Source organism: Micromonospora sonchi, from assembly GCF_014646235.1.
Classification (GTDB): domain Bacteria; phylum Actinomycetota; class Actinomycetes; order Mycobacteriales; family Micromonosporaceae; genus Micromonospora; species Micromonospora sonchi.
The window spans coordinates 113,059-168,782 of the sequence record NZ_BMNB01000010.1 but is presented as its reverse complement, the minus strand read 5'-3'; the positions used below and the strand labels follow the sequence as shown (position 1 = coordinate 168,782).

Sequence of the window (55,724 nt, the reverse complement as noted above, 5' to 3'; positions counted from 1 at the left end):
CCGAGAGCCACCGCCAGGTGTGCGGCGGCGCCGTGCGGCGAGCCCACCAGCACCCCCGGGTAGCGGCGGGGCGGGTACTGGTCGGTGAACCAGCGGGCGACCCGGTCGGCGTCCACCGCGGCCGCCTGCCCGGCCGTCAGCGCGACCCGGCCGACGGCGCGGGCGGTCATGGCCCGGCGGACCGGTTCGGGCGTGCCGGCGAAGCGGGACACCGGCCCGGCGTGGCCGAGGTCGGCGCAGTCCGTGCCGCGAAGCGCGCGGGCGGTGGCCCCGACGAGGATCCGGGCGATGCTGCCCGCGGCCACGACCCGGTCGCCGGCCAGGCCGGCACCCTCGGCCGTCAGCCCCGGACGCACCTTGCGCACCGGCCCCATCCTGCCTCGTTCGCTCGCCACGTGGCCCGGCTTCCCGCCACGATGCGGGTTAAACAGGGCATCACCCCACCGAACGGCATCAACCAGCGGATGTTGGCCATCTCGGGAAGTCGCCCGACACGCCCGCCCGCACACCGCCGCGGTCAGGCACCGTCCCGGCCCGGAGTGGCCCGGTCGACGTAGCGCAGCACCGCACCGACCCCGTCCACCAGGTCCGGCACCTCGTCCGGGCCCAGCACGGTCAACTCGGCGTCGGTACCGACCAACGCGCGGACCAGCGCCGCGTCGGCGCGGACCCGGTGCGGGTCGGCGACGGCGGCCAGCTGGTGCGGGTCGGTGGCGATGTCGGTGGGCGTCGGGCCGATCCAGAGTTCACCGTTTGCCGACGGGTCGTCCACGATCAGCATCGTGTCGACCTGGTTGCGCTGCAACGCGGCCACCACGGCGTCCAGACCGGCACCGACGTCCTCCTGCATGCCGAAGCGATCCAACGCGGCGGTGACGCGCTGGTCGGCCACCTCCGCGATGGTCTGCACGGTGACATCGTCCAGCAGCGTCTGGTCGGCGCCGGCGGCCCGCGACCCCGCGTCGGTACGGACCACCAGGTCCTGCCAGCGCTCCGGCATCTGTGCGGCGATCATGCCGGTGGCCCGCACGTCACCGGCCACCACGACCACCTCGGCGCCGACCCGCTCGGCCAACTCAACGGTGGCGGCCGTGACGTCACCCGCGTTGTGGTGCCACGCCTCCATGGCGGCGCGCTGGTAGCGCGACTGCGACCAGCCACCGGGCTTGGCCCGGCGCAGCGGATAGCTCTCCCGGCCGGCAACGTGCGCCCGGCGCGGTACGCCGCCGGCGCTGACCGACATCGCGTCGGCGCCGGTCCGGTCGGCCAGCACCCGCACCCAGGCCACCTGCTCGCCCCGTTGGGCCAGCATCGGCATCACGTGCGGCAGCGAGGCGTACGCGGCCAGATCGCGACGCGGTGGTGCGTGCAGGTACTCGGAGAGCACGACACGTCCCCCGGTCGCGAAGACGGCCAGGCCGTAGTCGCCGGGCATCGGGTCGTGGCCGCGTACCACCCGGTCGATGGCGGCGACGCTCGGCTCGTCGGCGCCCTGTTCGGCCAGTTGGCGTTGCAGGCCACGCCAGCGCAGATCGAGTGCCGGGTGCGCGTCCTGGGTGTCCAGCGAGGCGTCCAGGTAGACCGAGCACCACGGCCCCGGACGCTGGTAGAGCGGGCGCAGGAAGGACAGCTGCATGCTCGACCCCTTTCCAGCTCGGCACACCGCTTACCCGCGCCCTCGGAGTTGTCACCTGCCGGCCACCGCGTGACCGGTTTTCATTCACGTCGTTCAACCCGGAGAATCGATACGATCTGTGCTCGTAAGCGAACTATCGGTGGTGATCATGGACACGACATCGCACTCCCGGCGCAGCCTGCACCCCACCGGCCGCATCCTGACCGCCCAGGTCGTCCGCCTGATGGACGGCTACCCGCGCGAGGTGCGGGTGGGACAGCCGGTGCTGGTGGTGGTGCTCGCCGCCGCCGGGGTGGTCGGGCTGCTCGCCAAGCTGGTCCGTGCCCTGCTCTCCGCCGGCTCCGGCACCGGCCGGCGCAAGTTCAAGGAGCTCAAGAAGGGCCCGGAGTTCCTGGTCACCCCGATCCGGCTGCGTGACGCCGACGGCCGGACGTACGAGGTCGAGCTGCACGGGCACCTGCCGCAGAGCGCGCTGCATCCGGCCGACCACGTCCAGCTGACCCTGCGCGACCAGGGCGACCCCGACCTGGCGCCCAAGATCGAACGGATCGTCAACCTGACCACCGGGCAGCTGCTGCGACCGCGTACCGCCACGATGTGGTCGCACCTCGGCCCGCCGCTGCTGCTCCAGGCCGCGCTCGGCGGGCTGCTGCTCGCCGCGCTGGCCGCCTGCGCCACGCTGACCTGAGGTTTCCGACCCGATCGCGGCGGGTTCGCCGGATCCGGGCTCTCCCCGCGCTGTCGCCGCCGGCACGCGGCCCGGGCGTGGGCGCGGCGAGAGCGCGACGAGCCGCTGGCCGACCTCTTGCGAGTCAGCCGACCGGGACGGGCTCGCGGGTCGGCTCGACGACGTCGAGCATGCCGCGCCGACGGGCCCAGCGCTCGAAGACCAGGGTGGCGAACGGTGGCACCGCGCAGGCCAGCGCCACGACGGTGGCCAGCAGGCTCCACCGGTGCACCCGGGCCACGGCCAGCACCAACACCCCGTAGGCCACGAAGAGCGCGCCGTGGACCGGCCCGAAGACCTGCACGCCCACCTCGTTGCCGGGCGGGCCGTACTTGACCGCCATACCGGCCAGCAGGCCGGCCCAGGAGATCGCCTCCGCGATCGCCGCCACCACGAACAGCCGGGTCACCTTCTCACGCACGCCGGCCATGCTACGCGGCTCACGACATTCCGGCCGGTGACGCGACCGATGTCACCGCAGGCCGAACCGGACCTTCGGGGGCTGTACCGAGTGGGCATGGACATGGGACGTTTGGGGTACCAGCGGTGACAGGGTGGTGACCATGGGCGAGCAAGTCGGCGTGCAGACCTTCAGCCGTCAGGACCGGGCCCGCTACCGGGAGAAAGTACGCCGCTGCCTCGACGTCTTCGCCGAGATGCTGCGCGAGTCCCGGTTCGACGTGGACCGGCCGATGACCGGGCTGGAGATCGAGCTCAACCTGGTCGACGAGGAGTCGATGCCGGCGATGCGCAACAGCGACGTGCTGCGCGCGGTGGCCGACCCGAGCTTCCAGACCGAGCTCGGCCAGTTCAACATCGAGATCAACGTGCCGCCCCGGCGGCTGACCGGCACCGGCACCGCCGAGTTCGAGCGGAGCGTACGGGCCAGCCTGAACGCCGCCGACGAGCGGGCCCGGACGGTCGGCACGCAGCTGGTGATGATCGGCATCCTGCCCACCGTGCGGCCCGAACACCTGACCGCGGCCACCCTGTCGGCCAACCCCCGCTACACGCTGCTCAACGAACAGATCTTCGCCGCCCGGGGTGAGGACCTACGGATCGCCGTCAACGGGGTGGAGCGGCTGTCGGTCACCGTCGACACCATCACCCCGGAGGCGGCCTGCACCAGCACCCAGTTCCACCTCCAGGTCGGCCCGAACCAGTTCGCCGACTACTGGAACGCGGCCCAGGCCATCGCCGGCATCCAGGTCGCGCTGGGCGCGAACTCGCCCTTGTTCTTCGGCCGGGAGCTGTGGCGGGAAACCCGCATCCCGCTGTTCCAGCAGGCCACCGACACCCGGCCGGAGGAGATCAAGACCCAGGGCGTACGACCCCGGGTCTGGTTCGGGGAACGCTGGATCACCACGGTGTTCGACCTGTTCGAGGAGAACGTGCGCTACTTCCCGGCGCTGCTGCCGGTCTGCCAGGCGGAGGACCCGGCCGAGACGCTCGCCGCCGGCGGGGTGCCGGACCTCGGCGAGTTGCGGCTGCACAACGGCACCGTCTACCGGTGGAACCGGCCGGTCTACGACGTGCTCCGGGGCCGCCCGCACCTGCGGGTGGAGAATCGCGTGCTGCCCGCCGGGCCGACCGTGCTGGACACCGTCGCCAACGCGGCGTTCTACTTCGGACTGGTCCGCGCGCTGGCCGAGGCGGACCGGCCGCTGTGGTCGCAGATGTCGTTCAGCGCCGCCGAGGAGAACTTCCACACCTGTGCCCGGCACGGCATCGACGCCCACGTCTTCTGGCCGGGTTTGGGCTACCTGCCGGTCACCGAGCTGGTGCTGCGCCGCCTGCTGCCGCTGGCCCACCACGGTCTGGACCGCTGGGGGCTCGACCCGAGCGAGCGGGACCGGCTGCTCGACATCATCGAGCAGCGCTGCCTGACCGGCCGCAACGGGGCAAGCTGGCAGGTGGCGACCCTGCACCGGCTGGAGTCCGCCGACCATCTCGACCGGCCGGAGGCGCTGCGCGAGGTGGTCCGGCACTACGTGGAGCTGATGAACAGCAACCGCCCCGTGCACGAATGGCCGATCCCCTGACCCACCCACCACTCCGGCCGCGAAGGAAGGGCCCCTTCTTAACACCGGTGTGTTAAGAAGGGGCCCTTCCTCTACCTCAGGCGTTAACAGGGGGCCCTTCCTTTCACCGCAGGGCGGTGAGGGCCAGTTCGGCGGCGTGGGCGAGCAGGGCGTCGTCGCGCTCGGCATCCTTGTCGGCCTTGCTGGAGAGCACGGCCAGCACGATCGGGGCCCGGTCCGGCGGCCAGATCACGGCGATGTCGTTGCGGGTGCCGTAGCCGCCGGAGCCGGTCTTGTCGCCCACCTGCCAGCCGTCCGGAGTGCCGGCCCGGATCGTCTTGTCGCCGGTGGTGTTGCCCTTGAGCCAGTCGACCAGCACCGCGCGGTCTTCGGCGGAAAGCGCGTCGTCGACGGCGTACGCCTTCAGCGAGGTGGCCAGTGCGCGGGGCGTACTGGTGTCGCGGGTGTCGCCCGGGGTCGCCTCGTTGAGTTCGGTCTCCATCCGCGACGGCTCGGTGACCTCGTCGCCGATGTCGCGCAGTGCCTGCTTGAAGCCGTCCGGGCCGTCGAGCCGGTCGAGCAGCAGGTTCCCGGCGGTGTTGTCGCTGTAGCGCACCGCCGCGTCGGCGATCGCCCGCAGCGACATGCCGGTCTGCACGTGCTGCTCGGTGATCGGCGAGTAGGTGACCAGTTCGTCGCGGGAGTAGGTGACGATCTGGTCCAGCTCCTCGGTGGAGGTGGCGGCGAGGACCGCGGCGGCGGCCAGGGCCTTGAACGTCGAGGCGTACGCGAAGCGCTCGTCGGCCCGGTACGCGACGGTGCGGCCGGTGCCGGTGTCGATCACGTACACCCCGAGCCGGGCGTCGTACTGCTTCTCCAAGGGGGTGAAGTCGACGGCCACCGGCGCGGCGGACGGCGACGGCGTAGGGGCCGGCGCGGTCGGGGTGCCGGGTGAGCATCCGGCCAGCAGGCCGAGCGCCAGCGCGGCGGCGAGGGCACTGATTCGGGTACGGCGGGTGGTGCTGGTCAAGACTGGTCCTTCCGTCGGTCGTCCCGGCGACCCGGAGACCTTCCCGGGTGGCCGGTAACCAGGCTCGCAGCGCTGGCCCATGCCGTCGAAGACGCCGAGGGCGATACTGATGCTGTTTCTGCATAGGATTCCCATGTGGATCTCGTGGCGGCCTGTCGGGCCTTCGTGTCGGTCGGCGATCACGGCAGCTTCACCGTCGGCGCGTCCGTCGCCCGCATCCCCCAGTCGGTGGCGAGCCGCCGGGTCGCCGCCCTGGAGCGGCACCTCGGCGGGCAACTGTTCGACCGGACGTCGCGCAGCGTCACACTCACCCCGTTCGGGCGGGACATGCTCCACTCCGCCCGGCGAATCGTGGACCTGGCCGAGGCGATGGAGCACGACGCCGAACGCGCCCGGCTGCGTCCGTTCCGGCTGGCCGTACCGCCGGACGAGGCCGCGTGGCGGGTACCGCTGGGCCTCGGGAGCGGCACCGACCCGGGTGTCAAGGTGGTTCACCTGGAGACGCTGCGCGCGCCGCGTGCCGACCGGCGAACCCGACGGCGTCGGGTCTGGATCTCGCCGGAGGACGACGTGCCGCACGTCCGCGACCCGCTGACCCGGCTGCGCGACGCCGTCGGGCTGCAACCGGCCCAGGTGACGGTCTCGGCGTCCATGGTCGACGCCACCGCCGAGGCGCTCGCCGGCTCCGACCTGATGCTCTGCTCGCCCGCCGAGGCTCGCGAACTCGGGCTGCACTGGCGGCCTCTCGGCGAGCTGCGGCCGGTCCGCGGCTACCAGGTGACCGCCGGCGTACGCGAGGACGCCGAGCGGCTAGGCGGTGTGCTGCGCGCCGCCATCGGCCGATGTCTCGGCGTGGAGGAGCAGGTGCCCGGGGACCGCCCGGTGCACGGCTGGCGGGATTCGGCATGACGGTCGGGCGGCTGCTCCGCGCAGCTCGGGAGACGCTACGCGAGGCCGGGCTGCGCGGCTGCGTACTGGTCCGCGACCTCGACACCGGTGACGAGCTGGGGCTCGACAGCGACGTCGTCCTCCCGGTCGCGTCGCTGGTGAAGGTGCCGCTCGCGCTGGCCACCGTGGATCGGATCGAGCGCGGCGAACTCGACGGCGCCACCCCGATCACGGTGGCGCCCGGCCGAATTCGGACACCGGGTCCGACCGGGCTGAGCCGGTTCCGGCACCCGGCCACCGTGGCAATCGACGATTTGCTCTATCTGAGCGTGGCGATCAGTGACGAGGGCGCCTCGGACGCGCTGTTCGCCCTCACTGCGCCGGCGGAGGTCACCGCCGCGCTGCGCCGGTTCGGCGTCGACGGGATCAGCGTCCGGCACCGCACCCGGGACCTCACCGACACTCCGGCCGAGCGGTTCGCCCCGGACGAGGTGCACCTCGCGCACTCCCTCGCCGCGTCCGCGACCACCGCCGGTCAGGGCCATCCGGTCCCCCAGCTCGACGTCGGCCGGGCCAACGCCGGCTCGGCCCGCGCCTTCGTCGAACTGCTGCACGCCCTGTGGCGCCCGTCGCGCATCCCGGCGCCGGTCGCCGCCCGGGTACGCGAGCTGATGGGCGACAACCTGCTGCGGCAGCGGCTCGCCCCGGACTTCAGTTCCGACGCCTCCCGCTGGTCGTCGAAGACCGGCACCCTGCTCAACCTGCGGCACGAGGTCGGCGTGGTGGAGCACGCCGACGGGCAGGCGTACGCGGTGGCCGCGCTCAGCGAGTCGACGGTGCCGGCTGCCGTGCAGCCGCAGGCGGAGGCGGCGCTGGCGCAGGTGGCGCGGGAACTGCACGACGCGCTCCGGGCCACCCACCGCTGACCCGAGGGTACGGCGGGTCGCTGGCCGCGCCAGGTCTGCGGGTTGTCGACGTCGGGGACCGGGCGGGACGGCCAGCGGCGTGGTCGCTCCCACCCGGATCGGCGGTCAGCCGCTGGCGAGCAGGTGCTTGCGCTCGTTCTCGATCGCGCCGAGGCCGGCCCGGTCCCGGGCGGCGCGCTGCGCCAGCCGGACCCGCACGTCGCCCACCAGCCGCCGGCACTGCTCGACGTGCTGCACGGCCTGCGTGATCCGCTCCCGCACCGCGAGATCGGTGAAGATGTTGTCGCACCAGATGTCGACGAACCGGGTCAGGCCGCCGACGGCCAGCCGTGGCGCGATCACGTCGACGCCCGGCACGTCGGCGAGTTCGGTGCGCAGCGCGGCCAGGCACCGCTCGGCGTGGGCGGCAGCCTGCGCCGCGTCGTCCAGGCGGGAGTGTTTCATCGCGCTGGCCACCATCCCGCCGCCGAAGAAGGTGTCGTAGGTCGACCAGCCCGAGGCGCTGTCCAGCTTGCGCCGCACCTGCTGCAGGGCCTCCTGGGCGGCGCGGGCGGCCTGATCTGCCTCGGCCACCTCACGCAGCTCGCCGGTGAGTCGTCCGCGCTGCTCGGCCAGAGCCAGCAGTCGCCCGGCGCGCGGGTCGCCGGCGCCGGTGAGGTGCCGCTCCTTCGCGTCGAGCACGGCGGCGTACGCGTCCGGGGCCCCGGCGAGCTGACCGAGCCGCGCGCACGCGGCCTGGTGCTCCCGCCGCAGCGCGTCGAGGCGGGCCGCGGCCTCGGCCGCGCGGTAGCGGGCGGCGTCGGCCTCGGCCCGTTCACGGGCCAGCAGGTCGTCCCGCGCGCCACGCAGCGAGGCCAGTACCCGGGTCAGGGAGAGGCTCTCCAGCCGGGCGACGTCCTTTTCCTCGTCCACGCACCGCTCGCGCAGTTGCGCGACCCGGCCGGCCAGTTGGTCGATCCGGACCCGCAGGTCCGCGACCCGGTGCGTGGTCACCTCGTGCTCGCGGAGCACCTCGGCCGCCACGGAAAGCCGCTGTTCGATGTCGTCAGCCACGTGGTCCATTGGACGAACCCGGCGCAAGGCACCGCTGCCGGGGCCGAGCAGCCGTCCGCAGAGGTCTCCGACTCGAATGGATGTAAAAGTTTCTAGACACGATGTCAAGGATGCCTTACTCTCGACATGTCAAGGATTTTTTACATCGGGAGCCGGTCATGACGCATGAGGAAAAGCGTGCCTGGATCATGCTGGTGGTCAGCGCGGTCGCCTACGCCTGCTACGCGGCCGTCGTCCTGAGCCGGGTCGACGGCGGGTCGCTGGCCGCGACACCCTACGCCGCCGCCCTGCTCTGGACGATCGGTGGCGCCATCGCCGCGAGCATCCTGGCCGAGATCGGGATGGCCTTGCTGAATCCGCGCGCCTCGCGGGTCAGCGACGACCGCGACCGGGAGATCGGCCGCCTCGGCGACCACGTCGGGCAGGCGTTCGTGGTGATCGGCGCGGTGTCGGCGATGCTCATGGCCCTGGCGCAGTGGCACTGGTTCTGGATCGCCAACGTGATCTACCTCTGCTTCGTGCTGTCCGCGGTGGTCGGCTCGCTCGCGAAGGTGGTCGTCTACCGCCGAGGTGTGCCGCAGTGGTGAAACCGACCCGCGTAACCAACAACATCCGGACGCTGCGCTTCGCCCGCGACGAGATGACCCAGGCCGACCTGGCCGACCGGATCGGCGTGACCCGGCAGACCGTCATCGCCATCGAGCAGGGCCGCTACTCCCCCTCGCTGGAGATGGCCTTCCGGATCGCCCGCGTGTTCGGCGTACGGCTCGACGAGGTGTTCCAGTATCCCGAGGAGGAATCGTGAAGGCCATCGTGCAGGACGCCTACGGCGCAACGGACGCCCTCAGGCTGCGTGACGTCGAACGGCCGAGCATCGGCGACGAGGAGGTGCTCGTCGCGGTGCGCGCCGCCGCGGTCGACCCCGGAGTGTTGATCTTCATCGTCGGCCGCCCCTACCTGGTGCGGCTCGCGGCCGGGCTGCGCCGCCCCCGGGTGCCGGTACGCGGCCGGGACCTGGCCGGCGTGGTGGTCGAGGTCGGTTCCCGGGTGACCCGCTTCCGGCCCGGCGACGAGGTGTACGGCACCTCCCTGCGCGGCTCGTACGCCGAATTCACCGCCACCCACGAGAAGCGGTTGGCCCGCAAGCCGGCCAACCTGTCCTTCGCGCAGGCCGCCGCCGCGCCCGTCTCCGGGATGACGGCGCTGCGCGCGGTCCGCGACAGCGGCCAGGTGCGCCCGGGCCACCGGGTCCTGGTCATCGGCGCGTCCGGCGGCGTCGGTTCCCAGGCCGTGCAGATCGCCAAGGCGTACGGGGCGACCGTGACCGGCGTCTGCGCCCCGGAGAAGACCGATTTCGTCCGCTCCCTCGGCGCCGACGACGTCCTCGACTACACCCGTGAGGAGATCGACCGGGACGGCCCGGTCCACGACGTGGTCATCGACACCGGAGGTGACCGTCCACTGTCGCTGCTGCGGCGCGCGCTCACCCCGCGTGGGACGCTGGCGCTGGTCGGCGGCGACTGGACCCGGGGTCGACTGCTCGGCGGCTACGGCCGGCAGATGTTCGGGGCGCCACTGCTGTCGACAGTCGTCGGCCAACGGCTGCGCGCCGTCAGCGCCGTGGAGCGCACCGAGGATCTCGACGATCTGGGTGACCTCATCGGGTCCAGTGCGCTGACCCCACCGGTCGACCGCAGCTATCCGCTCGCGGAGGCGGTGGACGCGCTGCGCCACTTCACCGACGGGCACCCGGCCGGCAAGGTCGTCATCACCGTCGATCCGCACGACGGCTGACCCGCAGCGTCCTGGCGGTCAGAACGCGTAGAGCACCGTCCGGAAGCCCCACAGCGCCGTGACGGCCAGCGTGGCCATCCCCACCGCGAAGGGCCACCAGCGACCGCGCGGGCGGACGACGGCGAGGGCGGCCGTGGCCAGGAGCAGCGCCGCGACGATCGCCGTCCAGAGGGCCGCGGTGGGCACCCGGTCGGCGGTCCGGCAGCCCGCGGGGGCGGGCAGCACCGCCGCGCACAGGTCGTAGCGGGGCACGGCCAGCCACCAGTAGCCCGCCCAGGCGAGCACCGCGACGCCGACGGCGGCGGCGATCCCGAGCCAGGAACCGACGCGCGCGGACCCACCCGAGCCGGAGGTTCCACTCATGCCGGTCAGTGTATTGGCCGGTTCCCGGTGGACCGCGCCCGGTCAGTCGACGCCGAACTCCATGGCGGCGCGGTCCAGGGCTTCGTCCTCCGCCGGGGCCACGCCCCGGGAGGCGATCGCCTCGGCGCCACCCTGCGGCATCGCGCCGATCAGCCCGGTCGAGGCCGCCTGCGCGGCACCGACCACCCGCTGCGGGGTGCCGCCGCCGACCATGCCGAGGCTCGCGTACTGCTCCAGCTTCGCCCGCGAGTCGGCGATGTCCAGGTTGCGCATGGTGAGCTGGCCGATCCGGTCGGACGGGCCGAACGCCGAGTCCTCGGTACGCTCCATCGACAGCTTGTCCGGGTGGTAGCTGAACGACGGACCGGTGGTGTCCAGGATCGAGTAGTCCTCGCCCCGGCGCAGCCGCAGCGTCACCTCGCCGGTGACCGCCGTGCCGACCCAGCGCTGCAACGACTCGCGCAGCATCAGCGCCTGCGGGTCCAGCCAGCGTCCCTCGTACATCAGCCGACCCAGGCGGCGGCCCTCGTTGTGGTAGTTGGCCAGGGTGTCCTCGTTGTGGATGGCGTTGACCAGCCGCTCGTACGCGGCGTGCAGCAGCGCCATGCCGGGCGCCTCGTAGATGCCCCGGCTCTTGGCCTCGATGATCCGGTTCTCGATCTGGTCGGACATGCCCAGGCCGTGCCGGCCGCCGATCGCGTTGGCTTCCAGCACCAGGTCGACCGCGCTGGCGAACTCCTTGCCGTTGATCGTCACCGGGCGGCCCTGGTCGAAGCCGATGGTGACGTCCTCGGTGGGGATCTCCACCGACAGGTCCCAGAACCGGACGCCCATGATCGGGTTGACCGTCTCGACGCCGGTGTCCAGGTGCTCCAGGGTCTTCGCCTCGTGCGTGGCGCCCCAGATGTTGGCGTCGGTGGAGTACGCCTTCTCGGTGCTGTCCCGGTACGGCAGGCCCCGCTCCAGCAGCCACTCCGACATTTCCTTGCGCCCACCCAGCTCGGTGACGAAGCTGGTGTCCAGCCACGGCTTGTAGATCCGCAGCTGCGGGTTGGCCAGCAGCCCGTAACGGTAGAACCGCTCGATGTCGTTGCCCTTGAAGGTCGAGCCGTCGCCCCAGATCTGGACGTCGTCCTCGATCATCGCCCGCACCAGCAGCGTCCCGGTGACCGCCCGCCCGAGCGGGGTGGTGTTGAAGTACATCCGCCCGCCCGAGCGGATGTGAAAGGCGCCGCAGGTCAGCGCCGCCAGCCCTTCCTCGACCAGGGCGGCCCGGCAGTCGACCAGCCGGGCCAGCTCGGCGCCGTAGTTGAGCGCGCGACCGGGCACCGAGGCGATGTCGGGCTCGTCGTACTGGCCGATGTCGGCGGTGTACGCACAGGGCACGGCGCCCTTGTCGCGCATCCACGCGACCGCGACCGAGGTGTCGAGGCCGCCGGAGAAGGCGATGCCGACACGTTCACCGGTGGGCAGGGAGGTCAGAACCTTGGACACGAGAAAGAGTATGCACCATCCCGCATACCCATGCAACTCACCGCTGAAAGGAAGGGCCCCTTTTTAACGCCTCGTGTATAGGAAGGGCCCCCTATTAACAACTCCCGGGCCACCGCTGCCCGTATCGCCATGCGGCGCCCCTGATCGCGCGGGCGCGCGCCGTCGTCTGAGGGGCAGCTCGCCGAGCATGGGCGGCGAACCGGACGGAGACGGCGGCATCGGAGGGCGGCTGGGGGCGGCGCCGCCACCAAAGTCCGTGGCCCGCGAGACGGCCGGGCGACCGGCGGCGAGCACCCAGGTGGCGGGGCGACAGGATGCCGTCGGTGACTGTTGATCTGTTGCTGGCGCGGGCACGACGTTTGTGGGTCGAGTTGGCCGGTGTACCGATGACATTTCCCATCCGGGGCGCCGACGTGGCGGTGTCGGCGGAATCGCTGATCTGCCCACCGGGCTGGACCGGGATCGTCACCCTCGGCAGGGCGGCGATCAGCACCGTGCCCACGGAGGGCCTGGAGGCAGTCGTCCGGGAGGCGCTCGACGATCTCCCCGTCGCGGCGCTGACCGACCCTGAACAGCTGGCAGCGGTGCTGCCCGTCGCGGAGGTACTCGGGCCCGCGACGCTCGCCTACTGCGACGAGCGCGCCTTCCGGTCGTACGAGAAGGGCGCTTCGGAACGGGTGCCCGCCGATCACCCGGAGATCGCCGACCTCCTGGCCTCCGTCCCGGTCGAGGACGCCGCGGAGTGCGGGCTGGCCGAGATCACCTCCCCGGCGTTCGTCGTCCGCGCGGGGAGCCGCGTGGTGGCGGCGGCGGGTTACCGGCACTGGCCGGAACGGGTGGCGCACCTCAGTGTGCTGACGGCGCCGGACCGGCGCGGGCGCGGTTTCGCCCGGGTCGTCGCCAGCGCTGCCGTGGCGGAGGGCCTGGACAACCAACTGCTTCCCCAGTGGCGGGCCCGGCCGGAACCGTCGCGGCGCGTGGCGCGGGCGCTCGGATTCCGCGAACTCGGCGTCCAAATCAGCGTCCGGATCAGTACGCCCGGAAATTGGACGGGAACCGGCATCGGATTGGGCACCGATTGAGCAAGTAAAGAGAAACGCAGCCCCGGTCGATCCGTCATCGTCAAATTTCACCCTCCGTGATGTCGAGGAGCGTTTCCGTGACCCAGATCGACCGGCGCGCCAGCCATCCATCCGCCGCTGATGAGGTTCGGCTACCGCCCGAGCCCCGTTCCACCTCCCTGTTCGTCGTCGGGCACGCGCCACGCCGACGCGGGCTGATCATTCTGCTCAGCGTGCTGGGCGGGTTCCTGCTCACCGTCGTCTGGTCGGCGGAATTCGTCGATCAGACCATCGGTGACAACGTCGCCAACACGCTGCTCGGCCACGACGCCAAGCAGACTCCGATCAGCGGGATCGTGGCGGGCGTGATCTTCGCGTTCGTCTCGGGAGTTGCCGGCACCTTCACCGCCTGCAACGTCGCCGCCTTCGGCGCCCTCGCCCCCCTGGCCGGTACGTCCGGCAGCCGGCTGGGCCGCTTCCTGGCACCGCTGCGCCCGCTGGGCTGGATGGCGGTCGGCATGATCGCGGTCTCCGCCCTCTACGGCGCGATCGTCGGCCTGGTCGGCACGTCCATGCCCCAGTTCTCCACCGCCCCGAACACTCCCGGCTCGTTGTCGCCGCGCAGCATCCAGTCCATGGTGGTCTTCGGCGCCATCGGGCTGATCATGCTCTACCTGGGGCTGGCCGCGCTGAGGGTGGTGCCGGACCCGTTCGCCCGGATCTCCCGCCGGTACCCCAACGCTCCGCTGGTCTTCATGGGCGTGCTCATCGCCGGCTTCCTGATCGGACGGCCGTTCCCGCTGTTCCGCCAGATGTTCCGCGACGCCGCGGAGAGCGGCAACCCGCTGTACGGCGCGGCCGCGTTCAGCCTTCAGTCGATCGGCAACATCGTCATCATGGCGGTGCTGTTCCTGCTGCTGGCGTGGTTCGCCGGCAGCCGGCTGCAGACCTGGTTCGCCGCCCGTCCGAGCCGCTTGGCGGCGACCATCGCGGTGGCGTTCCTCGTCGCAGGCGCCTTCACGTTCCTCTACTGGGACGTCCGCCTGCTCGCTCGCCGGGAGATCATCCCCTGGTATCCGACCGCCCCCTGGGCGTGACCGACGGCCCGTTCGTCCCGCGCCGCAGCCCGCTTCGCCGGTCCGCGCCCCTCGCGGCCAGCGTCGGCTGCGGCGTCGGCGTCCTCGCGGCCAGCGTCGGCTGCGGCGTCGGCGTAGCGGCGGGCCAACTGCGCGAAGGCGTCCCGGAGAGCGGGCGGCCCGATGACGTGGATGTCGGCGTCGAACCTGCCGATGGCGGCGGCCAGGCCCGGCCACGACCACGAGCCGAGGGTCAGCCGGCAGCGCTGCGGGCCGAGTTCCTCGACCACGCCGTCGTGAATGAACGGTGACACCCTGGCGGCGGGAAGGTCGAGGATCACCTCCCCCCGACAGGGCCAGTCATCGACGCCGTCGAAGCCGCGGAATCTGCTGGTGACGAAGAGTGCCACGGCACCCCCGGGTACTTCGCGCGGGACGAATCGAGGACCGGTGGGGCCGTGCGGGGTGATCCGGTCGGCACGGAAGATGCGCCAGTCGCCGCGATCGAGATCCCAGGCGACGAGGTACCAGCGTCCGCCCCAGGTCACGATGTGGTGGGGCTCCACCCGGCGCGGGTGGATGGGCGTACCGTCGTCGTCCCCAGGTGTAGCCCAGACGGACCCGTAGTCGAAGCGCAGCACCTCGCGGGCCTGCACGGCGGCGTTCAGCGCCAACAGCACGGCGCTGTCGGCACGCGGCGCCGCCGGCCGTTCGACGGCGGTGACCTGGAGAGTGTCGATGCGGTGGCGCAATCGCGCCGGCATGACCTGCCGTACGGTGTGCAACGCCCGCATCGCGGCCTCCTCGATGCCGGCGCCGGCGGTGGTGGCGCTGCGCAGGGCGACGGCGAGGGCGACGGCCTGTTCGTCGTCGAAGAGCAACGGAGGCAGGCGGGTGCCGGCGTCGAGCCGGTACCCGCCGTCCGGGCCCTTGGCGGCCACGATGGGATAGCCGAGTTCACGCAGGCGCTCGACGTCGCGCCGGACGGTACGCGGGCTGACGTCCAGCCGTTCGGCCAGCAGCGCCCCGGGCCAGTCCCGGCGCACCTGCAACAGGGACAGCAACGCCAGCAGTCGCGCTGAGGTCTTCGGCATGTTCCTCATCCTCGCCGAAGAAGAGGACACATCCTGACCGCTTCCAGCGCGACTGTTGCGTCGCGCCCCGCCCAGCCGTGACCCACCGGCCGGGGACCCCGACCGCGGAAGGAAACCAGCACACATGAGTGACGCGTACCCCCGGCTGCTGAGCGCCCGGGCACTCAACCGCGCGACGTTGGCCCGGCAGTTGCTGCTCGACCGCGCCGACCTGCCGGTACGCGACGCCGTCGCCCACCTCTGCGGCATGCAGGCGCAGGAACCGCAGGAGCCGTTCGTCGGGCTCTGGTCCCGGTTGCGCGCGTTCGATCCGGCTGTGCTCTCGGACCTGCTGACCCGGCGGCAGCTGGTGCGGGCGATCCTCATGCGCCGTACCATCCATCTGCTCACCGCCGAGGACGCCCTCGCCTGGCGGGCCCGGCACGACAGCATGCTGCGGCAACGGGTGCTCGGAGTCTACCGCCGCGAACTCGACGGGGTGGACCTCGACGACCTCGCGGCGGCGGGCCGGGCGGTGCTGGCCGACGGCGAACCCCGCTCGATGACCGGGCTCGCGAGGACGCTCGGCGACCGCTGGCCGGGCCCGGGACCACGGGCCCTGGGCGAGCTGCTGGTCGCCGCCCTGATCCCGACGGTCCAACTACCCCCGCGCGGGCTGTGGCGCACCACGGCGGGAGCGCGCTACCTACCGCTGGCCGCGTGGCTGGGCCGCGACATCGACCCGCCGGCCCCGGATTCGTTGCCCCGGTCCGGCTCGCCGGGCCGGGGCAACGTCGGCTCCGACCCGGTGGGTGAAACGCTGGTACGGCGTTACCTGGCCGCGTTCGGCCCCGCCGCCACGGCCGACCTGCGCGCCTGGTGCGGCCTCACCGGGCTACGCGGGGCGGTGGCCGCGATACGCGAACAGCTCGTCGCCTTCCGCGACGAGCGCGGTCGGGAGCTGCTGGACCTCCCCGACGCGCCACGACCCGACCCCGACACACCCGCCCCGGTGCGGTTCCTGCCCGCCTTCGACAACGCGATCCTCGGGTATCACGACCGGAGCCGGATCATCGACGACACCCACCGCGGCCTGTCGGTCACCGGCGCGCGCGTCGTGCTGGTCGACGGCCGGGTCGCCGCGACCTGGACCATCAAGGCCGGCACGGTGACCGTCACCCCGCTGCGCCCTCTCACCCGCGACGAGCACACCGCCGTCGCCGAACAGGGGCAGGACCTGGCGTCGTTCCTCTCGGCTGGATGATCGCTCGCTCGACACGTGCCCCTTGCGGCAGCCGGTGAGCGCGACACCGACGCGGCTGCGCTCGGCCTGGTGGAGACCCATACCCGGGCGGGGTCCGTGGCAGACTCGGACTCCATGAGGCGTTTTCGCTCCTGGGACGGCACGGAACTGGCGTACCGGGTGGTTGGCTCCGGACAACCGCTGGTGTGCGTTCCCGGTGGTCCCGGTCAGGCCGCCGAGTATCTTGGCGAGTTGGGCGGTCTCAGCGATCATCGGACGCTGTTCCTGCTCGACAATCGTGGGACCGGCGGGTCGCAAGCACCGCAGGATGCCACCACTTACCGGGTTGACCGGCTGGTCCAGGACGTCGAGGCGTTCCGCGAACACCTCAGGCTGGATCGGATGGATCTGCTCGGACACTCGGCCAGCGGCGGAACCTGTCTGCTGTACGCGGCCGAGTATCCGCACCGGGTCGATCGCCTCGTGCTCGTCGCACCGTCCCTGCGCGTCGTCGGCATTCCGTCTGACCTGGACGTTGACGCGGTGCTGGCCCGACGGGCGCACGAGCCCTGGTACGCCGATGCGGCCGCCGCTCTGCGCGCCGAGGCCACCACACCCCAGGAACTGCAGCGGTATCGCTGGCTGTCGGCGCCGCTGCTGTACGGCCGGTGGAACGCCGCCGCCCAGGCGCAGGCGGCCGCCGAGCCTGCCCAGTTCTTCCAGCCGGCGACCGACGGCTTCTACGCCGGCTTCGACCCGGATCCCGCGCTGCCGAAGCGGCTTGCGGAACTGCCGGTGCCGGCGCTGCTGATCGCTGGTGAATACGACATCTGGCCGACGTGCACGTCCGTCCGCGAGCTGGCCGATCTTCTCGCCGTGGCCGACCTCGGGGTGCTCCCGGAAGCCGGACACTTCCCGTGGGTCGACGATCCGGCCGCCTTCGTGGCCGTTGTGCAGGGTTACCTGGCGGGCCGCCAGCCGAGGAAATAGCCAACATGCGGGAAACTGTCGCCATTGCGCTGATCACGTCGCTGTCCACACTGACTGCCGCCGGGCTCACCGGACTGGTCACCGCGCTCACCGTGCGCCGCCAGGTCGCCACCGCCCGCGAGGAGCGCGCCGAGCAGCGTACGCTCCGCCGGCACCAGGCACGACGGGACACGTACGTGAATTTCCTGGCCGCTTGCGACCGCGCGTACCGGGCCTTGGACACCGGGTGGGTCGGGGCGGACACCGCACCGGCCGAGGACGCGCCGTACCCGGCGCTGCGCGCGCTCGACGAGGCGTACAACCTGGTGCTGCTGGCCGGTCCGGACCCGGTCGCCGAGGCCGCCGGGCGCACCGTGCGCAGCGTCAACGAGGAGTACGCCCAGCAGCGCCGACTCCAGCGGGAAGAGATCACGGACAGCCGCTCGCTGGCGGCCCGGCACCGTACCGAGCACCTTGCCATGATCCGGTCCCGGGCCGAGCAGCGCGACGCGTTCGTCACCGTCGCACGCGGTGCGCTGGAGGCGGGTTGAGCCGGCAGGAGGCTCGTCGAGTGAGACCCCGACCAGCGCGGCCAGGCGCCGGCCGGTGCCGGATGACCCGCCATGGTGGGATGATGGAGCCATCGATCGAAAGGGCGCTGCTGGGCCGGTCGCGAGGAGAGTCGAGTCGATGGATCTTGACAAGCTGTGGTCCGACCTGACGACAGAACTGTTGGGGGTTCTCACGGCTTACCGGTCCCGCGTGACCGAGCTGGATGTGCGGGAGAAGCCGACCACACGCTGCTCACCGAGGCCGACCTCGCGATCGAAGAACTGATTATCAGCCGGATCCGGGCCGTGGACCCGGCTGCTCGGGTGCTGGCGGAGGAGTCGGGCAGCGGTACCTGGCGGCCCGGTCTGGATGAGGAACCCGAGCGGATCTGGGTGATCGACCCGATCGACGGCACCGCCGAGTTCGTCGATCCACGCAGCGCCGAGTTCTGCTCCGTCGTCTGCCTGCTGGAGCGAAGGGAACCCGTCGCCGCACTCATCGTCGCACCCGAACTGGGAGCCGACCGCACACCGATCGTGGTGGTCGCCTCCCGGGCCGTTGGCACGATCGCCGTCAATGGCAGACCGGCGGCGTACACCAACGAGCCCTCTCGTGTCGCTTCCCTGACCCGCAGCGCTCGTTCCGAAGCCCCGCCGCACGAGACCGCCATGGTCGCTGCCGGCTACACCCTGAAGACGCGGACCACGTCACAGACGTTGGACATGCTGCGTACCGCCCTGGACCTCACCGATCTCGCGGCCGACACACCGCGTTTCGACCTTTTCTACCGCCCTCGGCAAAAGGTCTGGGACGGTCTCGCGGGGTTGTGCCTCGGCGAAATCGTCGGTCTAATGTCCGCGGACGTGAATGGAACCCGGCACCTGCCCGTGTCCATGGAAACACTCGCCCAGCCAGAGCCGACTTTCGCCAGCACCGTGATGGGTCGCCCGGAGGCCGTCAAGTGGTTCGTGGAGCTAGCCGGGGACTCCCGCACCGGAACACCGAAGTCCTCGTAGACGTCACGTCGATCATCAGCGCCGAGGATTTCGTCGTTGCGCAGAACCGTGCCACTCGGCCCGATGACCCGTTCGCCCGCCAGGCGTTCGTCGAGCTGATCCAGTCCCTGATCTTCATGGAACGGGTGTGGATAGCCCATCCGGTGCTCGCCCACCCCTCGGTCGCCGACTTCGGCGGCAAGCCGTATCTCCTTCGGGCGTTGGCCGACGCGGGACTACTGCATCCGTTGCAGTTGGATGCGGCCGAGAGGGGTCGGGTGCGAGCCGCCGAGGAGGCGGCACTACACGAATTGCAAAGCTGGCGGGGCCACCAGGTCCTCGGACAGTTCATCGGGCAGGCGGTCGCCTGCGACGACGTCCTACCTGATCAACGCAACTCGCTGTCAAAACGCATCCACGGCTGGTGTGCCTTTCAGGCGGCCAACGTACGCGTGGCGGGACATCACGCAGACCGCATCGCCACCCCCGACGGGGTGGAGGACGATCCCTTTGGCACCTGGGCACGAGCGGCCTCGATCGTGCTACGTGGCCCACTGCGATCCATGGCACCTGCTGGCGAGGAGGTCTACGTCGCGGCGACTCTGGCGCGTGGGCTGAAGTATCAGGCACGAGCGGACGCCACCCGCCTCTCCTACCAGGCCCACCCCGTCCGACGCGACTTCCTGCTGACCTTCGACCTCTCCACCGAGGGCGCGACCGAAACAGTGGTGCTCGACGTCATCAAGGCCATTCGGGGCATCCACCAGTCCCTCGCCACAGCGGCGGACGACAACGACACTCACCGCGTACAGCTTCTCGAACTCGAACTGCCGCTGCTCGGTGGCCGGCTCTGGCAGGCGGGCGAAACGGCAACTGCTGGAACGACTCGGGCTGCGCAAGGTCGCGCTCTCGCCGGTGGAGCAGGAATTGGTCAACGGGGTGGCCTCGGTGACCGAGTCGGTGCCCGGCGTACCCAAGGTCGCCGGCATGTGGATCGGAGCACGAGCGATCGGAAAACAGGTCTCCGCCACGGGTACGCCGGTGCAGCGCTTCCTCTACAAGGAGTTCTACCGCGCCTGGAAACGCGCCGGCCGCTGAAGGTCGAGCCACTCACGCCGATGCGGGACGCGCCCACACCACGCTTCCGGCGACAATCAGGTCGCCGCGCGGGAGAAGGTCGTGCGATCGTGGCCCGATGTCTCAACCGGTCCTGCGTACCGCTCGTCTGCTGCTGGTCCCGCTCGCCGATCGGCACCTCGATCTGGAGGTCCAACTGGACTCCGACCCGGAGGTGCTGCGATACCTCTATGGCCGGGCCCGCACCAGGGACGAGGTAATCGTCTCGCATGCGAACCGGATGGCGCTGGCCGGCAAGGTCGCCGGTCTGGGCTTATGGATGGCGTTCGGCACCGACGGCGGGGCGTACGGCTCGACGCCCCCGGCGGCCGAGGACGACGGCGAGTTCGTCGGGCTGATGATGCTTTCGCCGGCGCACGGCCCCGACCAACCGGACGACCCGACCGTCGCCGAGCTGGGTTACCGGATCCCCCGCCGGCACTGGCGCAAGGGCCTGGCCAGTGAGGCTTCCCGGGAACTGCTGCGGCACGCCTTCGACACGGTCGGCCAGCGCCGGGTCATCGCGCAGACCATGGCCGTGAACACCGGCTCCCGCCGTGTCATGGAGTCCGTCGGCCTGCGCTACGTCCGCACCTTCCACCCGTCCTGGGACGATCCGCTGCCCGGAACGGAGCACGGTGAGGTCGAGTACGCGATGACCCGCGAAGAGTGGCAGAGACTCCGGTACCGGTGAGCGTGGCACCCCGCCGGCAGCACCGCTGGCCCGTCACCGTCCTACCGTGCGTGCGCGGGGTGGGCGGCGTCCCGCAACGCGGCGACCGCCATCCGCGCCGCCGGTGTGTGCTCGACCGCGTCGTGCACCACCACGTGGACCGACCGGGTCGGCGTCGGGCGGACCAGTCGGACGCACGCCACGCCGTCCGGCACATCTGCCGCGCCGAGCGCGGGAAGCACCGTGAGGCCGATGCCGGCGGCGACGAAGGCGAGCGCCGTCCGGTAGTCGTGCGCCTCGACTCGGAACGCCGGGCTGAAACCGGCGGCGGTGCAGGCTTCGAGGAGGTTGGTGCGGCACCAGCCACGGGCGACGTCGTTGTCGATCCAGCGCTCGTCGGCGAGGTCGGCCAGGTCCGTCTCCTGACGGTCGGCGAGGCGGTGCCCGGCCGGCACCACGGCAACGTACGGGTCGTCGAGGAGGTGATGGGCGGTGAAGCCCGATCCGGGGTCGAAGCCGCCGCCCGCCACGACCACCTGGACGTCGGCGCGCTCCTCCCGGCTGTCCGGGATGTGTTCGCGCAGTTGCAGGTCGAGCCGCACGCCGGGGAGTTCGGTGAGGATGCGGCGCACCACGAGCGGCATCCACGCCGCACCCACCGACGCGAAGTACGCGATGGACAGTGCGCCGGTGCGGCCGGTGCGCAGGTCCGCGATGAGCGATTCGGCCGCACCGACCCGGGCGAGCACCCGATCGGCTTCGGCGGCGAGGGCGTGCCCGGCGGCCGTGGGCCGCAGGCCCCGCCCCGCTCGGGCGAGGAGGGTGAGGCCCGTCTCGCGCTGTAGCGCGGTGAGGTGCTGACTGATGGCGGAGGGGGTGTAGCCGAGGTTGGCGGCGGCGGCCTGGACCGACCCGGACGCCACGACGGAGCGGAAGACCCGGAGGCGGTGAACGTCGAGCACGGCACAACGATAAAGCTTGACTGAACAGTTGTGAAGAAACAATCACTGGTGCTAAACGTTCGGTCTACCGAGAATCGTCCCATGAGCAGTCCGTCGATCACCCGGCCCGCCGCTCCGACCAGGGCCGTCCCGGAGGACACCGGCACCGCGGCGTACACCCGGCGCGAGGAGGAGCGGCCCCGGTCCTGGCCGATTGTCGCCGCCGCCGCGACCACGGTCCTGCTGTGGGCCTCGGCGTTCGTCGGCATCCGTTTCGCCGGGCACGACTACTCCCCCGGCGCCATGGCCCTCGGGCGCATGGCGGCGGCGTCCGCCGCGCTGAGCGTGTTCGTCGCATTCACCGCCGGCGTCCGGCGGGCCCGAGCGCCGCACGCCGGGCGAAGGCCGGGCGACCTGGCGCCCCGCCGGGCCGCCCTGCCTCGCGGCGGAGTGCTGGGACTGGTCGTGCTCTGGGGCGTGGCCTGGTTCGGCGGGTACAACCTGGCGCTCAACGCCGCCGAGCGGCTGGTCGACGCCGGGACGGCGGCGCTACTCGTGGCGGTCGCACCCATCCTCGTCGCGGTGGCCGCAGTTGTCGTGCTGGGCGAGCGGCTCACCAATCGGCTCGGTGTCGGGGTGGCGGTCGCCTTCGCGGGCGTGGCGCTGATCGCGGCAAGTGGTTTCACCGGGCACGCCGACAGGCTCGGCGTCGCGCTGGCGGTGCTGTCCGCGATGCTGTACGCCTTCGGCGTACTGCTTCAGAAACGCCTCCTGGCGCGGATCGACGCCGTGCCGATGACCTGGCTCGGCGCGCTGGCCGGGACGGCGGCCCTGCTGCCGTTCGCCCCCACGCTGCTGGAAGAACTCGCCGCGGCCCCGCTGCCAGCCACCCTGGGCGTGCTGTTCCTGGGCGTCTTTCCGACCGCGATCGGCTTCCTCACCTGGGGCTACGTGCTGTCCCGCTGGACGGCGGGCCGCACCACCGCCGCCACCTACCTGGTCCCGCCGGTGACCGTCCTGCTGTCCTGGACGCTGCTGGGCGAGGTACCGGCACCGCTGGCCCTGCTTGGTGGCGCGTTCTGCCTGGCCGGCGTGGTGCTCGCGACGCGCCGCTGACGGTTCGACACACCCGACGCCGACGCCGGCCCGCAGGCGGCGACCGATCCCGACGCAGGTCCTTCCCAGATCGGTATGTCACACAGACATAATTATGTCTGTGTGACATACCGCTTCCATCGAGTAGTGCCTTTCGCCCCGGTCAGCGGGTGAGGCCGACGAGGGTGGCCAGGCGGGCCACGCCGGGCGGTGCAGGTCGACCCCGGGCAAGCTCGCCGAGGAGGGTACGCGCCAACGGCCGCGCCCGAACCTCAGCCGGCGCGACACCATCCGCCGCGACCAGCATCCGACCCGCCCCGGCCAGGTCACCGGCGAGCAGGTACGCCCGCGCGGCGTCCACCAGGTAGGCACCCCGATGCTCGGCCGGCAGCCGCCGCCACCCGTCCCGCCGGATCAGCATCTCGTGCCGGGTGACCGCCTCGGTCACATCACCACGCTCGACCGCCACCACCATCCGCGCCAGCTCCACGGCGAGCGGCCCGAAGCTCGTACGGTGTGGGTCGTCGGTGGCCTCGGCCCGGCTCGCCACGTCCGCGGCCCATTCCAGCAGCGCCTCGGCCTGCCCATGCTGGCCGCAACTCGCGGCGGCGAAGGCGGCCTGGAGCAGCAGCGTCCCAGCCACCGCTAACTCCTGCGCCCGCCGGCCCGGCGGCGACCACTCGCTGCCCGACAGCGGCCCGGACGACCCCCGCGACGATCGCTTCGCTGCACTGATGAGCCGCTGCGCGGCGGCGACGGTGGCGGCCTGCGCCAGCCGCTGCCGGCCGGCGAGCCGCAGCGCCTGCCCGAGCGAGATGGCCGCCGTACCCGCCAACAGCGCGTCCCCGCCGGCCGCCACCAGCGCCCGGTCGGCGGTCAGCCATCCGAGGTCGGCCTCGCCCAGCTTCACCAACACGGAGGAGGCGATCCGGTACGCCTGCACCGTCAACTCCGCGCGCCCCGGCTCTCCCGCCGACCCGACCTGCACGGCGTCCAGCAATCCGGGCAGCACCCGCACCACCTGCGCGTACTGCCCATGCTGGAAACTCAACCAGGCGTGCCCCACCTGCCGGCGCAGATCGCCCACCGGCACCGGGCGCATCTGCGCCTGGAACACCCCGTAGCGCGCGAGCGCCGCGCGTACCCCATCAAGCCCGTCACGTACGTCGCCACCGGCCGGCGGCGGACGCTCGCCGAGCAGCACCGCCGGATCGACCCGCAGCACCTCGGCGATATCTCCTGGATCACCGAGAACTTGTCGAGTCGGCGGGCACCCCGCTCCACCTTGTCGACCCAGCTCTTCGACTTCCCCAGCCGGTCGGCGAGCCCCTGCTGCGTCAACCGCCGCCGTACCCGCCACTGCGCCACCCGCCGCCCGATCGGCAACTCACTCCGGCCGGTCACGCCGCCACCGCCGATCCGGCACCGCCCGCGTGGTCTCCTCCACCGGTACGCGCTCCGCCTCAGCCTGCTCCAACAGCCGCCGCTTCGCCGCCTCCCGCTCAACCTCCTGAATCCGCTCACCCCGACTCATCGCCGGTTCGTCGCCCTGACCTGCCATCCCCACCTCCAGCAGCCTTGGCCGGAAAGATCGTGATCAGGAGGGGGCTGTTCACCGTCTCATCTGGCCGGAGAAGGCGACCGCCTTCCCGAACCGGACACTAGGGGATCATGGTGATTGATTGATTACCGCCAGTTATGCAGCCAGGCGGATGCCCATCCGGCCGGCAAGCAGCCGCAGGTCATCCGAGACGGCCCGCCGCCTCGCCCGGTGGGCAAGGGTCACGACCGCATCGCGAGCAAGCGGATTCAGCGCAAACGGAACGGGTGCGGCGCGCTCGGCCTGCACGAAGGCACCCAGCGCCTCCGCATCCCGACGGCCGGTATCGGCGAACGCCCGACCGAGGTCGAGCCAGTACGACATCTGGCGGTTGGTGGCCGCGAGAAGCTGCGGTCGCACCGTTCGGGACAACTCGATCACACGGCCCATCTCGCCCTGCTCGGCGGCGATGGACATCTTCCAGAGATCCACATTGGTCGGCCCGAACCCGCATCCGTTGAAGCCGCCACCGTCCGCCGGGTCCCCGAGGCTCGCCGCCTCGCGAGTCGCCTCGGCAAGGTGATCCCTCGCGACATCCACCCGGCCATCCACGGTCGAGGTCAAGGCGGCCGACAGGTGAAGCTGGCCGAGCATCTGTCGCACCCGCTCATCAGCGGCATCGTTCTGCAACTCGACCAGCGACCGGCCAGCGGCCCGGGCAGCAAGCGACGCGGACTCGATCGGCAGGCTCTGCACGTAGGCGAACCGTGCGGCACCGATCCATGCCGGATGCTCGGCCTCCTCGGCGGCTGACACGGCTACCCGAGCCGCGTTCAGCGCCAGATGGCGATACCCGAGGTGCCGCAGACACGTGGCCGCCTGGTATGCCGCTTGAGCGAGCACGGTGCTACTCACGGCAGCAGACTCCAGCAGCAGGTCGGGAAGCATCCGCGCCATCGCCGGGTAGTTACAGAGGTTGCGAAGCTGATCACTGCGGGCCAGGTCTGCCGTCAACTGATCAGCTGTGCGGGTCGACGGCCGGCGCTCGCCGTCCTCGATCTCGATCAGCGCCGACCAGATCGCCGGTACGCACTCGGCGGCGCCCTCGCGCGCCGGATCGCCCGGTTCCGTGCCCTGGCCGAGCAGGTCAGCCACCGTGACCTGGAGGGCTGCGGCGAACGACACGAGAGTGGAGCGCCGGTCGATGGTCTTCCGGCCCGACTCGATCTGAGAGACGTACGGCTGGCTGACGCCAGCAAGCCCGGCGAGGACGGCCTGAGACATCCCGCCCCGACGCATCCGCCAATAGCGGATCCTCGCCCCAACGGTGTCAGCCTTCTGGACCATGACTATCGCCCACCTCCGGGTTGCCATCGGCTGACATCAGCCAGCCGGGGCCGCAAGTTGGACGCTACCCCGCCCGTTGCCGTTAGGACTCGCGTGAGCAACGCCAAAGTTCGAGCAGCCCTCGTCACGACCTGACGTCTATCGTCTATCTACCTGGGGGTAGACGGAAGCACCGGCTAGAGGGAGGGGCAAAATGTGCGACGACCACGTGGCCGCAGGCGCCATGAACTTCATCTTCGAGGCGGGCGTCCTCAAGCGCGCAGCCCGTACCGGTTGGTGGTTCGCCGGTGTCAAGCATCCTGAGTCGATCGCCGAGCACTCGTTCCGCGCCGCGCTCATCGGCATGATGCTCGCCGCTATGGAGGGCGCAGATCCGGCCCGGGTGTCCATGCTCTGCGTCCTGCACGACACCCAGGAAACCCGGATCACCGACATCCCGCACATCGCCAAGCGCTACCTCACCGCCGTACCCAACACCGCCGTTACCGCCGACCAGGTCGCCGCCTGCCCATCCGCCGTGGCCGACGTCATCACCGCCGCCGTCGCCGAGTACGAAGCAGGCGAAACTCTCGAAGCCGTCGTGGCCCGCGATGCCGACAAGCTCGAATGCCTCGTCCAAGCCGTCGAGTACCGCCACCAAGGCATCGACAACGTCCAACGCTGGATCGACAGCTCCCGCGCCACTCTCAAGACCGCCTCCGCCCAACGCCTTGCCGACGCCGCCCTCACCGGACAACCCCTCGCCTGGCTCACTCCTGCAAGTTCCGCCGGTCCCGCTCGGTCACGCGGGGAAGTAAATCAACGGTAGGTAGCCGTCGTCGCCGTACGCCTTGAGGTCACTGGTGAGCAGGGAGGCCTCGTGTTCCAAGGCGGCCTGCAGGGCGGCGGCGCAGTCGAGGCGGCCGGTCAGGTCCCGCCAGTGCGACAGTTCCAGCCAGTCGTCACCCCGGGTCGACAGCATGGCACACGCTTCGCGCTCGAAGAGGGCCTTCAGGAGCGCCCGCTCGGTGGTGTCGGTGGTGGTCGCGAGGGTCTCGGCCGCGACGACGGACGGTATGCCGAACCGCACGCCGTCCTCGGTGACCTCGTGGACCGGCTCGGCGACGTGCATCGAGCCGGCGACGTAGGCACGAAGCGCGGACCGGTCGAGGATGAGCCGCACCGGCGGCTCGTCGCGTTCACTCATGCGGCCGATGGACGCGCGGAGGTGATGCCCTTGTCACGCGCTCCTTGGCGGGCATGTTCCCGGACGGCGGCCCGCCGTTCCGGGGTCCACTCGGCTTCCACGGCGGCGCGACGGGCACGGGCGCGGGCCACCCCCTCGGGGGTGACCGTGATGCCAAATTCCTCGTGCATGGTGGTGAGGTTCTCCAGCCGCATGCGGGCGCGGACGGTGTTGACGAGGAAGGCGCTGGTGTTGCTCTCCCGTTCCAGCCGTTCGGCCACATCCTCGGGCACGGAGATCGACAGCTTACGGAACCGCTCGGTCATACCAGAATAGTAACTCGGTATGACCGAGTCGGCCTGCCGACACACTCCGTAACGCATGAACTTGCCCGGCGGGCATCAGGCTCACTTGTGCTCGACGCGATAGGCGCCGTCGCTGGCCGCGGCGCTTTCGGTGAGAGCTTTCCATGCCGTGCCGTCGAGGTCGAAGGTGTCGAGGAGATAGGCGGAGACCGCGTCGGCGACCAGGGCTACGCGGGCGGGATCCTCGTCGCTGGTCTCGGCGACCTGCTCGCCGGCGATTCCACCGAGGGTGTGTTCACCGTCGGTGATGGTGAACAGGCTCTTGGGCGCGGGGCTGAGGTGGTAGGCGTCGGTGAACCACTCCGGCCCGCGGGTGGACAACGCCGACTGGTCCTTGCCGCCTGTGACGACGAGGGCCGGCGTGGTCATCGTGGAGTAGTCCGGCCGCATGAACGGCAGATGCTCCACCGCGAACGGGGTGAGCGAGTCGCCGGTGCCCGTCGCCGCGAGAAGCGCCCCGGCCTTGACCGAGGGATGGGAGAAGTCCTCGCCTGGCGTGCCGTCGGCGTCGAGCACACGGGCGCCGAGGAGGGTGCCGACGCTCTGACCGCCCCAGGAGTGCCCGACGGCGGCGACGCGCTCCCGGTCGATGCGGCCGGCCAGCCCGGCCTGGGTGAGGATGTCGTCGAGGTTGTCCAGGACGGCGTGCAGGTCGGCGATCCGAACGCGCCAGATGGTGCCGAATCGCGGGTCGTCGAACCCGAGGCCGTGGCGGCGGGCGTCGAGGTGGGTCGGCTGGACGACGACGAAGCCGGCGGCGGCCCACCGGTCGACGAGTGGCTCGTACCCGTCCATGGACCAGGCGTTGCCGTGGGAGAACACGATCACTGGGAGGTCGTGGCCGGACACCGGGGCGGTGACCTTGACCGCCAGGTCGATGTCGCGTCCGGTGGTGGGCACGGGGACGGGCTTGATCGCCATGATCTGCTGTGCGAGCTGGTGGAGGTGCATGCTGTTGCTGCTTCCTCTGCGCTGGGGATGGGTGTCTGCCACAATCAGGCGGAACAATGTTCCGCCAAATTTAGCGGAACAATGTTCCGCCGGCAAGGGAGGAACTGTGACCGAGTCGCCTGGGGCACGTGAGGCAGGCGTACGCCGTAACCGCGAAGCACTTCTCGCCGCTGCCGCGGCCGTGTTCGTGGAGCAGGGGGTGCAGGCGCCCATCCGCGACATCGCCGGGCGGGCCGGGGTGGGCCTCGGCACGGTCTACCGCCACTTCCCGAACCGAGCCGAGTTGGTCACCGCGGTGTACCGCCACCAGATCGAGGAGTGTGTGGCGCTGGCGTCGGCGCTGCAGCGGGAGAACATCGCGCCCGGTGAGGCGCTGACGCGCTGGATCGGGGCGTTCGTGGAGTTCCTGGTGACCAAGCACGGGCTCGGGGTCGCCCTGCAGTCGGAGGACCCGAGCCTGATCACGCTGCACGCGCTGATGCTCGAGAAGCTCGTCCCGGCATGCGCGTCGCTGATTGCCGCAGGCGTGTCCGCGGGCGAGATCGACCCCAGCGTGACCGCGTACACCCTCATGCGTGCCGTGGGGAATCTGTGCATCCTCGGCCCGGGTTACGAGCGGGCCCACGCGCAGGACATGGTGGCCCGCCTGCTCGTCGGATGTCGCAGCGCCCGGTGACGCCCCATGATCGTTGACGTCGGAGCGACTCGACACGCCGAGGAAAAGGCAGCCGAACCGTCAACGATCAGTGCGCGGCGGAGGGATGCCGGGTCAGCGGGTGATGCCGACGAGGGTGGCCAGCCGGGCCACGCCCGGCGGTGCGGGCCGTCCTCGGGCAAGCTCGCCAAGGAGGGTACGAGTCGACGGCCGCGCCCGAACCTCGGCCGGCGCGACACCATCGGCCGCGACCAGCATCCGTCCCGCCCCGGCCAGGTCACCGGCGAGCAGGTACGCCCGCGCGGCGTCCACCAGGTAGGCACCCCGATACTCGGCGGGCAGCCGACGCAACCCGTCCCGCCGGATCACCAGCTCGTGCCGACCGACCGCCTCCCCCAGGTCACCCCGCTCGACGGCCACCACCACCCGCGTCAACTCCACGGCGGTCGCCCCAAAACTCGTACGCTGCGGGTCTTCTGCGACCGCGACCTGGTCCGCGAGGCCGGCGGCCCGGTCGAGCAGCGCCTCGGCCTACTCGGGCTCGCCGCAGCTCGCAGCGGCCAGGGCGGCCTGGAGCAGTGCGTCCCACCCACCGCCAACTCCTGCGCCCGCCGCCCCGGCGGGACCGTCCCACGGTGCGGTGGCGTGGTCAGCCGCTGCGCGGCGGCGACGGTGGCCGCCAGCGCCAGCCGTTCCCGACCGGCGAGCCGCAACGCCCTCGCCAACACGCCGGCCCGCCTACCAAGAGGTCTGGCGGTCGCCGTTCAAAGTGCCACGATCGCCGCCGTCTCCGCCGGCAAATCGATCCGATCGCGCTGCACCGTCACACCCTCTCCCGTGGTCAGCAGCACTCGTCGGGCGACCCCGGGCAGCGTCACCCGCTGCGGCTTGTCGGCGAGGTTGGCGGCCACCAGGCACCCGCCCCGCCGCATCACCAGGAACCGGTCACCGTGCCGTACCTCGACGGCGAACAGGTGCGGATCCGACAACTCAGGCCGGGACTTGCGTAGCGCGATCAACCGCCGGTAGAAGTCGTACATCTGCCGGTGTTCGGGTTTGTCCAGCTCGGCCCAGTCCAACCGGGAGCGGGCGAAGGTCTGCCGGTCCTGCGGATCAGGCACGGCAGAGCCAGGCCAGCCGTGCGTGGCGAACTCCCGCCGCCGACCGGACACCACCGCAGAGGCCAACTCCGGCTCCGGATGCGACGTGAAGTACTGCCACGGCGTCGAGGCCGCGAACTCCTCCCCCATGAACAGCATCGGGGTGAAGGGGGCGGTGAGCAGCAACGTCGCCCCGACCCGCAGCAGCGCAGGCGAGACGGTAGCGGAGAGACGATCACCAACCGCGCGGTTGCCGATCTGGTCGTGGTTCTGCAGGTAGGCCACGAAGCGGTGGCCGGGGGTGCGCTGGTCGACGGGGCGGCCGTGTTGCCGGTGGCGGAAGCTGGACCAGGTGCCGGTGTGGAAGAAGGCGCCGCGCAGCACCTCGGCCAGGCATTCCATGGTGCCGAAGTCGCCGTAGTAGCCCTGTTCTTCGCCGGTGAGCAGGGTGTGCAGGGCGTGGTGGGCGTCGTCGTTCCACTGGGCGTGCAGGCCGAAGCCGCCGGCTTCGCGCGCGGTGATCAGCTGGGGGTCGTTGAGGTCGGACTCGGCGATCAGCGACAGCGGGCGGCCCAGGTGTGTCGACAGGCTTTCGACCTCGACGGCCAACTCCTCCAGCAGGTGCACCGCGCGGGTGTCGGGCATGGCGTGCACGGCGTCCAGGCGCAGGCCGTCGACGTGGTAGTCGCGCAGCCACTCCAGGACGCTGTCGATGATGAAGCGGCGTACCCCGTCGGAGTGCGGGCCGTCGAGGTTGACGGCGTTGCCCCAGGGGGTGTTGCGGTCGCTGAGGTAGGGAGCGAACAGCGGTGCGTAGGCCCCGGAGGGGCCGAAATGGTTGTAGACGACGTCGAGGATCACCCCCAGCCCGCGAGCGTGGGCGGCGTCGACCAGCCGTTTGAGGCCGTCGGGGCCGCCGTACGGCTCGTGCGGGGCGTACCAGCAGACGCCGTCGTAGCCCCAGTTGTGCTCGCCGTTGAAGGCGTTGACCGGCAGCAGCTCGATCATGTCGACGCCGAGGTCGACCAGGTGGTCGAGCTTGCCGATGATCGCCTCGAAGGTGCCTTCCGGGGTGAAGGTGCCGACGTGCAGCTCGTAGAGGGTGCTGCCGGGCAGCTGCCGGCCGGTCCAGGAGTCGTCGGTCCAGGAGAACGCCGAATGGTCGTAGACCCGGCTGACGCCGTGCACACCGAAGGGCTGCCACCTCGACCGGGGGTCGGGCAGCGGCCGGTCATCGTCGTCGAGCAGGAAGGCGTAGTCGGTGCCGGCGTGTGGCACCTCGACCTTCCACCAGCCGCCGCGGCCGGCGCGCATCTCGTGGTCGGCGCCGCCGGGCAGGCGCAGCCGCACCCGCTTCGCCTCCGGTGCCCAGACCGTGAACTCGGACATGACGCAACCTCCCGGGTCAGGTGGTGGGCACCAGCAACGCGACGGGATAGGTGGCCAGCAGATCAGTGAGGCGGACCTGGTTGTCACTGTAGACCCGCCCGGTGAACAGGCATGACATCTGATTAACGGGTAGTGACAGGGTGGTGTCGCGCCAGCCGCCGGTCGCGGCCAGGCGCAGCGGCAGCCGGGTGGCGACGGCGAGCGCGCCGCCCCGGTCGAAGGCGACGGCGTGCCGGGCGGCCGGGCCGTGCGCGATGGCCGGCTGGTAGTCGCCGAACAGTTCCGGGTGGTCGCGGCGGGCGCGCAGGGTCCGGGAGACCACGAGCAGCTTGGCCGCGCCGGTGTCGTCCACCGTCGGCTGCCAGCGGGCGTCGAGCCGGGCCAGCAGGTCCCGGCGTACGCCGAAGTCCACCGGCCGGCGATTGTCCGGGTCGACCAGGGAGTTGTCCCACAGCTCGGTGCCCTGGTAGGTGTCGGGCACCCCGGGCATGGCGAGTTGCACCAGCTTCTGGCCAAGCGAGTTGCACCAGCCGGCCGGGGTGATCTCGGCGGCGAACGCGGCCAGCTCCGCGGAGACGGCCGGGTCGTCGAACATGGCGTCGACCAGGGCGTGCATGGCCTGTTCGAAGGCCGGGTCGGGGTCGGTCCAACTGGTCGAGGCCCCGGCCTCCCGGGCGGCCTTCTCGGCGTACGCGTGCAGCCGCTCGCGTTCGATCGGCCAGGTGCCGACGGCGGTCTGCCAGAGCAGGTGGGCCAGGGCGGCGTCCGGCAGCAGCGGCACCGCGGCCATCCATCCGGTGACCAGCTCCGCCCAGCGGTGTGGCAGTTCGGCGAGGACGGCAAGGCGGGCGCGGACGTCCTCGCCGCGCTTGGTGTCGTGCGTCGACAGGGTGGTCATGCTCGCCGGCCAGCGCTGGTGGCGGGCGACGACGAAACGGTGGAACCGGCCCGGTGGGGTGCCGACGTGGGTGGGGCTGCCGCCGACCTCGTTGAGCGCGACGAACCGGGTCCACCGGTAGTAGGCGGTGTCCTCCACGCCCTTGGCCATCACCGCCCCGGTGAACTGCGGGAGGCGCCGGGCCAGCTCGTCGTCGGGGTCGCGCAGCCGGCCGGTGATCGCGTCGAGCGCGCCGGTCAGGTCGGGGCGGCGCCGGCCCGCCTCGGCGCGGGCGTTGGCCAGGTGCCGCACGCCCTCGGGCGGGTGGCCCCGGTAGACGCCGAACGCGGCGGCCAGCTCGGCCAGGGCATCGCGGGCGGTGTCGGCGTCCACCTCGGGGGCGAGCCGGGCCAGCCGGGTCAGCTCGGCGGCGAGCAGCCGGGTGGCCGCGCCGAGCTTGGTGTCGTGGGTCAGGTCGGCCCAGGAGGTGGCCCGGCCGGTGAGCCGGGTGTCCAGGGCGGTGAGGTCGGCCTCGGCGTCGCCGTCGACGAAGAGGCCGCCGACCGCCGCGAGGGCGTCGTAGCCGGTGGTGCCCTGCACCGGCCAGTCCGGCAGCTCCTCGCCGTACTCCAGGATCTTCTCCACGACCAGCCAGGCGTCGGGGGCGGCGGCGCGCAACCGGGCCAGGTAGCCGGCGGGGTCGCGGAGCCCGTCGGGGTGGTCGACCCGGATGCCGTCGATCTCGCCGGCCGCGGCCCAGGCCAGGATCAGCTCGTGGGTGGCGGCGAAGACCGCCGGATCCTCGACCCGCAGCCCGGCCAGGTCGGAGACGGCGAAGAACCGGCGGTACGTCAGCTCGGCGTCGCCGCGCCGCCAGGAGACCAGCCGGTAGTGCTGCCGGTCGTGCACCTCGCGGGGGCTGCCGTCGCCGGTGCCGTCGGCGATCGGGAAGCGGTGCTCGTGGTAGCGCAGTTCCCCGTCGGCGAGCTTGAGGTCGTCGAGCGCGTCGGGGGTGTCGGCGAGCACCGGCAGCAGCAGCGGGCCGACGTCCCAGTCGATGTCGAACCAGCCCGCGTACGCCGATTCCCGCCCCCGGCGCAGCACGTCCCACCAGGCCGGGTTGGCCGCCGGCACGGCGACCCCGGCGTGGTTGGGCACGATGTCCACGACCAGGCCGAGCCCGTGCTCGCGCAGCGCCCGCAGCAGCCGCTGCCGACCGGCCTCGCCGCCAAGTTCCGGGTTGACCCGGCGGTGGTCGACCACGTCGTAGCCGTGCGCGCTGCCCGGGGCGGCGGCCAGCAGCGGCGCGCTGTAGAGGTGGGTGACGCCGAGGTCGGCGAGGTAGCCGACGATCGCGGCGGTGGCGTCCAGGTCGAAGCCGGGGCGCACCTGCACCCGGTAGGTGGCGCCGACGGGGTGCAGGGTCATCTCAGACCACCCTCTTCAGCAACACCAGGGAGCGGTCCGGTACGCAGAGCGCGCCGCCGGCCTCGACGGTGGTGCCCTTGTCCTGGTCGGGTTCGGCGGTGCTGATCACCAGTGCCCAGCGTTGGCCGAACTCGGCCGGCGGCAGGGTGAAGTCCAGCGGCGCGTCGTGGGCGTTGAAGCAGAGCCAGAAGGAGGCGTCGTGGTGGCGTTGGCCGTACTGGCCGCGTTCCCGGATGCCGTCGCCGTTGACGAACAGCGCCACCGAGCGGCCGAAGTCGTTGCCCCAGTCCTCGCCGGTCATCTCCCGCCCGTGGGGGGTGTACCAGGCCAGGTCGGGCAGCGGCTCGTCGACCCCGCGGCCGCGTACCGGCAGGCCGGTGAAGAAGCGGCGACGCCGGAAGACCTGGTGCTGGCGGCGGAAGGTGACCAGCCGGCGGGTGAACTCCAGCAGTTCGTGGTCGACGTTGTCCCAGTCGACCCAGGTCAGCTCGCTGTCCTGGCAGTAGGCGTTGTTGTTGCCGCGTTGGGTGCGGCCCAGCTCGTCGCCGTGGACGATCATCGGCACGCCCTGCGACAGCAGCAGGGTGGCGAGGAAGTTGCGCCGCTGCCGGGCCCGCAGAGCCAGCACGCCGAGGTCGTCGGTGTCGCCCTCGACGCCGCAGTTCCAGGACCGGTTGTGGCTTTCGCCGTCCCGGTTCTCCTCGCCGTTGGCCTCGTTGTGCTTGTCGTTGTAGGACACCAGGTCGGTGAGGGTGAACCCGTCGTGGCAGGTGACGAAGTTGATGCTGTGGAAGGGGCGGCGGCCGTCGTCCTGGTAGAGGTCGGCGGAGCCGGAGATGCGGGAGGCGAACTCGGCGAGGGTGGCTGGTTCGCCGCGCCAGAAGTCGCGCACGGTGTCGCGGTACTTGCCGTTCCACTCGGTCCACTGCGGCGGGAAGTTGCCGACCTGGTAGCCGCCGGGGCCGACGTCCCACGGCTCGGCGATCAGCTTGACCCGGCCGACCACCGGGTCCTGCTGCACCACCTCGAAGAAGGTGGAGAGGCGGTCCACCTCGTAGAACTCGCGGGCCAGGGTGGCGGCCAGGTCGAAGCGGAAGCCGTCGACGTGCATCTCGGTCACCCAGTACCGCAGCGAATCCATGATCAGTTGAAGTGAGTGCGGGTTGCGCACGTTGAGGCTGTTGCCGGTGCCGGTGTAGTCCACGTAGTGGCGGCGGTCGGACTCGGACAGCCGGTAGTAGCTGGGGTTGTCGACGCCCTTGAAGCTCAGCGTCGGGCCGAGGTGGTTGCCCTCGGCGGTGTGGTTGTAGACCACGTCGAGGATGACCTCGATGCCGGCGGCGTGCAGCGCCTTGACCATGCCCCGGAACTCCTGCACCTGCTGGCCCAGGTGGCCGAGCGCGGAGTAGGCGTGATGCGGGGCGAAGAAGCCGATGGTGTTGTAGCCCCAGTAGTTGCGCAGCCCCAGGTCGGCCAGGCGGTGGTCGTCGACGAACTGGTGCACCGGCATCAGCTCGATCGCGGTGACGCCGAGCCGGGTCAGGTGCTCGATCATCGGCGGCGAGGCGATGCCGGCGTACGTGCCGCGCAGCTCGTCGGGGATGCCGGGCAGCCGCATGGTCAGCCCGCGTACGTGCGCCTCGTAGATCACCGAGTGGTGGTACGGGATGCGCGGCGGGGCGTCGTTGCCCCAGTCGAAGTACGGGTTCACCACCACCGACTTCGGCATGAACGACGCCGAGTCGGTGGTGTTCATGCGCTCCGGGTCGCCGTGGGTGTAGCCGTAGACCGCCGGGTCCCACCGCACGTCTGAGTCGATCGCCTTGGCGTACGGGTCGATGAGCAGCTTGTGCGGATTGCAGCGCAGCCCGTTGGCCGGGTCGTACGGGCCGTGCACCCGGTAGCCGTACCGCTGGCCCGGCTCGAGCCCGGGGAGGTACGCGTGCCAGACGTACGCGTCCACCTCGCGCAGCTCGATCCGGCGCTCGGTGCCGACGTCCCACTCGTCGAAGAGGCAGAGTTCGATCTTCTCGGCCACCTCGGAGAAGATCGCGAAGTTGGTGCCCAACCCGTCGTAGGTGGCACCGAGGGGATACCGCTCGCCCGGCCAGACCTGCATCTCGCTCCTTCGGCCACCTGTAGTCGGCGGTAGTGCCCCGCACGGTCCGCGTAGTCGGCGTAGTGCCCCGCACGGTCCGCCACCAATCCATCCGATCGGATGAATGCCAGGTATCCACTCGAGTGACGCCAGCTGAACCCTTGCGTGCCGTCGGTCACTGTGACCGTCTTCAACGTGCAGAACCGGCCGTGATGGAGTTTCCTTGAACGCGGGCGCGTGTCTGCGCCTGTTGATCCTCGCACCGCGGGCGCGTCCGCGCGTGTCCGAAACCCTACGTTGCCTTTCGCCGCCATCGATGTCGGCGCGTTCCCTGCTGCACGGACGGAGACTGCTGTGACCACCATGCGGGTCGGCGGGGGCACCGCCACCGCCACGGACCGGATCCACCGACCCACCCTCGCCTCGCGACCCCAGGTACCGGCGCAGTCCGGGTCGGCGCTGCCGGCCCAGACCCGGCGCATCCTGATGCTGTCCTGGGAGTACCCGCCGGTGCTCGTGGGCGGGCTGGGCCGGCACGTGCACGCCCTGTCGGTGGCCCTCGCGGCTGCCGGGCACGAGGTCACCGTCGTCACCCGGCACGCCGAGGGCGCCCCGCTGGAGGAGTACGTCGACGGCGTACGCGTGGTGCGTGCCGCCGAGGATCCGGTGACCTTCCCGCTGGCCACCGAGAGCCTGCTGGCCTGGACCATGGCGTTCAACCACACGCTGACCCGGGCCGCGCTGCGCGCCGCGGGCACCGGCGGGTACGACGTCATCCACGCGCACGACTGGCTGGTCGCGCACACCGCGATGACCCTGCGCGAGCACCTGGATCTGCCGCTGGTCAGCACCATCCACGCCACCGAGGCGGGCCGGCACCAGGGCTGGCTGCCCGGCGAGATGAACCGCACCATCCACGGTGTCGAGCACTGGCTCGGCGGCGAGTCGACGCGGGTCATCGTCTGCTCCGGCTACATGCGCGACGAGGTGACCGGGCTGTTCGGCGTACCGGCCGGCCGGGTCGACGTGGTGCCCAACGGGGTCGAGCCGCAGCGCTGGCGGGTGCCGGCCAGCACGGTCGCCCAGGCGCGGGCCCGGTTCGCCGCCGACGGTCCGCTGATCACCTTCGCCGGCCGCCTGGTCTACGAGAAGGGCGTGCAGCACCTGCTCGCCGGCCTGCCCAGGTTGCGGGAGCGGCACCCCGGGCTGCGCGCGGTAATCGTCGGCGACGGTCCGTACCGGGCCGAATTGGAGGCGGATGTGCACCGGCTGGGCCTGACCGACACGGTCAGTCTGCCCGGTTTCCTCGGCGGCACCGACCTGCCGGCGGTGCTGGCCGCCTCGGACTGCTTCGCGGTGCCCAGCATCTACGAACCGTTCGGCATGGTCGCGCTGGAGGGCGCCGCCGCCGGCGCGCCGCTCGCGGTCGCCGAGACCGGCGGGCTCGCCGAGATCGTCGAGCCGGGCGTGACCGGCATGACCTTCCGTCCGCACGACCCGGACGCCCTGGCGGACGCCGTGCACGCCCTGCTGTCCGACACCGACCGCGCCCGCAAGCTGGCCCGTCGGGCCCGCACCATGGTCGACGAGCGGTACGGCTGGGCCGCAATCGCCAGCCGCACCGCCGCCACATACGCCGCAGCCATCGCCCAGTCCCCCACTTTCGTCACCGAGCGAACCACCCACCAGCTGACCCACGGCCGCCCCCGCCCGGCGGTCCCGGAAGGAAACCTCCTGGCCGCCGCCGGCCTGCGCTGACCCCCGGTTGACCATGAGGTTGGCGGCAGTTTGAAGATCGACCACTGCCGCCAACCTCATGATCGACGGGGCGAGGTGGCTTACGCGGGGGCGCAGATCACGTCGTCGATGAGGCGGAAGGTGCGGGCGTACACGGCGAGGGCCGCCTCTTCGGTGGCGAGTTGGGTGGTCAGGGAGATGACCGCTACGCGCCTGCCGTCCGCGCTGACTCCGTTGGCGGTGCTCATGCCCGGCACGTCACCGCCGTGCGACCAGTAGCCGCCGCACCGGTTCGGGATGTACATGATGCCCAGGCCGTATCGCGCTCCCGGGATGAAGTCCTGGAACGTGTCGGCGAGCACCGAGTCGTGCAGCTGCGCCATCTGGCGCGGTTTGAGCAGCTGACCGCGGTGCAGCGCCTGCCAGAAGTGCGCCAGGTCGCTCGGCGTGGTGATCATGTCGCCGGCCGCGCCGGCCACGGTCGGGTTGAACAGGGTGGTGTCCGTGAGGGCGCCGCCCGGGGTCCACTGCTGGTAGCCCTTGGCATGCGGTGCCGGCAGGAACGGCCGGTCCCCCGGCGTCGACGTCTGTCGTAGCCCGAGCGGCTGGAGAATCCGGCTGCGCACCTCGGTGGCCCACGACCGGCCGGTCACCTTCTCGATGAGCATCCCGGCGAGGATGTAGTTGGTGTTGGAGTAGTCCCACCGGGTGCCGGGCGCGAAGCCGGGTTCGTGCTTCATCGCCAGGGCGACGAGGTCGGCGGCCTCGTGGTGGTCGAACCGGTGCGCCAGGTACCCCTCGTGGGAGGTGAGTGCCGCGATGTCGTTGGTGTAGTTGTAGATGCCGCTGGTGTGCTGGAGCAGATGACGGACGGTGATCCGACGGCCGTCGTTGCCGTTGCCGGCGACGACTCCCGGCAACCATCGCTCGACAGTGTCGTCGAGCGACAGCCTCCCCTCACCGACCAGTTGCAGGACGACGACGGAGACGAAGGTCTTGGTGTTGCTGCCCATCCGGAAGTGCCCGTCGAGCGGCACCGGCGTGCCCCGTCCGAGATCGCCGACGCCGGCTCGGGCACGGGTGGTCGTACGGTCGACGCGGGTGAGCCCCTGCACGCCGGTGATGCCGAGGTCGTGAAGATCATTGACCGCGACCTGGAGCCGCTGCCGGTCGTCGTTGACGGGTTTCGCGGCGACCGGTACCGCGCCACCGGTGACGACCAGCGCCGCTGCCAGGGCGACGGTCAGGCCCCACCGGCCGAGATGTCCTCGCATGTCATGCCCTCCCTTGGATGCGGGTGATGACCAGGAATCCGACGGTACGAGGCCGTCGACACGTTTCCATCCGGCGATCCCCCAGATCGGGTCGGGGAAACCCCGCACACCAGGCCGGCTCTTCTACGGTCACGATCTTGCATCCGTACTGGTGAACAACTGTTCACATCCGACAGACTCGCACCATTCCACGGGGGCGGCGGGTTGAGGAGGTTTGTCGGTGCGGGTGCTCCTGGTGGAAGACGATCTGCGGGTGTCGGCGGGTCTCGCCTCGGCGCTGCGGCGGCGGGGGCACGAGGTCACGCAGGCGGTCACGGCCGCGGAGGCGGTCGAGGCGGAACGGGTCGACCTCGTCCTGCTCGACATGAACCTGCCCGATCGGGACGGCCTGGAGGTGTGCCGGCGGATCCGCCAGCACGACGACGTGGTGGCCATCATCGCGGTGACCGCCCGCGGCGAGGAGCAGGACCGGGTGGCCGGGCTCCGGGCCGGCGCGGACGACTACGTGGTGAAGCCGTTCTCGATGGTCGAGTTGCAGGCGCGCATCGAGGCGGTGATGCGGCGGACCTCGCGTACCGTCCGGACGGCGACCACGTTGCAGGCCGGCCCGCTGCGCATCGACGTCGACGCCCGGCGGGTCTGGGTCGGCGAGCGGGAGGTCGGGCTCTCCCGCAAGGAGTTCGACCTGCTGGTGGCGTTGGCCCGGCAGGCGGGCTTGGTGGTGTCCCGGGAGCGGCTGCAACTGGAGGTCTGGCAGACCACCTGGGCCACCCGGCACAACCTCGACGTCCACGTCGCGGCGTTGCGCGGCAAACTCGACGACCCCGGCCTGGTGGAGACGGTACGCGGCGTCGGCTACCGCCTCCGCGTCGACTGACCGCCTGGATTGTCGCAGTTCGGCCGATGCGAGGTACGGAACAGCCGGCGGGAACCTCAAGCCATCCTCAAGAATCGCTGCTCATGGGCCCGTGGGCGGGCGTGGACGGGTGTGCTGGGCGTACCCGATCATCCCTCCTGTTTGGAGATGCCCCTTGAGATACAGACGGACAACGGCCGGTGTCTTCTCGGCCCTGCTCGCCGTCACCCTCGCGGCGACCGCACAACCCGCCCAGGCCAACGGGCAACTGTCGGCCACCACCGCCCAGCTGACCGCGGAGCCGAACCAGGTCCAGGGCCTGACCGTGGCGCAGGCCGACGGGTACGCCACCCTCGCCTGGACCCCGGTCGACGGGGCCACCGACTACCAGATCGAACGCACCCCGGTCGCCGACGACGACACCGCCACCGGCAACCCGGTGATCGTCGGCGTCTGGCGGCCGAACCGCCAGATCAACAACTCCGAGCCCACCTTCGCCGACGCCGGCTTCGTCCCCGGCAACCGGTTCCAGTGGCGCGTCCGCGCCCGCTTCGGCACCACGGCGCAGCCGTACTCGGCCCCGGTCACCGGCACCACCAACGCGCACTGGGGCGACCCGGCCACCTCCGGTCAGAACCTGCGTACGCAGTGGGAGACCACGCTGGGCGCGCAGTACACCAGCGACGTGAACGAGTACGCCTACACCTCGGCGATCGACGAGCTGAGCGAGCGGGTCCGGGTGGTGGAGATCGGCCGCACCATCCAGAACCGGCCGATCAACATGTTCGTCATCGGCTACCCCACCCCGCCGGCGACCCCGGCGGCCGTGGCCGCGACGAACCCGCTGCTGGTCAACTGCAACGTGCACGGCAACGAGCCGGGCGACCGCGAGGCCTGCTTCATCATGGCCCGGCAGCTGGCCTTCACCGACGACCCGGCCACCCTCGACCGGCTGTCGAAGACCACCATGCTGATCCTGCCGACGATCAACGGCGACGGCCGGGCGGCCAACAGCCGGGGCAACTCCACCGGTCAGGACCTGAACCGGGACTACTCGCTGATCCGCCAGCCGGAGACCCAGGCCTTCGTGGAGATGATCCGCGACTACCGGCCGATCGCCAGCTACGACGGCCACGAGTACGGCAACGCCAACACCGGTGACCTGCCGATGCTGCCGCCGCGGCACCAGAACGTGGCGCAGGGGATCTTCGACGAGTCGCAGCACATGATCGAGGGTCACATGTACGCCGAGGGCGCCAAGGACGGCTGGTGGGCCTGCCCGTACGGGTGCACCGGGGCCAACGTGGGTCTGGGTGAGGAGACCATCCTGCGCAACACCCTCGGCCTGAAGAACGTGGTCAACTCCCTGCTGGAGCTGCGCAGCTCCGGCGGCCCGACCCGGCCGGACGAGAGCAACACCGCCAACAACCGTCGGCGCAAGACGTACTCGGCGCTGTGGACCTTCAACCAGTTCCTGGCGTACCACTCGGCGCGCGTCACCGACATCACCAAGGCCCGCGCCGAGGCGATCACGTTCCAGTCCGCGAACACCGGACGGATCGTCTTCCGCGGCTCCCGCCCGATCCCGGCCCACCCCGCGCCGCACCCGGGTGACACCCCGCCGCCGCTGGACGCGCCGGGTGAGAACCAGATCCTGAACCAGCCGCCGTGCGCCTACAAGCTCACCGAGGAGCAGTACCGCGGTGCGCGTACCGACGGCCCGAGCGGACGGCAGACCACTGTGGCCCAGCGGCTCGCCGCCCACGGCTGGAAGGTGGTCAAGATCGCCGACGGTTACCTCGTCCCGCTGTCCCAGCCGGAGCGGGGTCTGGTGCCGCTGCTGCTGGACGGGCAGGCCGCCGAGGGTCTGGTCGCCGGCGAGCGGATCGCCCCCACGCTGACCGGCACCCACAACGGTCCGCTGGTGGTGTCCGGAGTGGCCTGCCTCGCCGACGCCACCGTCCGGGGCCCGGTCCGGGTCCAGCCGGGCGCCACGCTGATCGTCAACGGCAGCTCGATCAACGGCCCGGTGGACGCCTCCGGCGCGGCCGGCTTCGTGCTGACCGACAGCACCGTGCACGGTCCGGTGAACGCCAGCGGCGTCCGCGGCCCGGTGGTGCTGGTCGGCAACCGGACCAACGGCCCGGTCAACGTGGTCAACAACACCGGCGTCGCACCGCTGGTCGCCGGCAACACCGTCAACGGCCCGCTGAGCTGCACCGGCAACACCCCCGCGCCGGTCAACCTGGAGGTCGCCAACTCGGTGAGCGGTCCGAAGTCCAGCCAGTGCGGACGCTTGTGATCGGCTGAGTTTCGTACCCCTCGTACCGGCAGGCCGGATCCGCGTCCGGCCTGCCGGTACCCCCCACGGACTGGAGGAGATCGTGACCGACACCCTTGCCGCGGCCGGAACGCCGGCGCCACGGCGCACCCGGGGTGCGGTACCGCTCGCCGGGGCGACCCTGGCCCTGTTGCTCGCGGTGACCGGCTGCACCGACGCCGGCGGCAACCGTGGCGACCGTACGGCGGACGCCGCCGCGCCGCGTGCCGTCAGCGTGACCGGGCCGCTCTGCGAGCAACTGCCGGCCGGCACCGAACCGGGCAACCCGGACTCGCTGGCCGACCAGCCCGCCGATCAGGCTCTCCAGTGGATTCCCGTGCTCACCACCTTCGAGGCGGCGGTGCGGGCCTCCGGCCTGGCCGCCGAGCTGTCCGGGACGACGGAGGTGACCGTCCTCGCCCCGACCGATGACGCGTTCGCGGCCAAGTTCTCCCGGTCCAACCTCGACGAGCTGCTGCTGCACGACACCGACACGCTGCGTACGCTGCTCCGCGACCACGTGGTCACCGGCGCGCTGCCGGTGGCCGAACTGGTCGCCGCGGGCACCGTGACCACCCTCGCCGGCACCAGCCTCACCGTCACCGGCCACGATGCCGGCGCCCGCGTCGACGGCCGCGCCGACACGGTGTGCGCCGACTACCAGGCGGCCGGGGCCCGCATCCACGTCATCAACCAGGTGCTCGGCACCCTGTCCACCACCGCCGGCGACGAGGACGACCACCCGGCCCACTGATCTGCCGCGGGGCCCAACCCCCTCCCCGCGGACACCGGCGGCCGCCGACCCCTGACCGGGGGCCGGCGGCCGTCCTCGCACCTCAGCGCTGGGTGCTGTCGATGTAGTCGCGCTTGTCGGCGCCGGTGTAGACCTGCCGCGGGCGGCCGATCTTGGTCTCCGGGTCGTTGATCATTTCGCGCCACTGCGCTATCCAGCCGGGCAGCCGGCCCAGGGCGAACAGCACCGTGAACATCTTCGTCGGGAAGCCCATGGCCTTGTAGATCAGGCCGGTGTAGAAGTCCACGTTCGGGTAGAGCCGGCGGGAGACGAAGAAGTCGTCGGCGAGCGCGATCTCCTCCAGCTGCACCGCGAGCTCCAGCAGCGGGTCCGGCTTGGCCATCCGGCCGAGCACGTCCTGGGCCGCCTGCTTGACGATCGCGGCGCGCGGGTCGTAGTTCTTGTAGACCCGGTGGCCGAAGCCCATCAGCTTGACGCCGTCCTCGCGGTTCTTGACCTTGCGGACGAAGGACCGCACGTCGCCCCCGTCGGCCTGGATCCGCTCCAGCATCTCCAGCACCGACTGGTTGGCACCGCCGTGCAGCGGCCCGAACAGCGCGTTGACCCCGGCGGAGACCGAGGCGAACAGGTTGGCGTTGCTGGAGCCGACCAGCCGCACGGTGGAGGTGGAGCAGTTCTGCTCGTGGTCGGCGTGCAGGAGGAAGAGCATGTCCAGCACGCGGGCCATCACCGGGTCGACCTCGTACGGCTCCGCCGGCACGCCGAACGTCATCCGCAGGAAGTTCTCCACGTAGCTCAGCGAGTTGTCCGGGTACAGCAGCGGCTGCCCGATCGACTTCTTGTACGCGTACGAGGCGATGGTGGGCACCTTCGCCATCAGCCGGAACGTGGACATCTCCACGTGCTCGGCGTCGAACGGGTCCAGGCTGTCCTGGTAGAAGGTGGAGATGGCGCTCACCGCCGAGGAGAGCACGGCCATCGGGTGCGCGTCGCGGGGGAAACCGTCGAAGAAGCGGCGCATCTCCTCGTGCAGCAGCGAGTGCCGGCGGATTCGCTCGCTGAACCCGGAGAGCTGCTCAGGGGTCGGCAGCTCACCGTAGATCAGTAGGTAGGAGACCTCCAGGAAGGAGCTCTTCTCGGCCAACTGCTCGATCGGGTAGCCCCGGTAACGCAGGATGCCCGCGTCGCCGTCGATGTAGGTGATCGCGGACGAGCAGGCGGCGGTGTTGACGAACCCGGGGTCGTACGTCGTCAGCCCGGTTTCCTTCAGCAACTTACCGACACCGATCCCGGCGGGGCCCTCGACCGCGGAATGTACCGGCATCGACAGCTGCCCGCCGGGGTGATCGAGCTTGACTTCCGTCATGTGTTTCCTCGCTTTGCCGGCAGATCTACGTTGAATTGCCTTCGCTTCTACCGTAATTGCGGTTGCGGCGACACTGCCCCGCGTGGTTTGGCGGTGAGGTATGCGTCACCCGATTCCCGACCGTCGAGCTGGGAAACCCGGACAGCCGGGACGGAGCGCAGCGAGAAGCACACGGAGCGTGCAAAACCGCAGACAGAAAAGGGCGTGCGAGGGCTCAGCGCCGCCGGCCGGCTCGGCCGACGAAGAGGCGCCTCAGGAGATCGTCAGGTGGCGCAACCCGCCACCGGCCTGGACCAGGTACAGATCGAGGCGGTTGTCGCCGGCGCGGAAGAGCCGGTCGTCGGCGAGCAGCGCGGCGAAGCGACGACCGCCCGGATCCGACCCGACCACCGGCACCACGGTCCCGATCGTGCCGTTGACCGCCACCGCCAGCTCGGTGCCGTTCGGCACCGTCTCCGGCAGGGTGCCCCAGATCATGCCCGGGAGCACGCCCTCGTCGGGATCGACGAAGCGGAACGCGTCCTGCCCACCGATGCGGGCGGTGCCGCCGGCCGGCGCGGCGCCCACGGTGGTGCCCACCAGCGGATGCGGGGTCGGCGGCGGCATCGCTGCGGGCACCGCGCCGGGCAGCGGGATCGGTTCCCCGGGCCGGTCGTAGAAGAGCTTGCCGGGGTCGGTACGGGGGGCCTGGCGGGCGGAACGGCCGTCGACCGGCCAGGGCAGCCGGATGGCGACCTCGTCGGCGATCGTCGGCAGCAGGTCGACGTGCTGCCAGTTGCGGTCGTCGACCCGGCCGGTGCGCTGCCCCGGCGTCTTGACGAACATCGGCACCCAGGCCACCTGCTGCGGGGCGGCCCGGATGGCGTCCAGCCCCCGCCCCTGGAAGCCCTTGGTGAAGCTGACCCCGTGGTCGGCGGTGACCACCACCAACGCCTGGTCCCACAGCCCGCTCTCGCGCAGGGTGCGCAGCGTCTCGCCGATCAGCCGGTCGGTGTAGCCGAGTTGCGCCAGGTGGCGCTCGCGGGCCAGCTCCACCCACCCCTCCCCCTCGTTGGGGAAGTCCTCGGGCGCCTCGTAGCGCGCGCCCGACGGCAGGTACGCCCACGGCGGGTGCGGCATCAGCAGGTGCAGGAAGTGCAGTGTCGGCCGGGTGGCGGGGGCCAGGCCGCGCAGGAAGCTGGTGAACCGGGCCGGCTGGTTGACGGTGAGGGTGTCCCAGCGGAACTTCGGGTCGGTGGGCACGGGCTCGGCGGCGTCGATGCCCGCCTCCTCGGCGGTGCGTTCCCGGTACGAGTGCTCCGGATCGATGTGGCTGTCCCACGGCGAGGTCACCTGGCGCAGCAGCTTGCCGGTCTCGCGCACCAGCACACCGAGGCCCTGTTCCGGGGTGACCGGCTGCTCGCAGCGGCTGGGCGGGCAGAGCCGGGTGATGCTCTCCTCGGCGCGGATGTCGTACAACCCGCCGAGGGCGGTGAAGAGGTTGTCCGGATAGTGCGAGAAGTGCGGCGCGACCGGTTCCGCCGGGTAGCGGCCGGTCAGCATCGCCGGCAACGCGTACGGCGTCCAGCCGCTCACCCCGGTGGCGTTGCGGTACCAGGTCGAGGCGGCGGCGAGCTCGGCGAAGTGCGGGAACCGTTCGGCGTCGATGCCGCCCTGCGGATTCAGCAGGGAGACCAGCGGCAGCTCGTCGAGGACCAGCATGACCACCGGCGGGTGCCGGTCGCCGGTGGCCGTGCCGGCCGCCCCGCCGTCGCCGCGCGGCAGCACGACCGGTCCGGTCTGCGAGGCGAACAGGAACAGCCCGACGAAGAGCAACGGCCCGAGGGCCGCCAGGCGCAGCCCCGCGCGTAGGAACCGCCCACGCCGGTGGGCGACCGCCGCGGCGGCACCCACCATCGCGGCAACGAGCAGCAGCGGTACGCCCCGCAGCGGCGTGACGTGCCGGCCGACCTGCACCGCCAACGCGGCCGCCAGCAGACCCACCAGCAGGGTGTGGGTGGCCGCCCGGGCGGACGCTCCGGCCAGCCCGGACAGCGCGCCGAGCAGCCCGAGCGCCACCGTCGGCGGCACCACGACCAGGGCCACCAGCAGCAGGATCTCGCCCCGGTCGGCGCGGTGGAAGAGGAAGAAGTCCGGGCTGCGGCCGAGCACGTCCAGCAGCGGCTGGGTGATCACCAACCCGACCAGGCCCGCGACCTCCAGCAGCCGACCTGCCTCGGACCGCCAACCGCCGGTGGGACCGGGGCCGGCGCTGGCACGGTCAGCCACCCAGGGTCACCCGGTACAGGGTGCGGGTGCCCGAGGGCAACTCCAGCCGATCATCGACCGAGCCGTACCCGTCCAGCAGCGCCTCGAAGGTGTCCCGCCGGTAGTCGGGGAAGATCCCCTCCGGTTTGTTGGCCAGCAGCCGGAGGGCCATCGGGTCGTCGGGGTGGACGAACTCCACCACCAGCCGGCCGCCGGGCGCGGCGTACCCGGCGAGGCACGCCACCACCTCGGGCAGCGGCACGTTGCGCCCGATCGCCAGGTGATGCACCAGCGCCAGGGCGAGCACCGTGTCCGCGCCGGTCCGGGCGGCGAACGAGGCCCGCTCGACGCCCCGCCAGCCGCCACCGGGCGACGGGTCGACCAGGTCCAGCACCAGCGGCAGCACCCGCCGTTCCTCCGCCGCACGCAGGGTGCGGTAGAGCCGGTCGACCACCGCCGGGTCCTGTTCCACGGCGACGACGTAGTCGGCGTGCCGGGCGGCGAGGCGGGAGTAGTGGCCGTCGTTGGCGCCCAGGTCGAGCACGAGGCGACTGCGCTGCGCGCCGGTCAGCGCGGCGGTGACGAACCGCTCCTTGCCCGCCCGGTCAGCGCCGGAGTAGCCGCAGGTGCGCTGGTAGTCCACCCAGTGGCTGGCGGCCGGCCGATGATCGAGACGCCGCACCAGCTTCTCCATCCCGCGTACGGTGGCCAGCGCCATCTGCCGGGTGTAGCCGGCGTCGCGCAGTTGCGCCCGCACGTCGGCGGTGCTGCGGTCGGCGTTGCGCCGCTGCACGCTGCGGTGCAGGTGGACGTGGGTCAGCACGCCCGGCGACAGCCGGCGCAGGCCGCGCAGGAGGGCGCTCATCTGATCCGCCTCGATGCCGTCGATCCGGGCCCGCAGCCAGGGCTGGAAGTCCAACCCGAGGTGGGCGCCAAGCAACAGCGGGTAGAGCAGGGTCTGGCAGAACTGCCGGTAGCCGGCCCAGGGTTCGCCTTCGCGCAGCGGGGTGAAGGAGCCCACGTCGATGAAGACCGGCTGGCTGCCCCGCCATTGCAGGTTGTACGCCGAGCCGTCCTTGGTGGTGAAGCCCGCCGGCAGGGCCGTCCGGAGGATCTCCAGGTGCAGCAGCGCGGCGTCGCGCAGCATCGCGTAGGACCACTCGTACGGGTGGGAGACGAACGGGATGCGCTCGTGCCGCAGCACCGCCGCCCAGGCCGGCCACGGCTCGGCACCGCCGAGCCGGTCGGCCGCGAGCAGTTGTCGTGCCGCGCCGGGCGGCAACTCCTCGGTTCCGCAGACCTTGCCGGCGGCGACCAGGGATGGGAAGAAGGTGCTGCCGGCCAGGGCCCGCCAGTGCGCGGCGGCCGTCTCGTCGAGCGCGCGGAGCACCTCACCACCCGCGTGGAACACCTGGTTCGCCGGATCGCGGAACGAGCCGGGCTCGACGCGTGGCCCGGCGTCGGCCCCAACGGCGGGTCGCGAAGCCCGGCCGAGGTCGGGGATCACCATGCCGGACGGGTCAGCTCTGGTCGGTGGGCTGGCGGCGGAAGCGGCTGACGAGTCTGCGCCAGTAGAGCTTGGCGGCCACCGCGACGCCGGCGATCCCGCCGACCACCGCCTGCACGATCAGGCTGCCCGATCCCGCGTCCAGGTAGGCCAAGTGGTTCACCGACCGCTCCTCACATTTCAGACTTAGCTCGCGTAGTAAGACTTGTCCCACCGTACGCGTTCTCTCTTGCCCTGTCGGGTACAACGCGGACTTCGCGGGTCCGTTTCGTTCAAGACGGGGGCTCGGTGCCGCTCGTAGCCTTCCGACATGACCCCATACCTCGACATGATCGGACTCGTCACCACCGACATGGCCCGCACGCTGGAGTTCTACCGCCGGCTCGGGCTCGACATCCCGGCCGGTGCCGAGCAGGACCCGCACGTGGAGGTGACCCTGCCGGGCGGCCTGCGTCTCGCCTGGGACGACATCGCCACGGTCCGTTCCATCGACCCCGGCTGGACCCCGCCGGCCGGCAGCCCCCGGGCGGGGCTGGCCTTCCGCTGCGCCGACCCGGCCGAGGTCGACCGCTGGTACGCCGAGTTGACCGCCGCCGGTCACCACGGTCACCGGCCGCCGTGGGACGCCCCCTGGGGCCAGCGCTACGCCGTCCTGCACGATCCCGACGGCAACGCCGTCGACCTCTTCGCGCCCACCCCTGATCAGTAGTCGGCGATCGACTCAGCCGCCGAGCAGCGCCGTGGGCGGCACGCCGGCGAAAGCGCGCACGTCGCGGGTCAGGTGGGCCTGATCGGCGTAGCCGACGTGGGCGGCCACCTCGGCGAGGGGCACCCCGGCGCGGGCCAACGCCAACGCCCGGCGCATCCGCAGGATCCGGGCGAGGGTCTTCGGGCCGTACCCGAACAGGTGTCGGCTGCGCCGCAGCAGACCGCGCGGATCGAGGCCGACCTCGGCGGCGGTCGCGGCCACCGTGGTGCCGACCGCCAGCGCGGCGGCCACCCGCGTGCCGAGCAGGTCCGGACCGCCGGCGACGCGCAGCCGGTGTGCGGCCACCTCGATCAGGACGGCCGCGGCGTCGGCCTCGGCCCGGTCGGCCAGCGGCGCGGTGACCCGTGGACCCCACAGGTCCGCCAGCGGCACCCGCCGGTCACGCAGCTCCACGGCGGGCACGCCCAGCACCGCCGGGCCCACCCCGGGCGGCAGCCGCAGCCCGACCCACCGCTCCCCCGGCCCGCCGGCGCTGAGGAACGCGGTGCGGTCCGGCCCGGCCACCAGCAGCCCGGCCCGGCTGGACCAGAGCAGGTCGAGGCAGCCGTCCGGAAGCACCCGGGTCGGCACGGGGTCGGCGGGTGCGGTGCTGGTCCACAGCACCGCGCCGGCGACGCCGGCCGATCGTTCCCGGTACACGTCGCCAGCCTGCCACGCTCGTGCGACACCGGCTTGTTGCCGGGGGCCGGCGCGTCACTCGGTCACGCCCACCGGGTCGGTGCGGACGAAGCGCATCGTCCAGACGCTGTCCTCCGGGCGCTGCCGGGCGTAGAGGTGGTCGGCGGCCGGGGCGGGTGCCGCCTCGGACCGCCGCAGCACCCACAGCCGAGGCGGGGTCCCGTCCGGCCCGGCCGGCAGCGCCCGGACCGTGTCGTGGGCCGGCCCACCGATGAACCGTACGGTCACCTCACTCATCGCCCTGCTCCGCCTCCCACTGTTCCGGCACTGGCGTCCCGGCTCGCACGCTAACCCCACCAGCCCCGCTGCGAGGCCGGTTTGCCCTGATCGGACGCGGGGTACCGTGCGGACGCCGCGCGGCAGGCACGCCGGGCGGGGCAGCACGAGGGCAAGGAGCGGGCGATGAGGACGCTGGACGGGCGGTACCGGCTCGAACAGCGGGTCGGTCTCGGCGGCATGTCGGAGGTCTGGCGGGCGCACGACGAGGTGCTCGACCGCGAGGTGGCGGTGAAGCTGCTGTCGCCCGGGCAACCGGACGGTGCGGAGTCGGTGGCCCGCATCCGCGCCGAGGCCCGCTCGGCGGCCCGTCTGGTCCACCCCAACGTCGCCAGCGTGCACGACTTCGGCACCTGCGTCACGCTGCCCGGACACGAGACGCCGTACATCGTGATGGAGCTGGCCATGGGCGACACGCTCGCCGCGCACCTGCGCGCCGGCCCGCTGCACTGGCGGATCGCGGTCCGGGTGTGCGCGGAGGTGAGCGCCGCCCTGGCCGCCGCCCACGCGCACGGCATCGTGCACCGCGACGTCAAGCCGGCCAACGTGATGCTCACCCCGTCCGGGGTGAAGGTGCTCGACTTCGGCATCGCCACCCCGACCGGCGCCGCCGACCCGACGCCCGACGGGGTGGTGATCGGTACGCCGGCCTACCTCGCCCCGGAGCAGCTGCACCGGGCCCCGGCCACGCCGGCGGCCGACATGTACGCCCTCGGCGTGCTGCTCTACTACTGCCTGACCGGGCGATTGCCGTACGCCGCCGACAGCGTGACCCAGCTGCTCGGTCCGCAACGGCGGCAGCCTCCGCAACCCCTTCCCGATCTCCCCGGCCTGCCCGCCGAGGTGGCCGACCTGTGCCGCCGCCTGCTGGCCGAGGAGCCGACCCGGCGACCGAGCAGCCTGGTGGCGGCGCTGCTGCTCGCCGAGGCGGTCGACGCCCGGGTGTACGTGCCGATGCACCAGCCCCTGATGCCGCGGCCGCGACCGCCCTCGGTGAGCCCGTGGACCGACCGCGCGGCGACCGAGGTGACCGAGGCAGCGGCCGCACTCCCCGGGGCGACGGCCGAGGTGACCGGGACGGCCGAGGTGACCGAGAGTCGGCCCGGCGGGTAGTCCCGGTTTCACCCGACCGGGCTCGGGTAGCCGGGCGGGGAGTGACGGGAGGAACGCGATGCCGAGTTCCAGGCTGAACGAGGTTGCCACCGCGACCGCCGAGGGCGGTCACGTCCGCACGGATGACGGGGCGCTCTCCACCGCCCTCGCCTCGCCGCTGGCGCCGCACTGCTCCGGGTTGACCCCGGAGCAGTTGCTCGCCGCCGCCTTTGCCTCCTGCCTGCACCACGCGGCGGTGGAGGCGGCCGGCGCGATCACGGACGAGGCGCACACCGTGCAGGTACGCGCCGAGGCGACGTTGGATCGCGACGACGACGGCCGGTACCGGGCCGACGTGCACGCCTCGATCTCCTCGGTGGGCCTGACCCGGCGGCAGCTCGCCGAACTGGTCGAGCAGGCCGACCGGCTGTGGCCGTTCTCCAGCGCGGACGGCGGCCGGCACCGGCTCACCGTCACCCCGGTCGAGCACGGCCGACACTGACGCTTTCCCGCCCGAAAGTCGTGGAGGACGTCCGGCGGTGGACGTCCGGCGACCTGGACCGCGGCGGGCGCGTCGGGTGGCCCGATCGCCCGGGGCCGCCGTGACGTTCGGGTGAGCAGACCCCACCACCGTCCGGACGATGCGGCCGAGGCGGTCATCGGCCGCGGCAAGATCACCGTTAGCTACCGCATTCCATCGACATTTCCGGCATTACCGAAACAACGGATAGCTGGCTGATCTCCGCTATGGCAGCGTACGCGGCGAATAGCCCTACAGATCTCCGTAAAATGTGACTCATTCCACCGGCTAGGCCGATGGCAGCGGGCCGAGAGCTTTCTAGCCTCGGCGCCGTGCATTCCGACGACCAGATCGACCAGAAGCTGACCCCCCAGCCCCCGGCGACCCGTTCGAACGATGGAGCGTCATCCGAACAGCCGAATGATCGACCCGCCGCCGCCGAACCGGCGCGCCGCGGGGTCCGCGCCCTGCCCAGCAGGGCGCGCCGCGGGGGTCGCGCCCTGCTGGGCGCCATCCCCGTCCGGGTGGCCCTCGCCACCGCAGTGACCTGCTGCCTCGTCGCGGCAGGGGCGGCGGCCGTCGCGAGTCGCGACACCGCCGAGCCGCCCGCGCCACAGGTGGCCGAGGCCGCGACCGACCGCGCGCTGGCCGCGCAGGACGAGCCCGCCTCCCGCTCGCTGGACCGCAGCCCCTCCCCCACCCCGGCCAGCCCGAGCGCCTCGCCGACCGCCAAGGCGTCGGCCAAGCCGCCGGCCAGCCCGAAGCCGAAGAAGACGAAGACCACACCGGCACGCCCCAAGCCGGTCGCCGGGCTCACCCAGGCGCAGATGGACAACGCCAAGGTGATCGTCGACGTCGGCGTCAAGCTGAAGATCCCGCGCCAGGGCCTGGTCATCGCCGTCGCCACCGCGATGCAGGAGAGCACGCTGCTCAACTACGCCAGCGGCGTGCTGCCCGAGTCGCAGAACCACCCGCACCAGGCGATCGGCTGGGACCACGACTCGGTCGGGCTGTTCCAGCAGCGCCCCAGCAGCGGCTGGGGCAGCGTACGGGACCTGATGCGTCCGGCGTACGCGGCCCAGGCGTTCTACGCGGCGCTGCTAAAGGTACCCGGCTGGCAGCAGATGAGCGTGACGATGGCCGCCCAGGCCGTGCAGGTCTCCGCCTTTCCCTACGCGTACGCGCAGCACGAGGAGCGGGCAAGGACCATCGTGGCCGCACTGACCACCTGACCGGCACGCGGGCACCGACATTGCGCCGCCGGCGCGGGATCAGGCCCGCTTCGGCAGCACGACCACCCGGCCGAAGAACTCGTCGATGCGGTGCACGACGTCGTTGAAGTCGTCCAGGTCGATCGGCTTGGTGACGTACGCGTTGGCCTGCAGGGTGTAGCTGCTGATGATGTCGGTGTCCGCGTTCGAGGTGGTCAGCACGACGATCGGGATGGTCCGCAGATCCCGGTCGCCCTTCACCTCGCCCAGCACCTGGCGTCCGTCCATCCGGGGCATGTTCAGGTCGAGCAGGATCACGTCCGGGCGCTGGGCGCCGGTGTGCCGGCCCTCGCGGCGTAGGAACTCCATCGCCTCCTGGCCGTCACCGACCACGTCGATGACCTTCTCGACGTCCGACGTCGCCAGGGCTTCCTCGATCATGAGCACGTCGCCCGGGTCGTCGTCGACCACGAGGATGCGAACCGGGTCAAGCACACGAGCGGCCATCACTACCTGCCTCAGGTCGGAGAACGGGATCCGCCGATCCCGCATCGGCGGCAAAATCTAGCCGATCGCCGGGCGGTCCGTGGCCGCCGGGTCGGCGGTCTCGGTCCCGTACCCGAGCACCTCGGCCAGGCCGGTCAGCTTGAGGACCCGTTCCACCCGCCCGGTCGCGCCGGTGACCCGCAACCACCCGCCCTCGGCAGCCGCGCGGTTGTCACCGCGGACGAAGACGGCGATGCCGGTCGAGTCACAGAACGTGAGGTCGGTCAGGTCGACCAGGAGCCGGCGTTCGCCGGCGGCGGCCAGTCGATCGATGACGGCATTGAGCTCGGGGGCACTGCTCATGTCGAGCTCACCGGCGAGACGGAGGCGGGCTGGGCCTCCTTCGCCACGTTCGGCGTACGTGACGGTCAACGTCACGGGAAATCCCCTCTCGCCGTCCAGGCGGGAACGCTTGCGGTGGAGCAAGTATAGAGCGGGCCCCGCGGCGCGCCGTAGTCTACGCCGCTGCGGCGATTTCGATGGTTGTTACGATCCGAAACGACCCCCTGCCCGCCCGCAAGCCGCGGAAGGCGTGATCGTGCTGTCCCACGGTCGAAGGCCCGAGACGGCGCCGCTGAGCGTCCGTGTCGACCGCTCCGATTCCGACGCGCCCGTCATCCGCGTGGGCGGAGACCTCGCGTACCTGACGGCGACTCCGCTACGTGCCGAGGTCGATCGGGTCCTGCAGACCGGGCCGGCCAGCCTCGTGCTCGACTTCGCCGAGCTGACGTTCATCGACAGCACCGGGCTCGGCGTCATCGTGCACGCCTGGCGCGAGGGGCAGCGCGAGGGCGTGCTCCTGCGACTGCGCTCAGTGCCTCGGTTCCTCACGGCCATCCTGGACATGACCGGAGTCACCGGTCTGCTCGCCCGGATGGTCGGCGCCGAGCGATCAGTGGCCACCGAACCGGACGATCAACCTACGGCCACCGCCTGAACCACCCTGTCCCGCGACTACGCCGGGCCGGCGGATCGAGTGGAGACCGGCAAGAAGCGTGGAGGCCCAGGCAGGTCCAGGCGGGGTGGCCCCCGACCCTGGGACCAAGGGTCGGGGGCCGGAGGATGGCTCAAGGTCCCCTCCGGCGGTCCGCTTCGACGGCAGGCCGCTGCTCAGGTCAGCTCGATGGTCGGCGGCGTTCGGGTGAGCACCCCTCACCCCGGCGGGGTGAACCCGTCTTCGGCGGCATCGAGCAGGCGACTGCGGGCTCGGCGCCCCTCGTTTCGGGGCCGGCAGCGGCGGGAAGGCCAGCGAGGATCCGCAACAACGCGAAGCGGAGGTGTCACCATGCGCAAGCAGATGGAGGGCGACAACCAGCGCCGCCGGGCGTTGGCCCGACAGGCCCGGGAACGCGGCCGGCAGGCGGCCGACACCGGTGCCAGCCTCAGCGCCAGCAAGCAACTCACCCACCTGCAACAGAGCAACCGGGCCGGTCCCGCACCGGCCGGAGGCCGCCATAAAGCGGACACCACGCGTGGCGGACCCGCTCCGCCGCCGGCCGGCGTCCCGGAGGCCCCTCGGCCTCGTCCGCAGGCTGGCCGCGAGGCGCCGGGAGTCACCACGGTGGGGTACCGGGATCTGGTCGAGGACGTCGGCCGACGCGCCGGCGTCGACTTCCGCACCGCGAAGGTGGGGGTGGAGTCGACGGTGCTGGTGCTGGCCTCGGTGCTGGAGGCGGCCGAACGCGGGCGGCTGCTGGCCGCAGTGCCGGATTCGTTGCACGACGTCGTGCCGGTCGACGGCATCCAGCGGCACCGGGACCTGCCCGGTTTTCTGGCCGAGGTGGGTCGGATCAGCGGCCGCAGCCCGGAGCAGGCCCGTTACCAGGCCGAGGCCACCCTGGCGGCGCTCGCCGAGCACGACCATGACCTGGTCGAGTCGCTGCACGTGCCGGATGAGTTGCGGGAGCTGCTGAATCCCACACCGGTCGGCGGCGGGCTGGTCGGCGCGAGCAGCACCGCGGTGCCGCTGTCCGGCGCGCAGTTGCGTGCCGCACTGCACGACCTGCCCTACTGGGCGCATGACGGCACGTCGCTGTCGCGGGCCCTCGAGCTGCCGGCGGACAACCTCGACCGGGTCCTGGACCGGCTCGACCGGCTTCGGGAACAGACCGGCCGCGCACCCCGCATTGGCCGGGCGGACCGGACGACGGCCGTACTCGCCGTCGGCTCACGAAACGCCGGGGCGGTGACGGCGGTGGACATCGACCTCGCCCATGCCGTCGACGCCGCGATCGAGGAGGCGGGCGCCGGCCTGGCCGGCGGCTGAGCACCGTACCCGCCGGCCAACCCCGCGCCCGCCGCTCAGCGGGTGCGGGTCGGCATCTCCGGCGACGCACTCTCCAGCGGAACGGCGTTGGCCGGAACCAGTCCGAGCTGCGCGGCCGAGCGGGGCAGCGCCGCGTCGAGCAGCCAGTCGGCGCCCACCCGGGCCCGGTTGCCCGGCATCGCCAGCAGGTGGTAACCCCGGGTGACCGCCTTGGCCGGCAGGCCGGACATCGGCACCTTGAGCGGGTTCGCCGCCGCCTGCTTACCGCCCAGGTCGACCACCCAACCGAGGTCGTGGTGGCGGTACGGGCGGCGACGGCCCTGCCCGTACGAGGCGGCGATGTTGTGCGCCGCCAACTTGCCCTGCCGCTGGGCGTGTTGGGCCGTCATGGCGCAGATCTCGCCCGGTCGGGACAGGTCGGGCACGGCGGCGGCGTCGCCGCAGGCGTACACCTCGGGGAAGCCGGGGACGGTGAGGTACTCGTCGACGACCAGCCGCCCCTTCTCGGTCCGCAGGCCCAACTCCGCCACGAACGGATCAGGGCGTACGCCCACGCACCAGACCAGGGAGCAGGTGGGGATGAACTCGCCGTCGGTGAGCTTGACCCCGTCCGCGGTGGCGACCGCCACCGAAGTGCCCATCCGGACATCGACCCCGCGCTGGC

At 71.7% G+C, this 55,724-nt stretch carries 57 protein-coding genes and 1 pseudogene (2 of these 58 only partly in view); 28 read left to right on the top strand and 30 right to left on the bottom strand.

The window, feature by feature from the left end; translation table 11 throughout:
- Window positions 1–374, bottom strand: partial view of a hypothetical protein gene (locus IEY61_RS13265; RefSeq protein ID WP_189044004.1) — the 5' portion only. Its footprint begins 1,048 nt before the window's first position; the window shows 374 of its 1,422 coding nt (coding positions 1–374); the start codon lies at window positions 372–374; its stop codon lies beyond the left edge, outside the window.
- A gap of 143 nt (window positions 375–517) precedes the next feature.
- Window positions 518–1,636 (bottom strand): baeRF2 domain-containing protein, encoded by a 1,119-nt coding sequence (locus tag IEY61_RS13260; protein WP_189044002.1) that lies wholly within the window; start codon window positions 1,634–1,636, stop codon window positions 518–520.
- A gap of 148 nt (window positions 1,637–1,784) precedes the next feature.
- On the opposite strand from IEY61_RS13260, the gene IEY61_RS13255 reads away from it, so the two are divergent.
- The gene (locus IEY61_RS13255; protein WP_373293146.1) at window positions 1,785–2,324 is read left to right on the top strand and encodes a hypothetical protein; all 540 of its coding nucleotides are present in this window, start codon (window positions 1,785–1,787) and stop codon (window positions 2,322–2,324) included.
- A gap of 124 nt (window positions 2,325–2,448) precedes the next feature.
- Here the strand turns inward: IEY61_RS13255 and IEY61_RS13250 are convergent, their stop codons facing one another.
- The gene (locus IEY61_RS13250) at window positions 2,449–2,793 is read right to left on the bottom strand and encodes a DUF3817 domain-containing protein (RefSeq protein ID WP_189043998.1); all 345 of its coding nucleotides are present in this window, start codon (window positions 2,791–2,793) and stop codon (window positions 2,449–2,451) included.
- Window positions 2,794–2,926: 133 nt separating this feature from the next.
- Between IEY61_RS13250 and IEY61_RS13245 the strand changes: the two genes are divergently transcribed.
- Entirely contained in the window at window positions 2,927–4,405 is a 1,479-nt protein-coding gene (locus IEY61_RS13245; RefSeq protein ID WP_189043996.1) for a glutamate-cysteine ligase family protein, read from the top strand.
- Window positions 4,406–4,508: 103 nt separating this feature from the next.
- Here IEY61_RS13245 and bla read toward each other — a convergent pair whose 3' ends face one another.
- A complete protein-coding gene (bla, locus tag IEY61_RS13240; RefSeq protein ID WP_189043994.1) occupies window positions 4,509–5,414 on the bottom strand; it encodes a class A beta-lactamase in 906 nt (301 codons plus the stop codon).
- A 135-nt stretch (window positions 5,415–5,549) separates the two neighbouring features.
- Between bla and IEY61_RS13235 the strand changes: the two genes are divergently transcribed.
- Together IEY61_RS13235 and IEY61_RS13230 are read left to right on the top strand one after the other, a co-directional pair.
- Entirely contained in the window at window positions 5,550–6,323 is a 774-nt protein-coding gene (locus IEY61_RS13235) for a LysR family transcriptional regulator (protein WP_189043992.1), read from the top strand.
- Complete coding sequence (locus tag IEY61_RS13230) at window positions 6,320–7,228, top strand: serine hydrolase (RefSeq protein ID WP_189043990.1); 909 nt, start codon at window positions 6,320–6,322, stop codon at window positions 7,226–7,228. Before IEY61_RS13235 ends, IEY61_RS13230 begins: the two co-directional genes overlap by 4 nt.
- Before the next feature lie 105 nt (window positions 7,229–7,333).
- On the opposite strand, the gene IEY61_RS13225 is transcribed toward IEY61_RS13230, so the two are convergent.
- A complete protein-coding gene (locus IEY61_RS13225) occupies window positions 7,334–8,281 on the bottom strand; it encodes a hypothetical protein (protein ID WP_189043988.1) in 948 nt (315 codons plus the stop codon).
- A 158-nt stretch (window positions 8,282–8,439) separates the two neighbouring features.
- Between IEY61_RS13225 and IEY61_RS13220 the strand changes: the two genes are divergently transcribed.
- Genes IEY61_RS13220 through IEY61_RS13210 form a run of 3 tightly spaced genes read left to right on the top strand, consistent with a single transcriptional unit; the run spans window position 8,440 to window position 10,075 of the window.
- Window positions 8,440–8,868: a hypothetical protein gene (locus IEY61_RS13220; protein ID WP_189043986.1), complete on the top strand. Its 429-nt coding sequence runs from the start codon at window positions 8,440–8,442 to the stop codon at window positions 8,866–8,868.
- Entirely contained in the window at window positions 8,862–9,086 is a 225-nt protein-coding gene (locus IEY61_RS13215) for a helix-turn-helix transcriptional regulator (RefSeq protein ID WP_189043984.1), read from the top strand. Before IEY61_RS13220 ends, IEY61_RS13215 begins: the two co-directional genes overlap by 7 nt.
- Window positions 9,083–10,075, top strand: coding sequence for an NAD(P)-dependent alcohol dehydrogenase (locus IEY61_RS13210; RefSeq protein ID WP_189043982.1), 993 nt, complete (start codon window positions 9,083–9,085; stop codon window positions 10,073–10,075). The genes IEY61_RS13215 and IEY61_RS13210 overlap by 4 nt, the downstream gene beginning before the upstream one ends.
- An 18-nt stretch (window positions 10,076–10,093) precedes the next feature.
- On the opposite strand, the gene IEY61_RS13205 is transcribed toward IEY61_RS13210, so the two are convergent.
- The gene (locus tag IEY61_RS13205; RefSeq protein WP_189043979.1) at window positions 10,094–10,438 is read right to left on the bottom strand and encodes a hypothetical protein; all 345 of its coding nucleotides are present in this window, start codon (window positions 10,436–10,438) and stop codon (window positions 10,094–10,096) included.
- A gap of 42 nt (window positions 10,439–10,480) precedes the next feature.
- Window positions 10,481–11,932 carry an argininosuccinate synthase gene (gene argG, locus IEY61_RS13200; protein ID WP_189043977.1) on the bottom strand — a complete coding sequence of 484 codons (1,452 nt, stop codon included), beginning with the start codon at window positions 11,930–11,932 and terminating at the stop codon, window positions 10,481–10,483.
- A 386-nt stretch (window positions 11,933–12,318) separates the two neighbouring features.
- Between argG and IEY61_RS13195 the strand changes: the two genes are divergently transcribed.
- Window positions 12,319–13,014, top strand: coding sequence for a GNAT family N-acetyltransferase (locus IEY61_RS13195; RefSeq protein WP_229705871.1), 696 nt, complete (start codon window positions 12,319–12,321; stop codon window positions 13,012–13,014).
- Between the two features lie 77 nt (window positions 13,015–13,091).
- Complete coding sequence (locus IEY61_RS13190; RefSeq protein WP_189043973.1) at window positions 13,092–14,090, top strand: hypothetical protein; 999 nt, start codon at window positions 13,092–13,094, stop codon at window positions 14,088–14,090.
- Here the strand turns inward: IEY61_RS13190 and IEY61_RS13185 are convergent.
- Window positions 14,021–15,163, bottom strand: a complete 1,143-nt coding sequence (locus IEY61_RS13185) for a helix-turn-helix transcriptional regulator (protein ID WP_189043971.1) — start codon at window positions 15,161–15,163, stop codon at window positions 14,021–14,023. The two genes, IEY61_RS13190 and IEY61_RS13185, sit on opposite strands and share 70 nt — an antisense overlap.
- A 124-nt stretch (window positions 15,164–15,287) precedes the next feature.
- Here IEY61_RS13185 and IEY61_RS13180 point away from each other — a divergent pair, with 124 nt between their 5' ends.
- From IEY61_RS13180 to IEY61_RS13155, 6 genes are all read left to right on the top strand, one after another.
- Window positions 15,288–16,406, top strand: a complete 1,119-nt coding sequence (locus tag IEY61_RS13180; RefSeq protein WP_189043968.1) for a winged helix DNA-binding domain-containing protein — start codon at window positions 15,288–15,290, stop codon at window positions 16,404–16,406.
- Between the two features lie 114 nt (window positions 16,407–16,520).
- Entirely contained in the window at window positions 16,521–17,375 is an 855-nt protein-coding gene (locus IEY61_RS13175) for an alpha/beta fold hydrolase (RefSeq protein ID WP_189043966.1), read from the top strand.
- Between the two features lie 5 nt (window positions 17,376–17,380).
- On the top strand, window positions 17,381–17,905 hold the full coding sequence (locus IEY61_RS13170; protein WP_189043964.1) for a hypothetical protein: 525 nt from the start codon (window positions 17,381–17,383) through the stop codon (window positions 17,903–17,905).
- A 156-nt stretch (window positions 17,906–18,061) separates the two neighbouring features.
- On the top strand, window positions 18,062–18,922 hold the full coding sequence (locus tag IEY61_RS13165; protein ID WP_189043962.1) for an inositol monophosphatase family protein: 861 nt from the start codon (window positions 18,062–18,064) through the stop codon (window positions 18,920–18,922).
- Window positions 18,923–19,741: 819 nt separating this feature from the next.
- Entirely contained in the window at window positions 19,742–19,999 is a 258-nt protein-coding gene (locus IEY61_RS31185) for a hypothetical protein (RefSeq protein ID WP_229705870.1), read from the top strand.
- Between the two features lie 97 nt (window positions 20,000–20,096).
- The gene (locus IEY61_RS13155; RefSeq protein ID WP_189043960.1) at window positions 20,097–20,711 is read left to right on the top strand and encodes a GNAT family N-acetyltransferase; all 615 of its coding nucleotides are present in this window, start codon (window positions 20,097–20,099) and stop codon (window positions 20,709–20,711) included.
- Between the two features lie 41 nt (window positions 20,712–20,752).
- Here IEY61_RS13155 and IEY61_RS13150 read toward each other — a convergent pair whose 3' ends face one another.
- On the bottom strand, window positions 20,753–21,652 hold the full coding sequence (locus tag IEY61_RS13150; RefSeq protein ID WP_189043958.1) for a LysR family transcriptional regulator: 900 nt from the start codon (window positions 21,650–21,652) through the stop codon (window positions 20,753–20,755).
- An 81-nt stretch (window positions 21,653–21,733) separates the two neighbouring features.
- On the opposite strand from IEY61_RS13150, the gene IEY61_RS13145 reads away from it, so the two are divergent.
- Complete coding sequence (locus IEY61_RS13145; protein ID WP_189043956.1) at window positions 21,734–22,747, top strand: DMT family transporter; 1,014 nt, start codon at window positions 21,734–21,736, stop codon at window positions 22,745–22,747.
- A gap of 142 nt (window positions 22,748–22,889) precedes the next feature.
- On the opposite strand, the gene IEY61_RS13140 is transcribed toward IEY61_RS13145, so the two are convergent.
- The 4 genes and pseudogenes from IEY61_RS13140 to IEY61_RS13130 form a co-directional block, all read right to left on the bottom strand.
- A complete protein-coding gene (locus tag IEY61_RS13140; RefSeq protein ID WP_229705880.1) occupies window positions 22,890–23,951 on the bottom strand; it encodes an XRE family transcriptional regulator in 1,062 nt (353 codons plus the stop codon).
- 74 nt (window positions 23,952–24,025) lie between these two features.
- Window positions 24,026–24,094: pseudogene (locus IEY61_RS31180) on the bottom strand (hypothetical protein); the annotation flags it as partial.
- 19 nt (window positions 24,095–24,113) lie between these two features.
- Window positions 24,114–24,287: a hypothetical protein gene (locus IEY61_RS13135; protein ID WP_189043954.1), complete on the bottom strand. Its 174-nt coding sequence runs from the start codon at window positions 24,285–24,287 to the stop codon at window positions 24,114–24,116.
- 135 nt (window positions 24,288–24,422) lie between these two features.
- On the bottom strand, window positions 24,423–25,613 hold the full coding sequence (locus tag IEY61_RS13130) for a helix-turn-helix domain-containing protein (protein ID WP_189043952.1): 1,191 nt from the start codon (window positions 25,611–25,613) through the stop codon (window positions 24,423–24,425).
- A 193-nt stretch (window positions 25,614–25,806) separates the two neighbouring features.
- Between IEY61_RS13130 and IEY61_RS13125 the strand changes: the two genes are divergently transcribed.
- Window positions 25,807–26,421, top strand: coding sequence for an HD domain-containing protein (locus IEY61_RS13125; RefSeq protein ID WP_189043949.1), 615 nt, complete (start codon window positions 25,807–25,809; stop codon window positions 26,419–26,421).
- Here IEY61_RS13125 and IEY61_RS13120 read toward each other — a convergent pair.
- The 3 genes from IEY61_RS13120 to IEY61_RS13110 all read right to left on the bottom strand — a co-directional run bounded on the left by IEY61_RS13120 (window position 26,395) and on the right by IEY61_RS13110 (window position 28,094).
- Window positions 26,395–26,799, bottom strand: a complete 405-nt coding sequence (locus tag IEY61_RS13120) for a hypothetical protein (protein ID WP_189043947.1) — start codon at window positions 26,797–26,799, stop codon at window positions 26,395–26,397. The genes IEY61_RS13125 and IEY61_RS13120 overlap by 27 nt on opposite strands.
- The gene (locus IEY61_RS13115) at window positions 26,796–27,104 is read right to left on the bottom strand and encodes a hypothetical protein (RefSeq protein ID WP_189043945.1); all 309 of its coding nucleotides are present in this window, start codon (window positions 27,102–27,104) and stop codon (window positions 26,796–26,798) included. The genes IEY61_RS13120 and IEY61_RS13115 overlap by 4 nt, the downstream gene beginning before the upstream one ends.
- Before the next feature lie 81 nt (window positions 27,105–27,185).
- Window positions 27,186–28,094 (bottom strand): alpha/beta hydrolase family protein, encoded by a 909-nt coding sequence (locus IEY61_RS13110; RefSeq protein ID WP_189043943.1) that lies wholly within the window; start codon window positions 28,092–28,094, stop codon window positions 27,186–27,188.
- A 106-nt stretch (window positions 28,095–28,200) separates the two neighbouring features.
- Between IEY61_RS13110 and IEY61_RS13105 the strand changes: the two genes are divergently transcribed.
- On the top strand, window positions 28,201–28,770 hold the full coding sequence (locus IEY61_RS13105; protein WP_229705869.1) for a TetR/AcrR family transcriptional regulator: 570 nt from the start codon (window positions 28,201–28,203) through the stop codon (window positions 28,768–28,770).
- Between the two features lie 93 nt (window positions 28,771–28,863).
- Here the strand turns inward: IEY61_RS13105 and IEY61_RS13100 are convergent, their stop codons facing one another.
- The 4 genes from IEY61_RS13100 to glgX all read right to left on the bottom strand — a co-directional run bounded on the left by IEY61_RS13100 (window position 28,864) and on the right by glgX (window position 35,662).
- Window positions 28,864–29,190 carry a hypothetical protein gene (locus tag IEY61_RS13100; RefSeq protein WP_189043939.1) on the bottom strand — a complete coding sequence of 109 codons (327 nt, stop codon included), beginning with the start codon at window positions 29,188–29,190 and terminating at the stop codon, window positions 28,864–28,866.
- A 323-nt stretch (window positions 29,191–29,513) separates the two neighbouring features.
- Entirely contained in the window at window positions 29,514–31,238 is a 1,725-nt protein-coding gene (treZ, locus tag IEY61_RS13095; RefSeq protein WP_189043937.1) for a malto-oligosyltrehalose trehalohydrolase, read from the bottom strand.
- Window positions 31,239–31,254: 16 nt separating this feature from the next.
- A complete protein-coding gene (gene treY, locus IEY61_RS13090) occupies window positions 31,255–33,543 on the bottom strand; it encodes a malto-oligosyltrehalose synthase (RefSeq protein WP_189043935.1) in 2,289 nt (762 codons plus the stop codon).
- Between the two features lies 1 nt (window position 33,544).
- The gene (glgX, locus tag IEY61_RS13085) at window positions 33,545–35,662 is read right to left on the bottom strand and encodes a glycogen debranching protein GlgX (RefSeq protein WP_189043933.1); all 2,118 of its coding nucleotides are present in this window, start codon (window positions 35,660–35,662) and stop codon (window positions 33,545–33,547) included.
- Between the two features lie 333 nt (window positions 35,663–35,995).
- On the opposite strand from glgX, the gene IEY61_RS13080 reads away from it, so the two are divergent.
- Window positions 35,996–37,399 carry a glycosyltransferase family 4 protein gene (locus tag IEY61_RS13080; protein WP_229705868.1) on the top strand — a complete coding sequence of 468 codons (1,404 nt, stop codon included), beginning with the start codon at window positions 35,996–35,998 and terminating at the stop codon, window positions 37,397–37,399.
- Between the two features lie 80 nt (window positions 37,400–37,479).
- Here IEY61_RS13080 and IEY61_RS13075 read toward each other — a convergent pair whose 3' ends face one another.
- Window positions 37,480–38,652: a serine hydrolase domain-containing protein gene (locus IEY61_RS13075; protein ID WP_189043931.1), complete on the bottom strand. Its 1,173-nt coding sequence runs from the start codon at window positions 38,650–38,652 to the stop codon at window positions 37,480–37,482.
- A 220-nt stretch (window positions 38,653–38,872) separates the two neighbouring features.
- Here IEY61_RS13075 and IEY61_RS13070 point away from each other — a divergent pair, with 220 nt between their 5' ends.
- The 3 genes from IEY61_RS13070 (at window position 38,873) to IEY61_RS13060 (ending at window position 42,582) form a co-directional block, all read left to right on the top strand.
- Window positions 38,873–39,529 carry a response regulator transcription factor gene (locus IEY61_RS13070; protein ID WP_189043929.1) on the top strand — a complete coding sequence of 219 codons (657 nt, stop codon included), beginning with the start codon at window positions 38,873–38,875 and terminating at the stop codon, window positions 39,527–39,529.
- 154 nt (window positions 39,530–39,683) lie between these two features.
- Window positions 39,684–41,810: a M14 family zinc carboxypeptidase gene (locus IEY61_RS13065; protein WP_229705867.1), complete on the top strand. Its 2,127-nt coding sequence runs from the start codon at window positions 39,684–39,686 to the stop codon at window positions 41,808–41,810.
- An 82-nt stretch (window positions 41,811–41,892) separates the two neighbouring features.
- Window positions 41,893–42,582, top strand: a complete 690-nt coding sequence (locus IEY61_RS13060) for a fasciclin domain-containing protein (RefSeq protein ID WP_189043927.1) — start codon at window positions 41,893–41,895, stop codon at window positions 42,580–42,582.
- An 82-nt stretch (window positions 42,583–42,664) separates the two neighbouring features.
- On the opposite strand, the gene IEY61_RS13055 is transcribed toward IEY61_RS13060, so the two are convergent.
- The 4 genes from IEY61_RS13055 to IEY61_RS13040 all read right to left on the bottom strand — a co-directional run bounded on the left by IEY61_RS13055 (window position 42,665) and on the right by IEY61_RS13040 (window position 47,865).
- Window positions 42,665–43,948: a citrate synthase gene (locus IEY61_RS13055; protein WP_189043925.1), complete on the bottom strand. Its 1,284-nt coding sequence runs from the start codon at window positions 43,946–43,948 to the stop codon at window positions 42,665–42,667.
- Between the two features lie 252 nt (window positions 43,949–44,200).
- Entirely contained in the window at window positions 44,201–46,216 is a 2,016-nt protein-coding gene (locus tag IEY61_RS13050) for a sulfatase-like hydrolase/transferase (RefSeq protein WP_189043922.1), read from the bottom strand.
- Window positions 46,209–47,705: a class I SAM-dependent methyltransferase gene (locus tag IEY61_RS13045; RefSeq protein ID WP_189043920.1), complete on the bottom strand. Its 1,497-nt coding sequence runs from the start codon at window positions 47,703–47,705 to the stop codon at window positions 46,209–46,211. Before IEY61_RS13045 ends, IEY61_RS13050 begins: the two co-directional genes overlap by 8 nt.
- Before the next feature lie 10 nt (window positions 47,706–47,715).
- Window positions 47,716–47,865, bottom strand: a complete 150-nt coding sequence (locus tag IEY61_RS13040) for a hypothetical protein (RefSeq protein ID WP_155220336.1) — start codon at window positions 47,863–47,865, stop codon at window positions 47,716–47,718.
- A gap of 147 nt (window positions 47,866–48,012) precedes the next feature.
- Between IEY61_RS13040 and IEY61_RS13035 the strand changes: the two genes are divergently transcribed.
- The gene (locus IEY61_RS13035) at window positions 48,013–48,411 is read left to right on the top strand and encodes a VOC family protein (RefSeq protein ID WP_189043918.1); all 399 of its coding nucleotides are present in this window, start codon (window positions 48,013–48,015) and stop codon (window positions 48,409–48,411) included.
- Between the two features lie 12 nt (window positions 48,412–48,423).
- On the opposite strand, the gene IEY61_RS13030 is transcribed toward IEY61_RS13035, so the two are convergent.
- Both IEY61_RS13030 and IEY61_RS13025 read right to left on the bottom strand, forming a co-directional pair.
- Window positions 48,424–49,110, bottom strand: a complete 687-nt coding sequence (locus IEY61_RS13030; RefSeq protein ID WP_189043916.1) for a helix-turn-helix domain-containing protein — start codon at window positions 49,108–49,110, stop codon at window positions 48,424–48,426.
- A gap of 54 nt (window positions 49,111–49,164) precedes the next feature.
- Window positions 49,165–49,386, bottom strand: coding sequence for a DUF8847 domain-containing protein (locus IEY61_RS13025; protein WP_189043914.1), 222 nt, complete (start codon window positions 49,384–49,386; stop codon window positions 49,165–49,167).
- Window positions 49,387–49,551: 165 nt separating this feature from the next.
- Between IEY61_RS13025 and IEY61_RS13020 the strand changes: the two genes are divergently transcribed.
- The 3 genes from IEY61_RS13020 (at window position 49,552) to IEY61_RS13010 (ending at window position 52,269) form a co-directional block, all read left to right on the top strand.
- The gene (locus IEY61_RS13020) at window positions 49,552–50,538 is read left to right on the top strand and encodes a serine/threonine-protein kinase (protein ID WP_189043912.1); all 987 of its coding nucleotides are present in this window, start codon (window positions 49,552–49,554) and stop codon (window positions 50,536–50,538) included.
- A gap of 58 nt (window positions 50,539–50,596) precedes the next feature.
- The gene (locus tag IEY61_RS13015) at window positions 50,597–51,019 is read left to right on the top strand and encodes an OsmC family protein (protein ID WP_189043910.1); all 423 of its coding nucleotides are present in this window, start codon (window positions 50,597–50,599) and stop codon (window positions 51,017–51,019) included.
- 350 nt (window positions 51,020–51,369) lie between these two features.
- Window positions 51,370–52,269 (top strand): hypothetical protein, encoded by a 900-nt coding sequence (locus IEY61_RS13010; protein WP_189043908.1) that lies wholly within the window; start codon window positions 51,370–51,372, stop codon window positions 52,267–52,269.
- Between the two features lie 39 nt (window positions 52,270–52,308).
- Here IEY61_RS13010 and IEY61_RS13005 read toward each other — a convergent pair whose 3' ends face one another.
- Complete coding sequence (locus IEY61_RS13005) at window positions 52,309–52,755, bottom strand: response regulator (protein WP_189043905.1); 447 nt, start codon at window positions 52,753–52,755, stop codon at window positions 52,309–52,311.
- Between the two features lie 57 nt (window positions 52,756–52,812).
- Window positions 52,813–53,172, bottom strand: coding sequence for an STAS domain-containing protein (locus IEY61_RS13000; protein WP_189043903.1), 360 nt, complete (start codon window positions 53,170–53,172; stop codon window positions 52,813–52,815).
- Between the two features lie 154 nt (window positions 53,173–53,326).
- On the opposite strand from IEY61_RS13000, the gene IEY61_RS31175 reads away from it, so the two are divergent.
- Entirely contained in the window at window positions 53,327–53,731 is a 405-nt protein-coding gene (locus IEY61_RS31175; protein ID WP_373293144.1) for an STAS domain-containing protein, read from the top strand.
- 348 nt (window positions 53,732–54,079) lie between these two features.
- Window positions 54,080–55,060, top strand: a complete 981-nt coding sequence (locus tag IEY61_RS12990; protein WP_189043899.1) for a DUF2267 domain-containing protein — start codon at window positions 54,080–54,082, stop codon at window positions 55,058–55,060.
- Window positions 55,061–55,095: 35 nt separating this feature from the next.
- Here the strand turns inward: IEY61_RS12990 and IEY61_RS12985 are convergent, their stop codons facing one another.
- Window positions 55,096–55,724 carry the 3' portion of an NAD(P)/FAD-dependent oxidoreductase gene (locus tag IEY61_RS12985; RefSeq protein WP_189043897.1) on the bottom strand. It continues 673 nt past the right edge of the window, so the window shows 629 of its 1,302 coding nt (coding positions 674–1,302); its start codon lies beyond the right edge, outside the window; its stop codon occupies window positions 55,096–55,098.

Coding starts and splice junctions, on each gene's coding strand:
- IEY61_RS13260 (WP_189044002.1), bottom strand. CDS start 1,636: ATGCAGCTGTCCTTCCTGCGCCCGCTCTACCAGCGTCCGGGGCCGTGG.
- IEY61_RS13255 (WP_373293146.1), top strand. CDS start 1,785: ATGGACACGACATCGCACTCCCGGCGCAGCCTGCACCCCACCGGCCGC.
- IEY61_RS13250 (WP_189043998.1), bottom strand. CDS start 2,793: ATGGCCGGCGTGCGTGAGAAGGTGACCCGGCTGTTCGTGGTGGCGGCG.
- IEY61_RS13245 (WP_189043996.1), top strand. CDS start 2,927: ATGGGCGAGCAAGTCGGCGTGCAGACCTTCAGCCGTCAGGACCGGGCC.
- IEY61_RS13230 (WP_189043990.1), top strand. CDS start 6,320: ATGACGGTCGGGCGGCTGCTCCGCGCAGCTCGGGAGACGCTACGCGAG.
- IEY61_RS13220 (WP_189043986.1), top strand. CDS start 8,440: ATGACGCATGAGGAAAAGCGTGCCTGGATCATGCTGGTGGTCAGCGCG.
- IEY61_RS13205 (WP_189043979.1), bottom strand. CDS start 10,438: ATGAGTGGAACCTCCGGCTCGGGTGGGTCCGCGCGCGTCGGTTCCTGG.
- IEY61_RS13195 (WP_229705871.1), top strand. CDS start 12,319: ATGACATTTCCCATCCGGGGCGCCGACGTGGCGGTGTCGGCGGAATCG.
- IEY61_RS13185 (WP_189043971.1), bottom strand. CDS start 15,163: ATGCCGAAGACCTCAGCGCGACTGCTGGCGTTGCTGTCCCTGTTGCAG.
- IEY61_RS13180 (WP_189043968.1), top strand. CDS start 15,288: ATGAGTGACGCGTACCCCCGGCTGCTGAGCGCCCGGGCACTCAACCGC.
- IEY61_RS13175 (WP_189043966.1), top strand. CDS start 16,521: ATGAGGCGTTTTCGCTCCTGGGACGGCACGGAACTGGCGTACCGGGTG.
- IEY61_RS13170 (WP_189043964.1), top strand. CDS start 17,381: ATGCGGGAAACTGTCGCCATTGCGCTGATCACGTCGCTGTCCACACTG.
- IEY61_RS13155 (WP_189043960.1), top strand. CDS start 20,097: ATGTCTCAACCGGTCCTGCGTACCGCTCGTCTGCTGCTGGTCCCGCTC.
- IEY61_RS13145 (WP_189043956.1), top strand. CDS start 21,734: ATGAGCAGTCCGTCGATCACCCGGCCCGCCGCTCCGACCAGGGCCGTC.
- IEY61_RS13135 (WP_189043954.1), bottom strand. CDS start 24,287: ATGGCAGGTCAGGGCGACGAACCGGCGATGAGTCGGGGTGAGCGGATT.
- IEY61_RS13130 (WP_189043952.1), bottom strand. CDS start 25,613: ATGGTCCAGAAGGCTGACACCGTTGGGGCGAGGATCCGCTATTGGCGG.
- IEY61_RS13125 (WP_189043949.1), top strand. CDS start 25,807: ATGTGCGACGACCACGTGGCCGCAGGCGCCATGAACTTCATCTTCGAG.
- IEY61_RS13120 (WP_189043947.1), bottom strand. CDS start 26,799: ATGAGTGAACGCGACGAGCCGCCGGTGCGGCTCATCCTCGACCGGTCC.
- IEY61_RS13115 (WP_189043945.1), bottom strand. CDS start 27,104: ATGACCGAGCGGTTCCGTAAGCTGTCGATCTCCGTGCCCGAGGATGTG.
- IEY61_RS13110 (WP_189043943.1), bottom strand. CDS start 28,094: ATGCACCTCCACCAGCTCGCACAGCAGATCATGGCGATCAAGCCCGTC.
- treZ (WP_189043937.1), bottom strand. CDS start 31,238: ATGTCCGAGTTCACGGTCTGGGCACCGGAGGCGAAGCGGGTGCGGCTG.
- treY (WP_189043935.1), bottom strand. CDS start 33,543: ATGACCCTGCACCCCGTCGGCGCCACCTACCGGGTGCAGGTGCGCCCC.
- glgX (WP_189043933.1), bottom strand. CDS start 35,662: ATGCAGGTCTGGCCGGGCGAGCGGTATCCCCTCGGTGCCACCTACGAC.
- IEY61_RS13075 (WP_189043931.1), bottom strand. CDS start 38,652: ATGCGAGGACATCTCGGCCGGTGGGGCCTGACCGTCGCCCTGGCAGCG.
- IEY61_RS13055 (WP_189043925.1), bottom strand. CDS start 43,948: ATGACGGAAGTCAAGCTCGATCACCCCGGCGGGCAGCTGTCGATGCCG.
- IEY61_RS13045 (WP_189043920.1), bottom strand. CDS start 47,705: ATGGTGATCCCCGACCTCGGCCGGGCTTCGCGACCCGCCGTTGGGGCC.
- IEY61_RS13035 (WP_189043918.1), top strand. CDS start 48,013: ATGACCCCATACCTCGACATGATCGGACTCGTCACCACCGACATGGCC.
- IEY61_RS13025 (WP_189043914.1), bottom strand. CDS start 49,386: ATGAGTGAGGTGACCGTACGGTTCATCGGTGGGCCGGCCCACGACACG.
- IEY61_RS13020 (WP_189043912.1), top strand. CDS start 49,552: ATGAGGACGCTGGACGGGCGGTACCGGCTCGAACAGCGGGTCGGTCTC.
- IEY61_RS13015 (WP_189043910.1), top strand. CDS start 50,597: ATGCCGAGTTCCAGGCTGAACGAGGTTGCCACCGCGACCGCCGAGGGC.
- IEY61_RS13005 (WP_189043905.1), bottom strand. CDS start 52,755: ATGGCCGCTCGTGTGCTTGACCCGGTTCGCATCCTCGTGGTCGACGAC.
- IEY61_RS12990 (WP_189043899.1), top strand. CDS start 54,080: ATGCGCAAGCAGATGGAGGGCGACAACCAGCGCCGCCGGGCGTTGGCC.